Origin of the sequence: Embleya sp. NPDC127516, assembly GCF_044765325.1 — a bacterium.
Taxonomy (GTDB): domain Bacteria; phylum Actinomycetota; class Actinomycetes; order Streptomycetales; family Streptomycetaceae; genus Embleya.
Genome location: NZ_JBIWJT010000026.1, coordinates 57672 through 114060, shown reverse-complemented (window position 1 = coordinate 114060; position 56389 = coordinate 57672). Strand labels below are relative to the sequence as shown.

61 protein-coding genes and 3 tRNA genes (1 of these 64 running past the window's edge) are annotated in these 56389 nt (G+C 69.2%); 59 read left to right on the top strand and 5 right to left on the bottom strand.

Going from position 1 to position 56389, the window contains the following annotated elements; all coding sequences use genetic code 11:
- From ACIRL2_RS37490 to ACIRL2_RS37480, 3 genes are all read left to right on the top strand, one after another.
- On the top strand, window positions 1-576 hold the end of the coding sequence (locus ACIRL2_RS37490) for an alanine racemase (RefSeq protein ID WP_402238283.1). It extends 621 nt beyond the left edge of the window; the window shows 576 of its 1197 coding nt (coding positions 622-1197); its start codon lies off the left edge, out of view; it ends in the stop codon at window positions 574-576.
- A gap of 136 nt (window positions 577-712) precedes the next feature.
- Complete coding sequence (locus ACIRL2_RS37485) at window positions 713-1714, top strand: sugar kinase (protein WP_395871731.1); 1002 nt, start codon at window positions 713-715, stop codon at window positions 1712-1714.
- Between the two features lie 59 nt (window positions 1715-1773).
- The gene (locus ACIRL2_RS37480) at window positions 1774-2154 is read left to right on the top strand and encodes a RidA family protein (RefSeq protein ID WP_020549267.1); all 381 of its coding nucleotides are present in this window, start codon (window positions 1774-1776) and stop codon (window positions 2152-2154) included.
- Window positions 2155-2173: 19 nt separating this feature from the next.
- On the opposite strand, the gene ACIRL2_RS37475 is transcribed toward ACIRL2_RS37480, so the two are convergent.
- The 3 genes from ACIRL2_RS37475 to ACIRL2_RS37465 form a co-directional block, all read right to left on the bottom strand.
- A complete protein-coding gene (locus ACIRL2_RS37475; RefSeq protein ID WP_395871729.1) occupies window positions 2174-2536 on the bottom strand; it encodes a VOC family protein in 363 nt (120 codons plus the stop codon).
- 224 nt (window positions 2537-2760) lie between these two features.
- Complete coding sequence (locus ACIRL2_RS37470; RefSeq protein WP_395871726.1) at window positions 2761-3003, bottom strand: chaplin; 243 nt, start codon at window positions 3001-3003, stop codon at window positions 2761-2763.
- A gap of 119 nt (window positions 3004-3122) precedes the next feature.
- Window positions 3123-3446, bottom strand: coding sequence for a hypothetical protein (locus ACIRL2_RS37465; protein ID WP_395871724.1), 324 nt, complete (start codon window positions 3444-3446; stop codon window positions 3123-3125).
- A 224-nt stretch (window positions 3447-3670) separates the two neighbouring features.
- Between ACIRL2_RS37465 and ACIRL2_RS37460 the strand changes: the two genes are divergently transcribed.
- The 11 genes from ACIRL2_RS37460 (at window position 3671) to ACIRL2_RS37410 (ending at window position 18666) form a co-directional block, all read left to right on the top strand.
- Window positions 3671-4522 carry a DUF4132 domain-containing protein gene (locus tag ACIRL2_RS37460; RefSeq protein WP_395871722.1) on the top strand — a complete coding sequence of 284 codons (852 nt, stop codon included), beginning with the start codon at window positions 3671-3673 and terminating at the stop codon, window positions 4520-4522.
- Window positions 4519-9399: a hypothetical protein gene (locus tag ACIRL2_RS37455; protein ID WP_395871720.1), complete on the top strand. Its 4881-nt coding sequence runs from the start codon at window positions 4519-4521 to the stop codon at window positions 9397-9399. Before ACIRL2_RS37460 ends, ACIRL2_RS37455 begins: the two co-directional genes overlap by 4 nt.
- Entirely contained in the window at window positions 9399-10565 is a 1167-nt protein-coding gene (locus ACIRL2_RS37450; protein WP_402238277.1) for an AAA family ATPase, read from the top strand. Before ACIRL2_RS37455 ends, ACIRL2_RS37450 begins: the two co-directional genes overlap by 1 nt.
- A gap of 4 nt (window positions 10566-10569) precedes the next feature.
- Window positions 10570-14214: a DUF5682 family protein gene (locus tag ACIRL2_RS37445; RefSeq protein WP_395871716.1), complete on the top strand. Its 3645-nt coding sequence runs from the start codon at window positions 10570-10572 to the stop codon at window positions 14212-14214.
- The gene (locus ACIRL2_RS37440; protein ID WP_395871714.1) at window positions 14211-16028 is read left to right on the top strand and encodes a hypothetical protein; all 1818 of its coding nucleotides are present in this window, start codon (window positions 14211-14213) and stop codon (window positions 16026-16028) included. The genes ACIRL2_RS37445 and ACIRL2_RS37440 overlap by 4 nt, the downstream gene beginning before the upstream one ends.
- A gap of 68 nt (window positions 16029-16096) precedes the next feature.
- Window positions 16097-16169, top strand: a tRNA-Thr gene (locus ACIRL2_RS37435).
- Between the two features lie 45 nt (window positions 16170-16214).
- Window positions 16215-16290: transfer RNA gene (locus tag ACIRL2_RS37430), tRNA-Met, on the top strand.
- A 76-nt stretch (window positions 16291-16366) separates the two neighbouring features.
- Window positions 16367-16531, top strand: a complete 165-nt coding sequence (gene rpmG, locus ACIRL2_RS37425) for a 50S ribosomal protein L33 (protein ID WP_004571794.1) — start codon at window positions 16367-16369, stop codon at window positions 16529-16531.
- 160 nt (window positions 16532-16691) lie between these two features.
- A complete protein-coding gene (locus tag ACIRL2_RS37420) occupies window positions 16692-17147 on the top strand; it encodes a MaoC family dehydratase N-terminal domain-containing protein (RefSeq protein WP_402238273.1) in 456 nt (151 codons plus the stop codon).
- A 2-nt stretch (window positions 17148-17149) separates the two neighbouring features.
- On the top strand, window positions 17150-17578 hold the full coding sequence (locus ACIRL2_RS37415; RefSeq protein WP_402238270.1) for a MaoC family dehydratase: 429 nt from the start codon (window positions 17150-17152) through the stop codon (window positions 17576-17578).
- A gap of 35 nt (window positions 17579-17613) precedes the next feature.
- Complete coding sequence (locus ACIRL2_RS37410; protein ID WP_395871708.1) at window positions 17614-18666, top strand: UDP-N-acetylmuramate dehydrogenase; 1053 nt, start codon at window positions 17614-17616, stop codon at window positions 18664-18666.
- Window positions 18667-18703: 37 nt separating this feature from the next.
- Here the strand turns inward: ACIRL2_RS37410 and ACIRL2_RS37405 are convergent, their stop codons facing one another.
- Window positions 18704-19777 (bottom strand): adenosine deaminase, encoded by a 1074-nt coding sequence (locus ACIRL2_RS37405; RefSeq protein WP_395871706.1) that lies wholly within the window; start codon window positions 19775-19777, stop codon window positions 18704-18706.
- Between the two features lie 188 nt (window positions 19778-19965).
- Window positions 19966-21207, bottom strand: coding sequence for a pyridoxal phosphate-dependent aminotransferase (locus tag ACIRL2_RS37400; RefSeq protein WP_402238267.1), 1242 nt, complete (start codon window positions 21205-21207; stop codon window positions 19966-19968).
- A gap of 205 nt (window positions 21208-21412) precedes the next feature.
- Between ACIRL2_RS37400 and ACIRL2_RS37395 the strand changes: the two genes are divergently transcribed.
- From ACIRL2_RS37395 to rpsD, 45 genes are all read left to right on the top strand, one after another.
- Window positions 21413-21485: transfer RNA gene (locus ACIRL2_RS37395), tRNA-Trp, on the top strand.
- A 119-nt stretch (window positions 21486-21604) separates the two neighbouring features.
- Entirely contained in the window at window positions 21605-21931 is a 327-nt protein-coding gene (gene secE / locus ACIRL2_RS37390) for a preprotein translocase subunit SecE (protein WP_079026295.1), read from the top strand.
- A gap of 65 nt (window positions 21932-21996) precedes the next feature.
- On the top strand, window positions 21997-22839 hold the full coding sequence (gene nusG / locus ACIRL2_RS37385; RefSeq protein ID WP_402238264.1) for a transcription termination/antitermination protein NusG: 843 nt from the start codon (window positions 21997-21999) through the stop codon (window positions 22837-22839).
- Between the two features lie 172 nt (window positions 22840-23011).
- The gene (rplK, locus tag ACIRL2_RS37380; RefSeq protein ID WP_020549250.1) at window positions 23012-23446 is read left to right on the top strand and encodes a 50S ribosomal protein L11; all 435 of its coding nucleotides are present in this window, start codon (window positions 23012-23014) and stop codon (window positions 23444-23446) included.
- Window positions 23447-23576: 130 nt separating this feature from the next.
- A complete protein-coding gene (gene rplA / locus ACIRL2_RS37375; protein ID WP_020549249.1) occupies window positions 23577-24293 on the top strand; it encodes a 50S ribosomal protein L1 in 717 nt (238 codons plus the stop codon).
- 461 nt (window positions 24294-24754) lie between these two features.
- Window positions 24755-25318, top strand: coding sequence for a 50S ribosomal protein L10 (rplJ, locus tag ACIRL2_RS37370; protein ID WP_395871701.1), 564 nt, complete (start codon window positions 24755-24757; stop codon window positions 25316-25318).
- A 96-nt stretch (window positions 25319-25414) separates the two neighbouring features.
- Window positions 25415-25795: a 50S ribosomal protein L7/L12 gene (gene rplL / locus ACIRL2_RS37365; protein ID WP_395871699.1), complete on the top strand. Its 381-nt coding sequence runs from the start codon at window positions 25415-25417 to the stop codon at window positions 25793-25795.
- Window positions 25796-26463: 668 nt separating this feature from the next.
- Window positions 26464-29943 (top strand): DNA-directed RNA polymerase subunit beta, encoded by a 3480-nt coding sequence (rpoB, locus tag ACIRL2_RS37360; protein ID WP_360308749.1) that lies wholly within the window; start codon window positions 26464-26466, stop codon window positions 29941-29943.
- A gap of 138 nt (window positions 29944-30081) precedes the next feature.
- Window positions 30082-33957: a DNA-directed RNA polymerase subunit beta' gene (locus ACIRL2_RS37355; protein WP_395871697.1), complete on the top strand. Its 3876-nt coding sequence runs from the start codon at window positions 30082-30084 to the stop codon at window positions 33955-33957.
- Between the two features lie 147 nt (window positions 33958-34104).
- Window positions 34105-34617 (top strand): DUF4190 domain-containing protein, encoded by a 513-nt coding sequence (locus ACIRL2_RS37350; RefSeq protein ID WP_402238260.1) that lies wholly within the window; start codon window positions 34105-34107, stop codon window positions 34615-34617.
- Window positions 34618-35066: 449 nt separating this feature from the next.
- The gene (rpsL, locus tag ACIRL2_RS37345) at window positions 35067-35441 is read left to right on the top strand and encodes a 30S ribosomal protein S12 (RefSeq protein WP_020549242.1); all 375 of its coding nucleotides are present in this window, start codon (window positions 35067-35069) and stop codon (window positions 35439-35441) included.
- Window positions 35441-35911: a 30S ribosomal protein S7 gene (rpsG, locus tag ACIRL2_RS37340; protein ID WP_020549241.1), complete on the top strand. Its 471-nt coding sequence runs from the start codon at window positions 35441-35443 to the stop codon at window positions 35909-35911. Before rpsL ends, rpsG begins: the two co-directional genes overlap by 1 nt.
- A gap of 42 nt (window positions 35912-35953) precedes the next feature.
- On the top strand, window positions 35954-38083 hold the full coding sequence (gene fusA, locus ACIRL2_RS37335) for an elongation factor G (RefSeq protein ID WP_395871693.1): 2130 nt from the start codon (window positions 35954-35956) through the stop codon (window positions 38081-38083).
- Window positions 38084-38215: 132 nt separating this feature from the next.
- Complete coding sequence (gene tuf, locus ACIRL2_RS37330; RefSeq protein ID WP_395871691.1) at window positions 38216-39409, top strand: elongation factor Tu; 1194 nt, start codon at window positions 38216-38218, stop codon at window positions 39407-39409.
- Window positions 39410-39934: 525 nt separating this feature from the next.
- Window positions 39935-40243 (top strand): 30S ribosomal protein S10, encoded by a 309-nt coding sequence (gene rpsJ / locus ACIRL2_RS37325; protein WP_020549238.1) that lies wholly within the window; start codon window positions 39935-39937, stop codon window positions 40241-40243.
- A gap of 13 nt (window positions 40244-40256) precedes the next feature.
- The gene (gene rplC / locus ACIRL2_RS37320) at window positions 40257-40901 is read left to right on the top strand and encodes a 50S ribosomal protein L3 (RefSeq protein WP_391585394.1); all 645 of its coding nucleotides are present in this window, start codon (window positions 40257-40259) and stop codon (window positions 40899-40901) included.
- 5 nt (window positions 40902-40906) lie between these two features.
- Window positions 40907-41584, top strand: a complete 678-nt coding sequence (gene rplD, locus ACIRL2_RS37315) for a 50S ribosomal protein L4 (RefSeq protein WP_395871689.1) — start codon at window positions 40907-40909, stop codon at window positions 41582-41584.
- Window positions 41581-41922, top strand: a complete 342-nt coding sequence (gene rplW / locus ACIRL2_RS37310) for a 50S ribosomal protein L23 (protein ID WP_020549235.1) — start codon at window positions 41581-41583, stop codon at window positions 41920-41922. Before rplD ends, rplW begins: the two co-directional genes overlap by 4 nt.
- Before the next feature lie 34 nt (window positions 41923-41956).
- On the top strand, window positions 41957-42793 hold the full coding sequence (rplB, locus tag ACIRL2_RS37305; protein ID WP_020549234.1) for a 50S ribosomal protein L2: 837 nt from the start codon (window positions 41957-41959) through the stop codon (window positions 42791-42793).
- Between the two features lie 11 nt (window positions 42794-42804).
- On the top strand, window positions 42805-43086 hold the full coding sequence (gene rpsS, locus ACIRL2_RS37300) for a 30S ribosomal protein S19 (RefSeq protein WP_020549233.1): 282 nt from the start codon (window positions 42805-42807) through the stop codon (window positions 43084-43086).
- A gap of 43 nt (window positions 43087-43129) precedes the next feature.
- Window positions 43130-43474 (top strand): 50S ribosomal protein L22, encoded by a 345-nt coding sequence (rplV, locus tag ACIRL2_RS37295; protein WP_026217944.1) that lies wholly within the window; start codon window positions 43130-43132, stop codon window positions 43472-43474.
- The gene (gene rpsC, locus ACIRL2_RS37290; protein ID WP_078975729.1) at window positions 43474-44346 is read left to right on the top strand and encodes a 30S ribosomal protein S3; all 873 of its coding nucleotides are present in this window, start codon (window positions 43474-43476) and stop codon (window positions 44344-44346) included. The genes rplV and rpsC overlap by 1 nt, the downstream gene beginning before the upstream one ends.
- Before the next feature lie 5 nt (window positions 44347-44351).
- The gene (gene rplP / locus ACIRL2_RS37285; protein WP_020549230.1) at window positions 44352-44771 is read left to right on the top strand and encodes a 50S ribosomal protein L16; all 420 of its coding nucleotides are present in this window, start codon (window positions 44352-44354) and stop codon (window positions 44769-44771) included.
- A complete protein-coding gene (gene rpmC, locus ACIRL2_RS37280; RefSeq protein ID WP_020549229.1) occupies window positions 44771-45004 on the top strand; it encodes a 50S ribosomal protein L29 in 234 nt (77 codons plus the stop codon). The genes rplP and rpmC overlap by 1 nt, the downstream gene beginning before the upstream one ends.
- Entirely contained in the window at window positions 45001-45282 is a 282-nt protein-coding gene (rpsQ, locus tag ACIRL2_RS37275; RefSeq protein WP_355532996.1) for a 30S ribosomal protein S17, read from the top strand. The genes rpmC and rpsQ overlap by 4 nt, the downstream gene beginning before the upstream one ends.
- A 62-nt stretch (window positions 45283-45344) precedes the next feature.
- Entirely contained in the window at window positions 45345-45713 is a 369-nt protein-coding gene (gene rplN / locus ACIRL2_RS37270) for a 50S ribosomal protein L14 (protein ID WP_020549227.1), read from the top strand.
- Between the two features lie 15 nt (window positions 45714-45728).
- On the top strand, window positions 45729-46052 hold the full coding sequence (gene rplX, locus ACIRL2_RS37265; RefSeq protein WP_026217943.1) for a 50S ribosomal protein L24: 324 nt from the start codon (window positions 45729-45731) through the stop codon (window positions 46050-46052).
- Complete coding sequence (gene rplE, locus ACIRL2_RS37260; protein ID WP_020549225.1) at window positions 46052-46621, top strand: 50S ribosomal protein L5; 570 nt, start codon at window positions 46052-46054, stop codon at window positions 46619-46621. Before rplX ends, rplE begins: the two co-directional genes overlap by 1 nt.
- 44 nt (window positions 46622-46665) lie before the next feature.
- Window positions 46666-46851: a type Z 30S ribosomal protein S14 gene (locus tag ACIRL2_RS37255; protein ID WP_020549224.1), complete on the top strand. Its 186-nt coding sequence runs from the start codon at window positions 46666-46668 to the stop codon at window positions 46849-46851.
- A gap of 187 nt (window positions 46852-47038) precedes the next feature.
- Window positions 47039-47437 carry a 30S ribosomal protein S8 gene (gene rpsH / locus ACIRL2_RS37250; protein ID WP_020549223.1) on the top strand — a complete coding sequence of 133 codons (399 nt, stop codon included), beginning with the start codon at window positions 47039-47041 and terminating at the stop codon, window positions 47435-47437.
- 18 nt (window positions 47438-47455) lie between these two features.
- Window positions 47456-47995: a 50S ribosomal protein L6 gene (gene rplF / locus ACIRL2_RS37245; protein ID WP_020549222.1), complete on the top strand. Its 540-nt coding sequence runs from the start codon at window positions 47456-47458 to the stop codon at window positions 47993-47995.
- A 2-nt stretch (window positions 47996-47997) separates the two neighbouring features.
- Window positions 47998-48381, top strand: coding sequence for a 50S ribosomal protein L18 (rplR, locus tag ACIRL2_RS37240; protein WP_020549221.1), 384 nt, complete (start codon window positions 47998-48000; stop codon window positions 48379-48381).
- A gap of 46 nt (window positions 48382-48427) precedes the next feature.
- Complete coding sequence (gene rpsE / locus ACIRL2_RS37235) at window positions 48428-49033, top strand: 30S ribosomal protein S5 (protein ID WP_020549220.1); 606 nt, start codon at window positions 48428-48430, stop codon at window positions 49031-49033.
- Complete coding sequence (gene rpmD / locus ACIRL2_RS37230; RefSeq protein WP_020549219.1) at window positions 49033-49215, top strand: 50S ribosomal protein L30; 183 nt, start codon at window positions 49033-49035, stop codon at window positions 49213-49215. The genes rpsE and rpmD overlap by 1 nt, the downstream gene beginning before the upstream one ends.
- A 1-nt stretch (window position 49216) precedes the next feature.
- Complete coding sequence (gene rplO / locus ACIRL2_RS37225; RefSeq protein WP_395871687.1) at window positions 49217-49675, top strand: 50S ribosomal protein L15; 459 nt, start codon at window positions 49217-49219, stop codon at window positions 49673-49675.
- Between the two features lie 349 nt (window positions 49676-50024).
- Window positions 50025-51347 (top strand): preprotein translocase subunit SecY, encoded by a 1323-nt coding sequence (gene secY / locus ACIRL2_RS37220; RefSeq protein WP_020549217.1) that lies wholly within the window; start codon window positions 50025-50027, stop codon window positions 51345-51347.
- A complete protein-coding gene (locus ACIRL2_RS37215; protein ID WP_395871685.1) occupies window positions 51348-52001 on the top strand; it encodes an adenylate kinase in 654 nt (217 codons plus the stop codon).
- A 142-nt stretch (window positions 52002-52143) separates the two neighbouring features.
- Window positions 52144-52911, top strand: coding sequence for a type I methionyl aminopeptidase (map, locus tag ACIRL2_RS37210; protein ID WP_395871683.1), 768 nt, complete (start codon window positions 52144-52146; stop codon window positions 52909-52911).
- Window positions 52912-52999: 88 nt separating this feature from the next.
- Window positions 53000-53566 (top strand): DUF1707 domain-containing protein, encoded by a 567-nt coding sequence (locus ACIRL2_RS37205; protein ID WP_402238243.1) that lies wholly within the window; start codon window positions 53000-53002, stop codon window positions 53564-53566.
- Window positions 53567-53584: 18 nt separating this feature from the next.
- On the top strand, window positions 53585-53965 hold the full coding sequence (locus ACIRL2_RS37200; RefSeq protein WP_395871680.1) for a DUF1707 domain-containing protein: 381 nt from the start codon (window positions 53585-53587) through the stop codon (window positions 53963-53965).
- A gap of 195 nt (window positions 53966-54160) precedes the next feature.
- Window positions 54161-54382, top strand: coding sequence for a translation initiation factor IF-1 (gene infA, locus ACIRL2_RS37195; RefSeq protein WP_018382544.1), 222 nt, complete (start codon window positions 54161-54163; stop codon window positions 54380-54382).
- 116 nt (window positions 54383-54498) lie between these two features.
- Entirely contained in the window at window positions 54499-54612 is a 114-nt protein-coding gene (gene rpmJ, locus ACIRL2_RS37190) for a 50S ribosomal protein L36 (RefSeq protein WP_009740505.1), read from the top strand.
- 182 nt (window positions 54613-54794) lie between these two features.
- Window positions 54795-55175 (top strand): 30S ribosomal protein S13, encoded by a 381-nt coding sequence (gene rpsM, locus ACIRL2_RS37185; RefSeq protein ID WP_020549212.1) that lies wholly within the window; start codon window positions 54795-54797, stop codon window positions 55173-55175.
- A 67-nt stretch (window positions 55176-55242) separates the two neighbouring features.
- Complete coding sequence (gene rpsK, locus ACIRL2_RS37180; protein WP_020549211.1) at window positions 55243-55644, top strand: 30S ribosomal protein S11; 402 nt, start codon at window positions 55243-55245, stop codon at window positions 55642-55644.
- A 28-nt stretch (window positions 55645-55672) separates the two neighbouring features.
- Window positions 55673-56299 carry a 30S ribosomal protein S4 gene (gene rpsD, locus ACIRL2_RS37175; protein WP_020549210.1) on the top strand — a complete coding sequence of 209 codons (627 nt, stop codon included), beginning with the start codon at window positions 55673-55675 and terminating at the stop codon, window positions 56297-56299.
- Window positions 56300-56389: the final 90 nt, after the last annotated feature.

The following is a 56389-nucleotide window of genomic DNA, read 5'->3' as shown; positions in this document are numbered from 1 at the left end:
TGGATGCGCGAACTGGCCGGGCTGGCCGACGCGATCGCCGACCTGGTGCCCGGGACGCCGATCGTCTCGGCGGGGGGCAGCGCCTGGTTCGACGCGGTCGTGGACGTGCTCGCGCCGGACGGCAAGCCGCTGCCGGACCGCACGATCATCCTGCGCAGCGGCGCCTACGTCTCGCACGACGACGGCTTCTACACGCGCGTGACGCCGTTCGCCAGGCACCCCGAGGAGGGCTCGCTCGCGGCCGCCCTGGAGGTGTGGGCACAGGTGCTCTCCGCGCCCGAGCCGGGTCTGGCCGTGCTCGGCGCGGGCCGCCGGGACGTGCCGTTCGACCAGGACCTGCCGACTCCGCTGCGGGTGCGCGCGCTGGACGGGACGATGCGCGAAGCGGGGGAGGCGCGCGTGGTCAAGCTGGACGACCAGCACGCGTACGTCGACCTCGGCGGGACCACGATGGCCCCGGGCGAGCTGGTCTGCCTGGGTATCTCGCACCCCTGTACGGCGTTCGACAAGTGGCGCGCGGTGCCGGTGGTGGACGACGACCATCGTGTCGTGGACGTGCTGAACACCCACTTCTGAGCCCACCGCTCGGCTCGCCGCGCCGGCCACCCGACCCTCGATCCGCCGCCGAGCCGTCCCGAATCCGAAACCCGACCCGACTCCGAACCCGAGCGCGACGCCGGCTCGGAACCCGACCCCGAATCCGATGCCACCGATGACGCGAATCACGCGAGAGGACATCATGACCGCCGAACCCCGGGAAGCCCCGGACGTGGTCACGCTCGGCGAGACCATGGTGCTGCTCACCGCGCCGCACATCGGCCCGCTGCGGCACGCTCGCACACTCGACGTCGCCACCGGCGGGGCGGAGAGCAACCTGGCCATCGGGATCACCCGACTGGGCCGGCGGGCCGCCTGGATCGGTCGGGTGGGCGACGACGAGTTCGGTCGGTTGGTGCTGACCGTGCTCGGCGGCGAGGGGCTGGACACCCGCGGCGCGGTGGTCGACCCGGACGCGCCCACCGGATTGATGGTCAAGGCGCGGCGCACCAGCGCGGCCACCGACGTGCGCTACTACCGTGCGGGCAGCGCCGGTTCGCGGTTGTGCCCGCAGGACGTGGATCCCGCGCTGGTGCGCTCGGCGAGGATCCTGCACGTCACCGGCATCACCCCCGCGCTGTCCACGACCGCGCGCGCGGCGGTCCGCGCGGCCGTGGCCGAGGCGAACGCGGCCGGCGTCCCGGTCTCGCTCGACCTGAACTACCGCAAGGCGCTGTGGTCGGCCGAGGACGCGGCGACCGAACTGCGCGCGCTGGCCGCCGGCGCGGACATCGTGTTCGCCACCGAGGACGAGGCCCGCCTGGTGCTCAAGGCGCCGGAGCACACCCCGGTGCTCGACCTCGCGCGCGAACTCGGTGCGCTGGGCCCCACCCAGGTGCTGCTCAAGCAGGGCTCGCGCGGCGCCGTCGCGCTCGTCGACGGCCGGCCGCACGAGGTGCCGCTGCACCGGGTCGACGCGGTCGACCCGGTGGGCGCGGGCGACGCGTTCGCCGCCGGTTATCTCGCCGAACTGGTCGAGGGCGGCTCGGTCGCCGCCCGAGTGGCCACCGCCGCCGCGGCCGGCGCGTTCGCGGTCACCGTGCCCGGCGACTGGGAGGGCCTGCCCCGCCGGGACGAACTGCGGCTGCTGCACCAGGACGACGCGGTCGTCCGCTGAGCCGCCCGCTCACCTACTGTCCACAAGCACGAACAATGCGATCAAGGAAGCGAACTCCCATGGCACACAAGGAAATCCGCACCGACGCCGCGCCCAAGCCGGGCGGCACGTACTCGCAGGGCATCGACGCCGGCGACTTCGTCTACACCGCGGGCATGGGCCCGATCGACCCGGCCACCGGCGCGACCGTGGGCGACGACGTGGCCACCCAGACCCGCCAGGTGCTGGACAACCTCAAGGCCGTGCTGGCCGAGGCCGGCCTCGACTTCAGCCACGTGGTCAAGGTGACCACCCACCTGGAGCACCTCAAGCGCGACTTCGCCGGATACGACGAGGTCTACCGCGAGTACTTCACCGCGCCGTACCCGGTGCGCACGACGGTCGGCTCGGACCTGATGAACATCCTGGTCGAGATCGACGTGGTGGCCCGCCGCCCGTGATCTCGGGCCGCGCGGTCGGTCACAGCGGCTGGAGGAATTCCAGCCGGTTGCCCACCGCGTCCTGTGCGTAGCACCTGCGGTGGCCGGGGAACTCGCCGTCCGGGACGACCTCGGTGCCGTTCGCGGTGAGTCTGGCCATCACGTCGTCCAGGTCGGTGACCAGGATGCCGGGATGCGCCTTGCGCGCGGGTCGGAAGTCGGCCTCGACACCGAGGTGGATCTCCAGCGTGCCGGCCCGCACCCACAGGCCGCCGCGCGCGGCCAACACCGGCGGCTTGGCCACCTCGGTCATGCCCAGGACACCGAGGTAGAAGGCACGGCACGCGTCCTCGCTGCCGGCCGGGATGGCGAGCTGTACGTGGTGCAGGGCGTAGGTCGTCATGCGCGGATGCCTACCCCGGCGCCGCACCGAACCCCGGTTCGAACCGACGACCCGATGAACCGACGAACCGATGAAGGCCGGTCCGAAGCCGGGGAGCCCCGGCCGGCCGCCGGGCGCCGGTTCCGATCCGCCCCGCCGGTCGTCGCGGCACACGACGCGGCCCCGCTCGATGCGTGGAAGAACGCACCGAGCGGGGCCGAAGTGTTCGTCAGCCGATGTCGACGTCAGCCGCCGTTGATGCAGGTGTTGCCGATGGTGGGGTTGAGCGCCGCGATGATGTTCACGGTGTTGCCGCACAAGTTGACCGGGACGTGAACCGGAACCTGGATGTTGTTGCCGGAGAGCACGCCGGGCGAGCCCACGGCCGCGCCGTCCGCCTCGGAGCCGGCCATGGCGGGCCCGGCAGCGCCCGCGAGAGCGGCGCCCACGGTGGCGGTCAGGACTGCGGCCTTGGCGATACGCGACATCTTGTGTCGGTCCTTTCGGTTCGTACAGGTCCCACCCGCGGCGGGTGGATCCTGAACAACGCGCCAACCTGCCGTCGGATACGGCGACACGGCCGAACGAGCGGTCGCGATCGGTGAAGTTACGCCGGATGGGCGGCGGCGCGCAGCCGCAGAGCCAGTTCCTGGGCCACCTGCGCGAGTTCCGCGGGCGCGGTCGCGGCCAGCGCGCACAACACGTCCGCGGACGCCTCGGCGACCGCGCGCGGCACCGCTACCGGCGCCAGCGCGTCCAGCATCGAGCGGGTACGCGCCGCGACCGGCGCGGGTTCGGCCGGCTGCGACACCGGGCAGGCCGAGATCGGCGCGCCGGCGGCCGTACCGCCGGCCGTGGCGCCGGGATCCCCTTCCGGCCCGGGACCGGGAATCAGGCTGCGCAGACCTCGGGGTGCGGCGGGCACTGTCATTCCACGCAAGTTAGTCCAAGCGCCGCCCCGAGTTTGCCTCTCGGGCGCGATATTCGGCCATCGAAGGCGGATTTCCCCGGGGTTTCATCCTGGCGGGTGACGGCGCTGTCGGAATCGGCGGCTAACGTTCCCGCCAACCTGGTCACCGGCGCCGAGCGCCTTGTGCCGCTTGGCATTTGACGGGGTGTCACCGACATTCGCGAAGAGCTGTGGAGGGAACGATCGTGGGATGGATCCGGGCGGGCGACTATGAGGTCGCCGTGCAGGACGGCAAGGTGGTGTGCCGCAATGCCAAGGGGCGGCAACTGAAGTCGGTGCCCGGGAAACTCGCCGAGGACCCGGCCGTGGTGGGCCTGCGACAGCTCGTCGAGTGGCTGGAGCGGCACGACCGCTCGTGCCAGGACGCGGTCGAGCGCTGGATGATCGGCTCGCTCCCGGTCCCGGTCGCGGTGTTGTCCCGGGTGTGGCCGGATCCGTCCTGGCAGCGGGTACTGCGCGATCTGGTGGTCACCGCCGACGGCGCCGACGTGGCCGGATTTCTGCGCGGCGCGGACCCCGAGCGCGGCGTCGGCATCGTCGACCCCGACGGCGACACCGTCTACCTCGACGCGCGGACCGTGCGGATCCCGCACCCGGTGCTGCTGGAGGACTTGGAGGACCTGCGCGAGTTCGCCGTCGAACTGGGCGTCGAGCAGCGGGTACAGCAGCTCTACCGCGAGGTGTGGCACCGACCCGCCGACCTGGACGGCACCCGCAGCGGCATCGAGGAGTTCTCCGGCGGGCGCTACGACCAGTTGCGCTTCCTGATCGGCCGGGCCACCCAACTGGGCTACCAGGTGCGCGGCGGCCAGGCCGTGTGCGCGGTGCTGGACGGCGACCGCGAGGTCGAGGCCCGGATGTGGCTGGGCGACTACGACGGCTACGAATCGACCGAGACCGGCTCGGTCACCTGGACCGAGGGCGGCAGCACGCTGACCCTGGACCGGGTTCCGCCGGTGGCCTGGTCGGAAGGCATGCGCATGGGCGCCGCGCTGTACGCGGGCCGCACGATCGAGACCACGGAGGAAGCGGCATGAGCACCACCCCCGACCCGTCCCGCGTGCTGCTGGACGCCGGCGGCATCCTGCCCGCCGGCACCCTGACCGGCGACGACATCGACACGCTCACGGTGCGCACCTACCTGCACCCCGCGTTCGAGGACCGCCCGATCGTCCGGCTGGTCCCGGCGACGCTGGGCGAGGCCGAGGACCTGGCGCTCGGATTCCTGGGCCTGGCCCGCGAACAGGACGCGCCCGAGGTCGGCCAGGTCCGCCGCGAGGCGCTCGGCTTCCCGGCCTGGGCCCTGGTCAACGACCCGGCGAACGGCCACCACGCGCTGGCCCTGGTCCGTGACATCGAGCGGCTGGACCGGCAGGCCAAGACCAAGCCCGGCGCGGCCAAGGACGGCTTCGACCAGCTCGCGACCCGACTGGGCCGGGCCGTACCGCACTTCCTGCCCACCTTCCACGAGCAGGCCGCGCGGATCTTCCTCAAGCACGACAACACGACCTACGCGTCCGCGTTCTTCGGCAAGGCCCGCGAGGCCGAGCGGGTGCACAACCTGCCGATCGAGGAGGAGCGGCTGCGCGCGGTCTTCCTGGAGTTCGCCTTCGCCGGCGCGCTGACCGCCAAGGCGCTCAAGGAACACGCCAAGGCACTGTCCGCGCGGCTGGGTCCGATCGAGGCATGGGCGCAGTTCCGCCAACTCGCGGTCGAGCGCTGCACCGCGGGCATGCCGCCGTACGCGGGCCTGGCCGAGGACGCCCGCGCGTTGATCCGCGCGGCCGGCGGCGACCACACCGCCGAGGAGCACGCGCTGCTGCGCGAACTGCTCGCCACGCCCGCGATCGGCCGCGCGCCGCTGTCCTTCTGGAAGGTCAACCGCAAGCCGATCGCGGCGCTGGCCGCCGCCGAGCCGGAGATCCGGGTCCGGCTGCTGGAGATCCTGCCCACCCCCGGCGGCTCGACCCCGGACGCCGAACTCGACGATCTGTGGCTCGACCTGCTCGCCGAAGCCGGAGTCCTGGATCTGCTGGTCGGCGGCGACCTGGTCGCCGGCGCCCGGGCCCAATGGGTCACCCGCTGGTCCACGCACCGGCAGCGCGGCTGGCGCTACAACGCGCGCAGCGAGCGCACCGCGAAGCTGCTCGCCGAGATGGCCGACGCGCTGCGCGCCGAGGCGGTGCCGGTCGACCTGTTCAGTGGCAACGGCTGGCGCTCCAGCGTGGACATCGACCTGCTCGACACGGCCCTGTCCGAGCGCATACCGCTGGCCGACCCGGACCCCAAGGGTTCGATCGACCTCGGCGAATGGTGGAACGACCAGGAACCGGGCCGCAGCGAACTGGCCCACGTCGCCGCGGACGAGCGCTACACCGCCCTGCTCCAGGCCGCGATCGGCGGCCTCAAGGGCAACCACCACGCGGCCACCGCCGCGCACCCGGTGCTGCGCGGTGTGCTCGCCCGCTGGCTGACCGAGCAGGGCGCCCGGGTCACCTCGGCGGCCGGCCTGCCCACCGTCGAGCACGAGTTCAAGGTACTGAACGAGTTCCGCGAGGTGGTCGAGGACGTCACCCCGGACCTGGTCTCCCGGATCCGCGCGTTCGACGCCGTCGCCCTGCTGACCACCACGCTGCGCGCCGGCGTCTACGACGAACTCGGCTGGCCCGCGCTGGAGGAGGCGATCGACCTCTTCGGCCGCAAGAGCGAGATCCGGGTCGACGAGGCGTGGCCCGCGCTGGTGCTCTCCTCCGACAAGCGCGCGGTCGTGGTCGGCCCCGAGGGCATCCTGCTCGACCACGAGCCGCGGCTGCCCAAGGAGCGCATCTCGTGGCAGCGCCCCGCCTTCCGCTATGTCGACGGACAACTCCTGGTCGCCTGGTACAACAAGGAGTACGACTGGGAGGCGTACTGGTCCGGGCGCCCGACCGAGACCTTCCCGCTCACCGGCGAGAGCCCCAACGGCGGCTCGGACGCCAACTCGATGCTCTCCCTCGCGCTGCCCGACGGCGGCCGCACCACCGGCGGCCGGCCGCTGTACGCGGGCGACACCAAGCTGCCGCCGCGCCGGGGCGTGCTCACCGACGGCACCACGCACTGGTCGCTCGACTTCGACCGCAGCGACCGCAAGTGGACCGAGTACGACCCGGCCACCGGCACCCACGGCCGGGTCTCGCTGCCCGCGCCGTTCGCCGCCGCGGTCGCCGACGGCGGCGCGTTGGTGGCCGACCGATGCGAACTGCTGCCGCTGCTGCCCGGGCTGGAGAACACTCCGCTGGGCACCGACGGCACACTGCTCGGCCACTGGGTCCGCGTCGACGGGGACACGATCACCGCCGGCTCCGTGGACGGCCGCACCGTCGGCGCGCCCGTGCGCAACCGGCGGCACTGGGACAACACGCCGCAGGAGGTGCCGATCGGCGCGCTGCGCCTGCCCGGCGGCGCGGCCCCGACGGCGGTCGTCGAGAGCGGCGGTAAGGCGACGCTGTGGGCCGGCGACGTGCTGCTCGGCCAGTGCGGCCAACGGGGCGGCGTCGGCGACCTGGCCCTGGGCAGCCGGATCGTCCCGCCGCCGGCGTTCTGGCACGCACTGCGCCCGCGCGACGAGGCCGGCTCGTTGGCCCTGCGCGCGCTCACCCCCGAGCGGGCCGCCGAACTGGTCGCCGAGGTGCACGCGGACCACGAGCGGGCGATGGCCGAGTACGCGATCGCCAAGAAGTCCGAGGACAAGAACAAGCCGAGCCGACCCGACGCCGTGCGGATCGAGCCGGTGCGCCGACTGCTGCCCGAGATCGGCCACGCCGGACTCGTGCGCTGCGTTGCCGGGCTGGCCGCGGACACCTCCCGACTCGCCCGCAGACTCCGCGACTTCGGCAAGGTCACCGTCAAGGAGCGCAAGGCCCGCGTGGTGCCCACCGGCCCCGCGCACGGCCAGGACGCCGAACTGCACCCGGCCCTCGCCGGGATCGCGCGCAACGGCGGATACCGGCACTACGGCACAAGCCCGGCCGCGTGGACCACGATGAACCACATCACCGCCGTGGCCGCGATGCTGGCCCGCACCGACGGCCCGGCCGAGTGGACCACCGAGTCCGACCGGCTCACCGATCCGCACATGTCCTGGCACGAACTGCTCGACCACCGCGCCGCGATGCTCGCCCGTGCGCTGTCCCCGTTCACCTCCGAGGAGCACCGCGCGTCGCTGCTCGTGGCACTGGAGGCGCTCGCCGCCGGCCCGCTGGGCACACCCGCCGGGACGCTGCGCTCGGTCACCCTGTGCGAGCCCAGCCGCAAGAAGAACAAGGACAACAAGCGCCGGGGCCGGGTGATCCGCCGCGGCGACCGCACCATCGTGATCCTGGACAGCCAGTACACCTACGGCAACGACAAGGAGCACTGGACCGCGCTCGACCACGACCCCTCGGGAACGTTCGCGGCGATCGACGGCTTCACCACCCACGAGGAACACCGCTACGTGGAGCCGATGTCCCCGGAGCGGGTCGCCGCCGTGGTGCGCGGGATCCGCGAACACGGTCCGCTGACCTGGCGGCCGGAGGCGGTCACCGCTCTGATGGAGGGCACCGGCCTGGGCCGGGCCGAGGCGAGCCTGTTGCTGACCGGACTGACCGCCGGCGACCTGGACAAGGACCAGCGGGCCCTGCTCCGGCTCAAGGTGGCCGAGATCGACAGCGCTCGCTCGCAGCTGGACCGGCTGGAGGGCAGCGCGCGGGCCGGCGTGCTGGGCGCGCTGATCCCCGAACGCCCGGAGGACGTGCACACCCTGTGGACGACGGGCCACGACATCGAGGCCGGCTGCCGCGCCTGGAACACCGCGTTCGGCCGGGTGCTCCGGTTGCCCGAGGACGTCGCGGCGGACGTCCGGGGCCTGTCCGCCGGATCGTTCGAGAGCGTGCTCACCCCGGAATCGTGCAAGTGGATCACCGGCACCTCCACCCACACGGTGGACAAGGACGGCCGCCTGCGCGCCTCCGACAGCGAGGCGGTGCCCAGCGGCCACGGCCTGAAGGCCACCGTGACCGCGCTCGCCTGGCTCGCCTACCGGCTGCCCTACGGCGATCCGCTGCGCGCGCACCTGCCGCACGTGCTCGGCCTGCTGCGCACCCGACTGGCCGACCCGGGCCTGGTGTTCGACCTGGACATCGAGTACGCCGAGCGCGGCAACACCGCGGCCCTGCTGCGCGAGGCGGTCGGACTGCCCGCCACCGGCGGCAGCGACCCCGACGGCATACTCCGGCTCGAGGACCGCTTCTGGCTCCGGCCCTGGTACGGCGAGAGCGAATTCGCCGAGGTCCGACCCGCCGGCTTCACCGGTGCCGACGACCCGTGGTTCGACCGGCTGATCGCGCTCCGCGGCGCCGCCGACTCTGCCGGCCTCAAGTCCTTCCGCCGGATCCTGGACCCGGCCTTCGAGGAACTGCTGCGCGCCGACGGCCCGCCCGGCATCCAGCAGGACCCGGCGTACTCGGTACCCGACCTGGTCGCCGAGGTGGCCAAGACGCACGGCATCGGCGAGGACGCGGCGGTCCTGTACCTGCAACTGCTCGCCCTGCCCGACCCCACCGACCGGCACGTCGCCCGCTGGACCGGCTGGAAGCCCGCGCGCCTGAAGAAGGCCCGCACCGAACTCGCGGGCACCGACCTGGTGGTCGAGGCCAAGCGCTCGCGCGCCGGCCGCACGCTGTTCCTGCCCGGCGGCTGGAGCGCGCTCAAGGCCCCCGCACTGCCCGTGGAGACCTGGAAGGAAGGGCTGTACGCGACGCCCACCCACACCACGATCGTGCCCGAATGCCCGGTGCCCGAACTGTTCCACCGGGCCTGGCGACGGGTGCAGGACGGCGATGCGCCAGGCTTCGAACAACTCGTCACCCGCACCACCCGGAAGGGCCGCCGCTGATGGCAACCGCAACCGCAACCGAATCCGCCGCGAGCGCGCGCCAGATACAACCCCCCGAGGACCTGTACGCGAGCGAACTCGCCTTCCTGGCCGCCTACGACCGCGGCCCGCGCCCGCCGGCCTGGCGGCTGACCCCGCGCGCCGTGGTCACCTTCGTGATGGGCAGCGGCGACGAACTCAAGCTGCCCGAACCGGTCGACGGTTTGCCGCGCACCCTGACCATCGGCGCCAAGTTCGTCGGTGAACGCGCCCTCGTCGAGCGCTGCGTGGTCACCCTCGCCGGCGAACGCGGCCTGCTCCTGGTCGGCGAGCCCGGCACCGCGAAGTCGATGTTGTCCGAACTGCTGGCCGCCGCCGTGTGCGGCACCAGCGGGCTCACCGTGCAGGGCACCGCGGGCACCACCGAGGACCAGCTCAAGTACGGCTGGAACTACGCGCTGCTGCTCGCGCAGGGCCCCAGCCGGGGCGCCCTGGTGCCCTCGCCGGTGCTCACCGCGATGACCACCGGCGGGGTGGCCCGGATCGAAGAGGTCACCCGCTGCCTGCCCGAGGTGCAGGACGCGCTGGTGTCGCTGCTCTCCGAGCGCCGGATCGCGGTGCCCGAACTCGCGGGCGGCACCGACGCGCAGGTACACGCCGCGCCGGGCTTCACCCTGATCGCCACCGCGAACCTGCGCGACCGGGGCGTCTCGGAGATGTCCGCCGCGCTCAAGCGCCGATTCAACTTCGAGACGGTCGGCCCGATCGGCGACCACGACGCGGAGATCGCGCTGGTCCGCCGCCAGGCCAAGGCCGCGGTGGAGCGCACCGGGACCGCGTACGCCGTCGACGACACGGTCCTGGAGGTACTGGTCACCGCGTTCCGCGACCTGCGCACCGGCCGCTCCGCCGAGGGCTGGGAGATCGAACGCCCCTCCACCGTGCTGAGCACCGCCGAGGCGGTCTCGGTGGCCTCCTCGCTCGCGCTGGCCGCGGCGTACTTCCCGGGCGACCGGGACGTGCTGAGCCTGCTCCCGGGACACCTGCTCGGCGTCGCGAAGAAGGACGACCCGGCCGACGCCGCCCGGCTCCTGTCCTACTGGGACGCGGCGGTGCGCCGCCGCGCGGAACACGGCTCGGCCACCTGGCGCACCCTGTGGGACCTGCGCGGAGTCCTGGAGGGCTGACGAGGTGTCGACCACACGTACGGACGGGCCCATCGACGAGGCCCGTCCCGCCGCCGAGCGCCTGGCCGCGTCCCGGCAGCCCTACCTGATCGGCGTGCGCCACCACGCCCCCTCGCTCGCCGCCGCCGTCCCGGCCCTGCTGGACGCGGCCCGCCCCGAGGTCCTGCTCGTCGAACTGCCGCACGAGGCCGCGCCCTGGCTGGAGTGGCTCGCGCACAAGGACACCCGGGCGCCGATCGCACTGGCCGGGACCGGCCCGAACGGGCTCGGCTTCTACCCGTTCGCCGACTTCTCGCCGGAGCTGGCCGCCCTGCGCTGGGCCGCCCGCAACGGCGTCCCCGCGATCCCGTGCGACCTTCCGCTGGGGCACCCCGGATGGGACCGCACCGACCACGTGCCCGCGGACGCCGGCGACGGCGCGGCACACGGCGCGGGGACACTGCACGCCGCGCTGCGCGACCGGCTCACCGGCCGCGCCGGCGACGACCTGTGGGACCGGCTGGTCGAGGCCACCGCACCCGGCTCGCCCGCCGAGGCGATCCGCCGGGCGGCGCTCACCGTCGGCTGGGCACTGCGCCGCGACGCGGGCAGCGTGGACCCGGTCGACCTGCGCCGCGAGGCGTGGATGCGCGCCACCCTGCGCGAGGCGACCGCCGGCGGCGCGCGCGCCGCGGTGGTGCTCGGCGCCTTCCACGCGCCGGCCCTGCTCGACCAGGACACCGTCGCGCCCGCCGCCGAGATCGCCGACGTCACGATGTCGCTGATCCCGTACACCTACCCGCTCCTGGACGCGCGCTCCGGCTACCCGGCCGGCATCCGCGACCCGGAGTGGCAGCAGAGTGTGCTGGAATCCGGCGGCGACCCGGCCGCGCTGTACGAGGCGCTGATCGCCGCGGCCGTCCGGATCTGCGCCGAACTGCGCCGCCAGGGTCACCCCAGCGGGCCGGCCGACGCCCGCGAGATCGTCCGGCTCGCCGGCGACCTGGCCAACCTGCGCGGGCTGCCCGCGGCGGGCCGCGGCGAACTGCTCGAGGCGGTGCAGACCGTGCTCACGCATGGCGAGCCGCTGGGCCGGGGCCGCTCGGTGGCCCGCGCGCTCGAACACGTTCTGGTCGGCACCCGGGCCGGCCGCCCCGCGCCGGCCGCGCCGCGCAGCGGCCTGGGCCCCGAGGTCGAACGCCGGATCGCCGAACTCGGCCTGCCCGGCCCCGCCGACCCGGCCGAACGCGACCTGCGCCTGGACCCGCTGCGCAGCGACCTGGATCGGCGCCGCGAACTGCTCCTGCAACAACTGACGACCTGTCGGATCCCGTACGCCGAACCGGTCGCGGTGGTCGGCGCGGGCGGTGCGGACGCGGTCACCACCCGCTGGCGGGTGCGCTGGACACCGTCCGCCGCGGCACTGCTGGACGCGGCCGGCACGCGCGGCGTGACCCCCGAACAGGCTGCCGAAGGCACCCTGCGCGCGCGGCACCGGACCGAACTCGACGAGGGCGGCCCCACCGCCGAACAGATCCTCACCGGGCTCGAACGCGCCGCCGCGTGCGGCCTGACCGAACTCACCGCGACCCGGCTGACCGAGACCGCCGACACCCTCCCCGGCATCGCCACCCTTCCGAACCTGCTCACCGCGCTGACCCTGACCGACCGCATCCACGCGGGCCACCTGGGCGTCGCACCGGAGCCCGCACCCGAGCCCGAGGCGGCATCCGAGTCCGAGCCGGGCAACGACGCGCCGGGCAACGAGACGGCGGACGCCGACCCGAAGGCGGTCGACTCGAAGTCCGGCTCCGCCGGGGGACCCGACATCACCCGGACCCTGCTCACCGCCGCCGTCCGCCACCTCGACGGCCTGGACGGATCCGACGATCCCGCCGACGCGCGAGCCCTGGCCGATCTGGCCGGGCGCGCCGACGCTTTCGGCGGACTGCGGCTGTCCACCGGACTGGCCCGGCTGGCCGCCGACGGTTCGCCGCTGATGTCCGCCGCCGCCGGTGCGATCCGGGTCCTGCTCGGGCACGAGGACGCGGTCGTCCTCGGCGACCGGATCGGCTCCTGGATCGACACCGCGACCACTCCCGCGGCCCGCGCCGACCTGACCCGTCGACTCACCGGCCTGCTCACCGCGGCCGGCCCGCTGCTGCAAACCGGCGGCCCGGTGTCGACCGCGCTCCTGGACCGCGTCGACACCCTCGCCGACCGCCCGTTCCTGGAGCGCCTGCCGGCGCTGCGCGGCGGCTTCGACACGCTCAGCCCCGCGGCCCGCGACCGGGTACTGGACGCGGTGGCCGACCACCTGGGCGACCGCGTCGACACCGACACCGACCCGCTCGAACTGGCCCGCTGGACCGGTGCCGACCTGGCCGCCCGCGAAGCCCTCACCCGACGCGGCCTGCTACCCCCACCCGAACCCACCGCCGGCGCGTCGCGAGACGAGATCGGCTCGCCCGGCGCCGTAACACCGCAGCCTCCGAATTCCGCGCAACCGGTGGGCGAGGGCGCACAATTGCCGGCCGACCGGACCGCAATCCCGCCACCCGCCCACGAAATCCCGAGCGCCCAGCGCTGGAAGCTCATTCTCGGCCGCCGCTCCGACCGCCTCCCGGGCAACGCCGCCCGGATGGCCACCGCGCTCGACGAGCTCTACGGCACCGGCCGAGGCGAAGGTGCCCGGGGCGACCTCGGCGACGGCGACCGCGGCGGCCGGGAAGCCCCCTACCCGGGCGTGCGGGAATGGTCCGAGGAACTGATCGCCCTGTTCGGCCCCGCCGTCCGCGAGGAGGTGCTGGCCGCCGCCGCGGCGGCCGGGCGCACCGACGTGCTCACCCACCTCGACCCGGCCGCCGCCCGCCCCTCCGTGGACCTGCTCAAGACCGTCCTAGCCCACGCCGGCGGCCTCCCCGAGGGCAAACTCGCGCTGCTGCGCCCGCTGATCGCCCGGATCGTCGCCGAGCTCACCCGCGAACTCGCCACCCGCCTGCGACCCGCCCTGACCGGCATCACCACACCGCGCCCGACCCGCCGCCCCGGCGGCGCGCTCGACCTGCCGCGCACCCTCCGCGCCAACCTCACCACCGCCCGCCGCAACCCGGAGGGCACCGTGGTCGTGGTCCCGGAGCGGCCGATCTTCAGGACCCGCGCGAGCCGCAGCAACGACTGGCGGCTGATCCTGGTCGTCGACGTGTCCGGCTCGATGGAGGCCTCCACCATCTGGTCCGCGCTCACCGCGTCGATCCTGGCCGGCGTCCCGTCGCTGAGCACGCACTTCCTGGCCTTCTCCACCGAGGTGATCGACCTCACCGAGCATGTGCACGACCCGCTCGGCCTGCTCCTGGAGGTGAACGTCGGCGGCGGCACGCACATCGCCGCCGGCCTGCGGGCCGCCCGCGAACTGGTCACCGTGCCCTCCCGCACGCTGATCACCGTGATCAGCGACTTCGAGGAGGGCTACCCGCTGGGCGGCCTGCTCGGCGAGGTGCGTGCGCTGGCCTCCTCCGGCTGCCACATCCTCGGCTGCGCGAGCCTGGACGACGCGGGCCGGCCGCGCTACTCCACCGCCGTCGCCGGCAGCCTCGTCGCCGCCGGCATGCCGGTCGCCGCCCTGAGCCCCACCGAACTGGCCCGCTGGGTCGGAGAGAAGGTCCGATGAGCACGCAGGGCCTGCCACCCGTCGCGCCGGACGTCACCGCCGACATCGTCGAGGCACTCACCCCGCGCCTGCGCAAACGCCTGGACGCCGCGATCGGCAAACTCGCCGCGTGCGCGGTCGAACGCGACGGCGACACCGTGCGGATCACCGTCGGCGACGACGCCGAACTGACCCTGTACATCCCGACCGGGGCGGTCACCACCACCGCCGACCTGCGCTGCTCGTGCCTGCTCGCACCCGCCTGCGTACACCGCGCCGCGGCCGCCGCCTCGGCCCCGGTCGCCGAAGGCACACCCGGCGCCGACGCCGGCACCGAGACCACGGACCCGGCCGGGACCGCGGCGCCGACCGAGGCCGTCGAACCCATCGGCGCCGAACCCGCCGGCCCCACCGACGCCGAACGCGCCGCCGCCGACGCGCTGTGGACCGCCGGCGCCGCGATCGTGGACGCCGGCCTGGACAGCGCCGGCGCGGTGCTCCAGGCCGGCCTGCTGCGCGCCGCGCACACCGCGCGTCTGGCCGGACTGCACCGCGCGTCCGCCGCCGCCGTCGCGGTGGCCACCGGGCTGCGCGCCGCCCGCGCCGACGATCCCGCGTACCGGCTCGCCGAGCTGGTCGCCGCACTGCGCGAACTGCTCGACGTCGCCCATGCGTTGCGGACCTCGACGGGCGAGGCCGCGCAGGCGCTCGAGGCGTTGCGCGGCACCTCCCGCCGGGCCTACGCCGCGGCCGGTTCGCTGCGCCTGTACGGCCTGTTCACCGAACCGGTGCTGACCGCACGCGGCTTCGCGGGCGCGGTGACCACCACTGTGGACTCCACCGGCACGCTGCGCACGATCGGCGACGTCGCACCCGGCGGCGCCGAACGCGCGGTCGGTGCCGCGACCCGCGCGATCCGGGTCGGCGACACCTCCATCGACCCGGTCGCGTTGACCCGTGCGGGCCTGGTCGTCTCCGGTGCCACCGCGTCCGCGGGCGGCCGACTGGGCGCCGGCCAGGGCGTGCGCGCGGCACGGGCGAGCGGCGTGGCCTGGACCGAGGAACCCCTGCGCGATCTGTGGGAGGTCCCGCTGCCCGCCCAGGTCGACCGCGTGGTGGGTCATCGCGACCTGCCCCCCGACGACCGTCCCGCCGGCGCCGACCTGCTCTTCCTCGACGTCACCGTGCTCGGCACCACCGCCGGCGCCCGGGACCGGGTGCACGCCGCGTGCGGCGAACTGGATGTGCACCTGCTGGTCGCGCACGCCGACCCCGCCTTCGCCTACCGGGACAACCTGCGCCTGCTGGCAACCTGCCCCGGCCTGCGGCTGCGGCTGATCGGTCGGCTCGAACCCGGTGCCGACCGCGCGGTCCGGGTGCTGGCGATCGGCATCCCACCGGGGGACGGGCCCACCCTGCGGCTGACCGAGGAGCGGCTGGGCCGGATCGACCTGGGCCTGGACCGGCTGCATCGTGCCGACCTCCCGAGTGCAGCGCCGGCCGGGGCGCCGACCGGCGCTGCCGAGGAACCGTCGCCCGCCCCGCTGTACCTGATGCACCGTCACGTCGAACGCGCGATCAGCGGCGGCCGGCCGGTACTCGCCCTGGCCGGCTCCACCGCCGGCGACACCGCCCGACTGCGCCGGGTCGGACTGACCACGGGGGCGGATCTGGTCGAGCGCCTCACGCACGTCGCGGCGGGCCGCGAACGGGATGTTTTCGGGCGTCTTCGCACGGGCGACAACGACCTTTTGTCCGCTGCGTGGCTGGCCGCCGCCGTGTACGCGCAAACCGTCGAAGGGGCTCTGACCAGGTCTGTTTGGTCCACCGAGTAGTCGAGCCGGGGGCGTTGCGCCAATCGATTTCCGATCGGTGACGGGCAGCGTGTATGGTTTTCCTGCTCGCCCCAATAGCTCAGTCGGTAGAGCGTCTCCATGGTAAGGAGAAGGTCTACGGTTCGATTCCGTATTGGGGCTCAGACGATGGGATCCCCGCCTGGGAACAGGCGGGGGCCTCGTTGAGGCGGCGTAGCTCAGACGGTAGAGCAAGCGGCTCATAATCGCTGTGTCACCGGTTCAAGTCCGGTCGCCGCTACCAAGCGAGCCGATTCGGGGGAGACTCCGCATCGGCTGCTTTTGCTGTATTCACCCCTGACCGCAAGGAAGGCACTCCAGTGGCTGCCACCGACGTCCGCCCGAAGATCACGCTGGCCTGCGTGGAGTGCAAGGAGCGGAACTACATCACCAAGAAGAACCGGCGTAACGACCCGGACCGTCTTGAGATGAAGAAGCACTGCCCCCGCTGCAACGCGCACACCGCGCACCGCGAAACCCGCTAGCGGTTCGCACCACGACACCGACGAGGCCACTCCCCGCAAGGGGGGTGGCCTCGTTGTCGTATTCTCCGCAACGTCGCCCGCGCCGGCCCGCCTCCGCCGGCCCGCGGTGCAACGGTCCGCCATCCATCAGCCCCGCCCATCCATCAGGGAGACCCGCTTCATGCCGCTGGACGCGAAGTTCATCGGACGGACGTATCCGCCCACCGAGCCGTACGAGGTGGGTCGGGAGAAGATCCGCGAGTTCGCCGCGGCGATCGGTGACCCCGATCCCGCGTACAACGACCCCGAGGCGGCCAAGGCGCTCGGCCACCCGGACGTGATCGCGCCGCCGACGTTCGCGATCGTGGTCACCATGCGCGCGGCCGACCAGGTGGTGTACGACCCCGAACTGGGCCTGGACTACTCGCGCGTCGTGCACGGCGACCAGAAGTTCACCTACACGCGGCCGGTTCGCGCGGGCGACCGACTGACCGTGGTGACCACCGTGGACAACATCAAGTCCCTCGCGGGCAACGACATCCTCACCACGCGCGCCGAGGTGACCACGGTGGAGGGCGAGCACATCGTCACCGCGCTCTCGTCCCTGGTGGCCCGGGCCGCCGGCTCGGAGGCCTGATCATGACCGCCAAGATCTCCTTCGACGACGTCGAGGTCGGCACCGAACTGCCCGCGCGCAGCTTCCCGGTCACCCGCGAGACCCTGGTCCGCTACGCGGGCGCCTCCGGCGACTTCAACCCGATCCACTGGAACGGCCGCTTCGCCGGCGAGGTCGGCCTGCCCGACGTCATCGCGCACGGGATGTTCACCATGGCCGAGGCCGCGCGCGTGGTCACCGACTGGCTCGGCGACCCGGGCGCGCTGATCGAGTTCGGTGTGCGCTTCACCAAGCCGGTCGTGGTCCCCGACACCGTCGACGGCGCGACCATCGAGGTCAGCGGCAAGGTCGCGGTGCTCCTGGACGACCGCCGGGCCCGGGTGGACCTGCTGGTCACCGCCGCCGGCGCCAAGGTCCTGGGCGTGCCCCGGGCCATCGTGCAGCTGGCCTGAGTCCCGCCCCGGTCGGGTGATGCGAGAATCCAACGGTGCAGCCTGAAACCGACGCGCCTCTCGCCTCCCTGACCACCCTCCGCCTCGGCGGTCCGGCTCGTCGGCTCCACACGGCCACGACCACCGACGCGGTACTGGCGACCGTGCGCGCCGCCGACGAGCAGGGCATCCCGTTGCTCGTGCTCGGCGGCGGCAGCAACCTGGTCGTCGGCGACGACGGCTTCCCGGGCGACGTGCTGCGGATCGCCACCACCGGACTCCGCGTCGACGGCACCGACGTGAGCGTCGAGGCCGGCGTGCCGTGGGACGACGTGGTCACCGCCGCCGTCGCCGCGGGGTTGTCCGGCATCGAATGCCTCGCGGGCATCCCGGGCAGCGCCGGCGCGACCCCGGTGCAGAACGTCGGCGCGTACGGCCAGGAGGTCGCCGAGACCATCGCCTCGGTCGAGGTCTACGACCGCACCGAGCGCGCGCCGCGCACGCTGACCGCCGCCGAGTGCGGCTTCACCTACCGGCACAGCGTGTTCAAGGGCGACGACCGCTACGTGGTGCTGCGGGTGCGCTTTCGACTGCGCGACGACGCCGGCCGCTCGGCGCCGATCCGGTACGCGGAACTGGCCCGCGCGCTCGGCGTCGAGCCCGGTGAGCGGGTCCCGGTCGAGGCCGCCCGCGCCGCGGTGCTCGGCCTGCGGCGCGGCAAGGGCATGGTGCTGGACCCGGCCGACCACGACACCTGGAGCGCGGGTTCGTTCTTCACCAACCCGATCCTGACCCACGACGCCTTCGCCGACCTGACCGCGCGGGCCGCGCGGCACCTGGGCCCCGACGCCACCCCGCCCCGCTACCCGTCCGGCGACGACCACGTCAAGACCTCCGCGGCCTGGCTGATCGAACGCGCCGGCTTCCCCAAGGGCTACGGGCAGGGCCGGGCGCGGATCTCCACCAAGCACACCCTGGCCCTGACCAACCGGGGCCGGGCCAGCACCGAGGACCTGCTCACCCTGGCCCGCGAGGTCCGGGACGGTGTGCACGCGACGTTCGGCGTCACCCTGGTCAACGAACCGGTCCTGATCAACGCCAAGCTCTGACCGCTCGGGCCGCCCGAAATCCGCGCCCCCCGCCGGCTCACCCGACCGGCGGCCGGGCCGGAACCAGATCCGGCGCCGGCGCGGCACCCGGTGCCGCCAGCCACCCGTCCACCCCGTCCAGCAACGCCCGCTGTACCTGCGCCGGCGCCACCGACCCGAGGATCGACTGCCGGGCCAGTTCGGCCAACTCCGGATCGGTGAACCCGTGTTCGTCCCGGGCCAGCTCGTACTGCGCGGCCAACCGGGACCCGAACAACAACGGATCGTCGGCACCCAGCGCGATCGGCACCCCCGCCTCGAACAGCCTCCGCAGCGGCACGTCCGAGACCTTGTCGTAGACGCCGAGCGCGACGTTGGAGGCCGGGCACACCTCGCACACGATCCGCCGCCGCGCCAGCAGCGCCATCAGCTCGGGATCCTCCACCACCCGGATCCCGTGCCCGAGCCTGCGCGCGCCCAACACGTCCACGCATTCGCGAATGCTGCGCGGCCCGTCCAACTCGCCACCGTGCGGGTTCGCGAACAACCCGGCGTGCCGGGCGATCTCGAAGGCCCGCTCGAACGCGGGCGCCCGACCCCGCCGCTCGTCGTTGGACAACCCGAACCCGACCACGCCGCGATCGGTGTACTGCGCGGCGAGCCGGGCCAGCGTGCGCGCCTCCAATTGGTGCTTGGTGCGATTGGCCGCGATCACCACGGCGATCCCGATCCCGGTCGCCGCGCGGGCGGCCTCCACCGCGTCCAGCACGATCTCCACCGCGGGCGTCAGTCCGCCCAGACGAGGCGCGTACGAGGTCGGATCCACCTGGATCTCCAACCAGCCCGACCCCTCGGCCCGGTCGTCCTCGGCCGCCTCGCGGACCAGCCGATGCATGTCGTCCGCGGTCCGCACACACGAGCGGGCGATGTCGTACAGCCGCTGGAAGCGGAACCAGCCCCGCTCGTCGGTGGCCCGCAATCGTGGTGGTCGACCCGAGGTCAGCGAGTCGGGCAGCCGCACTCCGTGCAGATCCGCCAGTTCCAACAGGGTTTCCGACCGCATGGATCCCGTGAAGTGCAGGTGGAGATGAGCCTTCGGGAGGGTGCGGACATCGCGTGCGGGACGATCCATCCACAGATCATGGACCACCGGCCCCGTCCACGTGAGGGGTACCGCGGATGATCCCCCTGAAGGAGAGCGGAAACTTCGGGGGCCGGCGCGTGAACGCCTCCGTGTCCACCCGCGCGCCCGCACCCAAGACCGCCGCGAAAGGGCCGCCGCCCGGTCTCCCGTGCGACGGCCCCAGGGCACGCGGACGCCTACTCGGCCTCGGCCAGCAGCCGCGCGATCCGCCCGATGCCCTCGACCAGATCGTCGTCGCCGAGGGCGTAGGACAACCGCAGATAGCCCGGGGTGCCGAAGGCCTCGCCCGGCACCACGGCCACCTCGACCTCGTCCAGGATCAGGCTCGCCAACTCGGCCGAGCTGCTCGGGCGGGCGCCGCGGATCCTTCGGCCCAGCACCCCCTTGACCGACGGATACACGTAGAAGGCGCCCTTGGGCTCGGGGCACCGCACACCCGGGATCTCGTTCAACATCCGCACGATCGTGCGCCGGCGGCGGTCGAAGGCCACCTTCATCGTGTCCACCGCGGTCAGGTCGCCGGTCAGCGCAGCCAGCGCGGCGGCCTGCGCCACGTTGCACACGTTCGAGGTGGCGTGCGACTGGAGGTTCGTCGCGGCCTTGATCACGTCCCGGGGACCGATCACCCAGCCGACCCGCCAGCCGGTCATCGCGTAGGTCTTGGCGACGCCGTTGACGATCACGCAGCGATCCGCCAGCTCCGGCACCACCACCGGCATCGAGACGAACGCGGTGTCGTCGTAGACCAGGTGTTCGTAGATCTCGTCGGTCAGCACCCACAGCCCGTGCTCGACCGCCCAGCGCCCGATCGCCTCGGTCCGGGCCCGCGTGTACACCGCGCCGGTCGGGTTCGACGGCGAGACGAACACCAGCACCTTGGTGCGCTCGGTGCGCGCCGCCTCCAACTGCTCGACGGACACCAGATAGCCGGTGGTCTCGTCGGCGACCACCGCCACCGGAACCCCGCCCGCGAGCTTGATCGACTCCGGGTAGGTGGTCCAGTACGGCGCGGGCACCAGCACCTCGTCGCCCGGATCCAGGATGGCGGCGAACGCCTCGTGGATGGCCTGCTTGCCGCCGTTGGTGACGAGCACCCGGTCCGGCTCCACCGCCAGGCCCGAGTCGCGCAGTGTCTTGGCGACGATCGCGGCCTTCAACTCCGGCAGCCCGCCGGCCGGGGTGTACCGGTGGAACCCGGGCTCGCGGCACGCCGCGACCGCCGCGTCCACGATGTAGTCGGGCGTCGGGAAGTCCGGCTCGCCGGCGCCGAAGCCGACCACGGGGCGACCGGCCGCCTTGAGCGCCTTGGCCTTGGCATCGACCGCGAGCGTCGCGGACTCGGCGATGGCGCCGACGAGGGCGGAGATCCGACGCTCGGACGCGGGTACGGACGGGGAACTGGAGGTGGGAGCCGTCATGCCCGGCATGGTGCCATTCCGGTCCCACCGGGGGCACGCGGAAAACGGGCCGGCGGCGCCCGACGGCCGGCCCGCGCGGCACGGGTTCGACCTGACGCACTCGACCCCGTACACTCGACGCTTGGCGGTCCCAACCTGCGTGCTGCCGCGCCCGAAAATTTCGTGTTCTCGGGTCGGCGACTCCGCTAGGTTGATGACCGGATGAAGGGCACTAGCTCAATTGGCAGAGCACCGGTCTCCAAAACCGGGGGTTGGGGGTTCAAGTCCCTCGTGCCCTGCGATGTGTGACCGCGGTCGATCCCCGGATCGACCGTGACTCGCACGCAGTCAGCGCAAACTGTCGGCGCCGACAACCCCGTCGGTGATCCACGGTCGGACCGGATCAGGTGAGGACGAGTTGACGGAGGCCCACGGCTCCACGGCTACGCCTGAGCACAGCAGCTCTGATGGCCGCGGCTCCGACGACGAGCCCCCCGGCGGTCGCCGGGCGAACCGCCCGAAGGGCTCTTCGGGCAAGCCGGAGCAGAAGAAGAAAAACCTGTTCGCGCGGGCGGCTCTCTTCTACCGGCAAATCATCGCCGAGCTGCGCAAGGTCGTTTGGCCGACCCGCAACGAGCTGAGCACGTACACCACGGTGGTCATCGTGTTCTGTCTGATGATCATCGGAATCGTCTACGGACTCGACCTCGGCTTCGCGAAGGCAGCGCTCGCCATCTTCGGCTGAGCCCCACCCTTGCGCAGCGCGCCTGCAACGACCGTTCGACCCCCAGCCAGGAAGAAGCACCCAACGTGTCTGACCCGAACCTGTCCGCCGACAACTCCGCCGACGAGACGGCGGCCCTGTCGGAGCAGGCGGAGGCCGCTGCTCTCGAGGACGCCCTCGAGGACGCGGCCGAGGCCCCGGCCGTCTCCACCGATGACGAAGTGGAAGACGCCGAGGCCACCGAGGACGACGCCGAGGGCGTGGACGACGAAGAGTTCGAGGACGACGCCGAGGCCGCCGAGGACGACGCCGAGCTCGAGGACGCCCCCGAGGGCGACCCGATCGAGGACTTCAAGGAAGCGCTCCGCCGCGCCCCGGGCGAGTGGTACGTCATCCACTCGTACGCCGGCTACGAGAACCGCGTGAAGGCCAACCTCGAGTCCCGCACCACCTCGCTCAACATGGAGGACTACATCTTCCAGGTCGAGGTGCCGCAGGAAGAGGTCGTCGAGATCAAGAACGGCCAGCGCAAGACCGTCAAGCGCAACAAGTTCCCCGGCTACGTGCTGGTGCGGATGGACCTGACGAACGAGTCGTGGGGCGCCGTCCGGAACACCCCCGGTGTCACCGGCTTCGTCGGCAACGCGCACGAGCCCTTCCCGCTCACCCTCGACGAGGTCGTCAAGATCCTCGCCCCCGAGGAGGAGAAGGCGACCGGCGGCGGCAGCGGTGCCAAGAGCACGACCGAGGTCAAGGTGCTCGACTTCGAGGTCGGCGACTCGGTCACCGTCATCGACGGTCCCTTCGCGACGCTGCAGGCGACGATCAACGAGATCAACGCCGATTCGCAGAAGGTCAAGGGCCTGGTGGAGATCTTCGGGCGCGAGACGCCGGTCGAGCTCTCGTTCAACCAGATCCAGAAGAACTGATACTTCCCCCAGGTGGGACCCCGTTTCGCCGGGGTCGCATCCGGGTGGTGGACAAGGCGCCCTCACAACGGTGGTTATCGTTGAGGGGGCGCCGCACCGCGTGGCGGGCCCGAACACGTCCGCGCTCCGCGTGGTGATCGGGACGTACATCTCGTCGAAGGACCCGGAAAAAATGCCTCCCAAGAAGAAGAAGCTGTCAGCGATCATCAAGCTGCAGATCAAGGCCGGCGCAGCCACGCCGGCCCCGCCGGTCGGCCCCGCGCTGGGTCAGCACGGCGTCAACATCATGGAGTTCTGCAAGGCCTACAACGCCGCGACCGAGTCGCAGCGTGGCGACATCGTCCCGGTGGAGATCTCGGTCTACGAAGACCGTTCCTTCACCTTCGTGACGAAGACGCCGCCGGCCGCGCGCCTGATCCTCAAGGCCGCCGGTGTCGAGAAGGGCTCGGGCGAGCCGCACAAGACCAAGGTCGCCAAGGTCACCCGCGAGCAGATCCGCGGCATCGCGCAGACCAAGATGGCCGACCTGAACGCCAACGACATCGACGCCGCCGAGAAGATCATCTCCGGCACCGCGCGTTCGATGGGCATCACGGTCGAGGGCTGATCGAGCCCCGCAGTCAGGCAGTACCGGAACCGACGCGAGGACGTGCGCGAAAGCCCACGGCCCCGCGGAGTGGAAGGGTCCGCGCGACCCGCTCCCACCACAACTCCTTTCAGAATTCCAGGAGCTTTCAGTGAAGCGCAGCAAGTCCTACCGCGAGGCCGACACCAAGATCGACCACGAGCGGCTCTACTCGCCCCTCGAGGCCGTTCGTCTGGCCAAGGAGACCTCGCCCACCAAGTTCGCGGGCACCGTCGAGGTGGCCATGCGTCTGGGCGTCGACCCGCGCAAGGCCGACCAGATGGTCCGCAGCACCGTCATCCTCCCGCACGGCACCGGCAAGACCGCCCGGGTCCTGGTCTTCGCGACCGGTGACCGTGCCGAGGCTGCCAAGGCCGCCGGCGCCGACATCGTCGGTTCCGACGAGCTCATCGACGAGGTCGCCAAGGGTCGGCTCGACTTCGACGCCGTCGTCGCCACCCCGGACCTGATGGGCAAGGTCGGCCGCCTGGGCCGCGTGCTCGGCCCGCGTGGCCTCATGCCCAACCCGAAGACCGGCACGGTCACGCCCGACGTGGCGAAGGCCGTGAACGAGATCAAGGGCGGCAAGATCGAGTTCCGCGTCGACAAGCACTCGAACCTGCACTTCATCATCGGCAAGACGACGTTCGACGACACCCAGCTCGTCGAGAACTACGCCGCCGCCCTCGAAGAGGTGCTCCGCGCGAAGCCGTCGGCCGCCAAGGGTCGCTACATCAAGAAGGTCGGCGTCTCGACCACGATGGGCCCCGGCATCCAGGTCGACCCCAACCGCACCCGCAACCTCCTGGTGGAGGAAGAGGCGGTCTGACCGCCCCGCACGCGAACGAGGCCCGGCACACCACACGGTGTGCCGGGCCTCGGCACGTTCGTCCCCGCCCGGCCGACCGGGGCGCGGGCACCGAGGACGGGCCGAAAGCCCGCCGGAAGAACCGTCGTTGCCCGCTCGCCGGCAACCGATTTGCTCCGAACGAGTGCCGTCGCGTACCTTGAGTCCAAGCCAAAGACCGTCGGTCGTTGTCGTCGTGCCGTAAGGCAGGGTCGGCAAACGAAGGTTCCGCATCGCGGACGACCTGCGCAGGTGTGAACGTGAGACGTTGCCCCCGAGGCACGCGCATGGCGCGTGATTCGAGGATGTACGCCCCGTGCGCCTGCGCCGGGGCGTTTTTCGTATGTGGACCCCTTCCGCCCTGCGGACCGGCGTATTCATCCGGCACACGATCGACCGGCCACGGTCGATCGGCAATCGCATCGCGGAAGGAGGCCAGCCCTATGGCGAGGCCCGACAAGGCGGCCGCGGTCGCCGAGCTCACGGAGCAGTTCCGTGACTCGAACGCCGCAGTGCTGACCGAGTACCGCGGGCTCACCGTCGCGCAGCTCAAGGAGCTGCGTCGTTCGCTCGGTGAGAACGCGCAGTACGCCGTGGTGAAGAACACGCTGACCAAGATCGCCGCCAACGAGGCGGGCATCGATCAGCTCGACGACCTCCTCGAGGGCCCGTCCGCGATCGCGTTCGTCACGGGTGACCCCGTGGAGGCCGCGAAGAGCCTGCGTGACTTCGCCAAGGCGAACCCCCTTCTCGTCATCAAGGGCGGCGTCCTTGAGGGCAAGGCGCTCAGCGCCGACGAGATCAAGAAGCTCGCGGACCTCGAGTCCCGCGAGGTGCTGCTCGCCAAGCTGGCGGGTGCCATGAAGGGATCCATGGCCAAGGCCGCGGCGACCTTCCAGGCTCCGCTCTCGCAGTTCGTCCGCACCGCGGACGCGCTTCGGGCGAAGGTCGAGCAGGGCGGTGCCGGCGAGCCGGCTCCCGCCGCCGAGGCCGAGACCGCCGAGTAGTAGTTCGGCAGTCGCGACCGACGTCGCCGGGGGCAGCGCCCCCGCCCATCCACACCACCCGGCACCAGCCGAATTGATCAGGAAGGACCGCCGATCATGGCGCTCACCCACGAAGAGCTCATCGAAGAGTTCAAGGCCATGCCCCTCATCCAGCTCGCGGACTTCGTGAAGCTGTTCGAGGAGACCTTCGACGTGAAGGCTGCCGCCCCGGTCGCCGTCGCGGGCCCCGCCGGCCCGGGCGCTGTCGCCGAGGCCGTCGAGGAGCAGGACGAGTTCGACGTCATCCTCACGGGTGCCGGCGACAAGAAGATCCAGGTCATCAAGGAGGTGCGCGCGCTCACGAGCCTCGGTCTGAAGGAGGCCAAGGACCTCGTGGACTCCGCCCCCAAGGCGCTCCTGGAGAAGGTCTCGAAGGAGGCCGCCGAGAAGGCGAAGGCTGCCCTCGAAGGCGCCGGCGCCTCGGTCGAGGTCAAGTAATTCGACGCCGCCCCCGGGTGGCATCACCGAAGGCGATCGTCCGTCAGGGCGGTCGCCTTCGGGCTTTTCCGGGGTTCTCCGGGGGCGCCGCACCTCCTCGGCCGAGCGCCGCAGCGGGCCGCGCGAGGGTGGGGATACCCCTGTCGGCCTCGCTCGAAAGGGTGATACTCCCAACACCCTCGGCACCCGTCGGACCCCTTCGTACCAGGCCCGTCGCCCCTCGGCGAGGGCGCGCGCCACGGCGCGCGCGGCGACTTCCGAGCGCCGGATCCGGTCGTTGTCGGACCGCCGGTCTACCGTGTTTTCCAGGCTTCCCGAGGCTCTCCGCGAGCGCGGTCGGCCACTGTGACGAGACTCTCGTCGCAGGCCGCGGGATCGGGACCTCCGTCCGGTTTTCTCGGTCCGCGGAAGGGTTCCGTCGGCTCTGAGGGGGAAAGCAACCCCTTGACGAACGGTTCGGGGCGCGCAATTCTTCGGACGCACCCCTGAAGCACGGTTGCCGGATGGTTTCTGAATCCGGGTTGTGGACCGGCCCTTCGTAGGGGCTGGACAGCGGTGTGCCTTGTGGCTACACTGACCCTTTGCGCTGCCTATCGACTTCTCCCGGTGTATGAACCCGGGCCGTCTTGTATGCGCATAGTGAGTCCGAGCCCTCGGAAGGACCCCTCTTGGCCGCCTCGCGCACCGCCTCCGCTACCAACCCCGGCGCCGCCACTGCCCCGCTCCGCATCTCCTTCGCCAAGATCAGGGAACCCCTGGAGGTTCCGAACCTTCTCGCGTTGCAGACCGAGAGCTTCGACTGGCTGCTCGGCAACAGTGCGTGGAAGGCACGGGTCGAGGCCGCCCTCGCGGGCGGACAGGATGTGCCCACGAAGTCCGGCCTCGAAGAGATCTTCGAAGAGATCTCCCCGATCGAGGACTTCTCCGGGTCGATGTCCCTGACGTTCCGGGACCACCGGTTCGAGCCTCCGAAGAACTCCATCGAGGAGTGCAAGGAGCGCGACTTCACCTACTCGGCGCCGCTGTTCGTCACCGCCGAGTTCACCAACAACGAGACCGGCGAGATCAAGAGCCAGACGGTCTTCATGGGCGACTTCCCGCTCATGACGAACAAGGGCACCTTCATCATCAACGGCACCGAGCGTGTCGTGGTGTCCCAGCTCGTTCGCTCCCCGGGTGTCTACTTCGACAGCCAGGTCGACAAGACGTCCGACAAGGACATCTTCAGCGCGAAGGTGATCCCCTCGCGTGGTGCCTGGCTGGAGCTGGAGATCGACAAGCGCGACACCGTCGGTGTCCGCATCGACCGCAAGCGCAAGCAGAGCGTCACCGTGCTGCTCAAGGCGCTCGGCTGGACCGACTCCCAGATCCTCGAGGAGTTCGGCCAGTACGAGTCGATGCGGCAGACCCTGGAGAAGGACCACACCCAGGGCCAAGACGACGCGCTGCTGGACATCTACCGCAAGCTGCGTCCGGGGGAGCCGCCGACCCGCGAGGCCGCGCAGACCCTGCTCGAGAACCTCTACTTCAACCCGAAGCGCTACGACCTCGCCAAGGTCGGCCGCTACAAGGTGAACAAGAAGCTCGGGGTCGAGCAGGCGTTGGACGCCGGCGTCATGACCGTCGAAGACGTCATCGCGACCATCAAGTACCTGGTCAAGCTGCACGCCGGCGAAGAGGCCATGGAAGGCGCGTCCGGCCAGGAGATCGTGGTCGAGGTCGACGACATCGACCACTTCGGCAACCGTCGTCTGCGCAACGTCGGCGAGCTCATCCAGAACCAGGTCCGTACGGGCCTGGCCCGGATGGAGCGCGTCGTCCGCGAGCGGATGACCACCCAGGACGTCGAGGCGATCACGCCGCAGACCCTGATCAACATCCGGCCGGTCGTCGCCTCCATCAAGGAGTTCTTCGGCACCAGCCAGCTGTCCCAGTTCATGGACCAGACGAACCCGCTGTCGGGCCTGACCCACAAGCGTCGTCTGTCCGCGCTGGGCCCCGGTGGTCTCTCCCGTGAGCGGGCCGGCTTCGAGGTCCGTGACGTGCACCCGTCGCACTACGGCCGGATGTGCCCGATCGAGACCCCCGAAGGCCCGAACATCGGCCTGATCGGCTCGCTCGCGTCCTACGGTCGGGTCAACGCGTTCGGCTTCGTGGAGACCCCGTACCGCAAGGTGATCGAGGGCCGGGTCACCGACGGCATCGACTACCTGACGGCCGACGAGGAAGACCGCTTCGTCATCGCCCAGGCGAACGCGCCGCTCAAGGAAGACGACGTCTTCGCCGAGGCCCGTGTGCTCGTGCGTCGCCGCGGCGGCGAGATCGACTACATCCCCGGCGACGAAGTCGACTACATGGACGTCTCGCCGCGCCAGATGGTGTCGGTCGCGACCGCGATGATCCCGTTCCTCGAGCACGACGACGCGAACCGCGCGTTGATGGGCTCGAACATGATGCGCCAGGCCGTGCCGCTGCTGAAGGCGGAGTCCCCGCTGGTGGGCACCGGCATGGAGTACCGCGCCGCGGTCGACGCCGCCGACGTGATCACCGCCGAGAAGCCGGGCGTGGTCCAGGACGTCTCGGCCGACTACATCACCGTGATGAACGACGACGCGACGTACACCACGTACCGCGTGCAGAAGTTCATGCGCTCGAACCAGGGCACGTCCTTCAACCAGAAGGTCGTCGTCGACGAGGGCGCGCGGGTCGAGGCCGGCCAGGTGCTGGCCGACGGTCCGTGCACCGAAGAGGGCGAGATGGCCCTCGGCAAAAACCTGCTCGTGGCGTTCATGCCGTGGGAGGGCCACAACTACGAAGACGCGATCATCCTGTCGCAGCGTCTGGTGCAGGACGACGTCCTCTCCTCGATTCACATCGAGGAGCACGAGGTCGACGCCCGGGACACCAAGCTCGGCCCGGAGGAGATCACCCGGGACATCCCGAACGTCTCCGAGGAGGTCCTCGCGGACCTGGACGAGCGCGGCATCATCCGGATCGGCGCCGACGTCGTACCCGGCGACATCCTGGTCGGCAAGGTCACGCCCAAGGGCGAGACCGAGCTGACCCCGGAGGAGCGCCTGCTCCGCGCGATCTTCGGCGAGAAGGCGCGCGAGGTGCGCGACACCTCGCTCAAGGTCCCGCACGGCGAGTCGGGCAAGGTCATCGGCGTCCGCGTGTTCGACCGCGAGGCCGGCGACGAGCTGCCGCCGGGCGTGAACCAGCTCGTGCGCGTCTACGTCGCGCAGAAGCGCAAGATCACCGACGGTGACAAGCTCGCCGGTCGCCACGGCAACAAGGGCGTCATCTCGAAGATCCTGCCGGTCGAGGACATGCCGTTCCTGGAGGACGGCACCCCGGTCGACATCATCCTCAACCCGCTCGGTGTCCCGTCCCGCATGAACCCGGGTCAGGTCCTGGAGACGCACCTCGGCTGGATCGCCAAGACCGGCTGGAGCGTCGAGGGCGACGACGAGGACTGGAAGGGTCGCCTCCGGGCGATCGCGGCCGACCAGGGTGCCCCCGGTACCAACGTCGCCACCCCGGTCTTCGACGGTGCGCGCGAGGAGGAGATCACCGGTCTCCTCGACTCGACCAACAAGACCCGCGACGGCGTCCGTCTGATCGACGGCACCGGCAAGGCGAAGATGTACGACGGCCGCTCCGGCGAGCCGTTCCCGCACCCGGTCTCGGTCGGGTACATGTACATCCTCAAGCTGCACCACCTGGTCGACGACAAGCTGCACGCCCGGTCGACCGGTCCCTACTCGATGATCACCCAGCAGCCGCTGGGTGGTAAGGCCCAGTTCGGTGGCCAGCGCTTCGGTGAGATGGAGGTGTGGGCACTCGAGGCATACGGTGCCGCCTACGCCCTCCAGGAGCTGCTGACCATCAAGTCCGACGACGTCCTCGGCCGCGTGAAGGTGTACGAGGCGATCGTCAAGGGCGAGAACATCCCGGAGCCGGGCATCCCCGAGTCCTTCAAGGTGCTCATCAAGGAGATGCAGTCGCTCTGCCTCAACGTGGAGGTCCTCTCCAGCGACGGTATGTCGATCGAGATGCGCGACACCGACGAGGACGTCTTCCGCGCTGCGGAGGAGCTTGGTATCGACCTGTCGCGGCGTGAGCCGAGCAGCGTCGAAGAGGTCTGAGGCTCCCTCCCGGGTCCGGCCGTGAGGCCGGCCCCGGGATTTCGACCCCAGTCCTGATGAAGACACACACTGGTGATCACGGCACAGCCCCCGCCGTGACCGCCGGGACCAAACCCCGAAAGAGGGATTGACGAAACAGTGCTCGACGTCAACTTCTTCGACGAGCTGCGTATCGGCCTCGCTACCGCAGACGACATCCGCCAGTGGTCGCACGGTGAAGTCAAGAAGCCCGAGACCATCAACTACCGCACCCTGAAGCCGGAAAAGGACGGGCTCTTCTGCGAGAAGATCTTCGGTCCGACCCGGGACTGGGAGTGCTACTGCGGCAAGTACAAGCGCGTCCGCTTCAAGGGCATCATTTGTGAGCGCTGCGGCGTCGAGGTCACTCGCGCCAAGGTGCGTCGTGAGCGCATGGGCCACATCGAGCTCGCCGCGCCGGTCACGCACATCTGGTACTTCAAGGGCGTGCCCAGCCGCCTCGGCTACCTGCTCGACCTCGCCCCGAAGGACCTCGAGAAGGTCATCTACTTCGCGGCGTACATGATCACGTACGTCGACGACGAGCGTCGCCAGCGCGACCTGCCGTCCCTCGACGCCAAGATCTCGGTCGAGCGGCAGCAGATCGAGCAGCGTCGCGACGCCAGCGTCGAAGAGCGCCAGAAGAAGCTCGAGACCGACCTCGCCGAGCTGGAGGCCGAGGGCGCCAAGTCCGACGTCCGCCGCAAGGTGCGCGAAGGTGCCGAGCGCGAGATGAAGCAGCTCCGCGACCGCAACCAGCGCGAGCTCGACCGTCTCGACGACGTCTGGACCCGGTTCAAGAACCTCAAGGTCCAAGACCTCGAGGGCGACGAGATCCTGTTCCGCGAGATGCGGGACCGGTTCGGCACGTACTTCATGGGCGGCATGGGCGCGCAGGCGCTCCAGCGTCGACTGGAGTCGTTCGACCTCGACGCCGAGGCCGAGAAGCTGCGCGAGATCATCCGCACCGGCAAGGGCCAGAAGAAGACCCGCGCGCTCAAGCGCCTCAAGGTCGTCTCCGCGTTCCAGCAGACCCGGAACAGCCCCAACGGCATGGTCCTGGACTGCGTCCCGGTGATCCCGCCGGACCTGCGTCCGATGGTGCAGCTGGACGGTGGCCGCTTCGCGACCTCCGACCTGAACGACCTGTACCGCCGCGTGATCAACCGCAACAACCGGTTGAAGCGTCTGCTCGACCTCGGTGCCCCCGAGATCATCGTGAACAACGAGAAGCGGATGCTCCAGGAGGCCGTCGACGCGCTGTTCGACAACGGCCGCCGCGGTCGTCCGGTGACCGGCCCGGGCAACCGGCCGCTCAAGTCGCTGTCCGACATGCTCAAGGGCAAGCAGGGTCGTTTCCGCCAGAACCTGCTCGGCAAGCGCGTGGACTACTCCGCGCGTTCGGTCATCGTCGTCGGCCCGCAGCTCAAGCTGCACCAGTGCGGTCTGCCGAAGGCCATGGCGCTCGAGCTGTTCAAGCCGTTCGTGATGAAGCGCCTGGTGGACCTCAACCACGCGCAGAACATCAAGTCGGCCAAGCGCATGGTCGAGCGCGCCCGCCCCGTGGTGTGGGACGTGCTCGAAGAGGTCATCGCCGAGCACCCGGTGCTGCTCAACCGCGCACCGACGCTGCACCGTCTGGGCATCCAGGCGTTCGAGCCGCAGCTCGTCGAGGGCAAGGCCATCCAGATTCACCCGCTCGTGTGCACCGCGTTCAACGCGGACTTCGACGGTGACCAGATGGCCGTGCACCTGCCGCTGTCCGCGGAGGCGCAGGCCGAGGCCCGCATCCTGATGCTCTCGAGCAACAACATCCTGAAGCCGGCCGACGGTCGTCCCGTCACCATGCCGACCCAGGACATGGTGCTGGGCCTGTTCTTCCTGACCTCCGAGCGGGAGAACACCAAGGGCGACGGACGCGTGTTCGCGTCCACGGCCGAGGCGATCATGGCGTTCGACGCCCGTGAGCTCGACCTGCAGGCGAAGATCGAGCTGCGACTGCCGGCGGGCACCGTCCCGTCGCGCGGCTGGGTCGCGCCCGAGGGCTGGGAGCCCGGTTCGCCGCTGCGCGTGCACACCTCGCTCGGCCGCGCGCTGTTCAACGAGCTCCTGCCGGCGGACTACCCGTTCGTCGACGAGGAGATCGGCAAGAAGACGCTGTCGATCATCGTGAACGACCTGGCGGAGCGGTACCCGAAGGTGGTCGTGGCGGCGACGCTGGACAACCTGAAGGAGGCCGGCTTCCACTGGGCCACCCGTTCCGGTGTCACCGTCTCGATCTCCGACGTCGTCGTGCCGCCGGCGAAGAAGGAGATCCTGGAGCGCTTCGAGGCCCAGGCCGAGAAGGTCCAGAAGCAGTACGAGCGCGGCCTGATCACCAAGGACGAGCGTCAGCAGGAGCAGATTCAGATCTGGACCAAGGCGACCAACGAGGTCGCCGAGGCGATGAACCTGAACTTCCCCAAGACGAACCCCATCTTCATGATGGTCGACTCGGGTGCTCGCGGAAACATGATGCAGATGCGTCAGATCGCGGGTATGCGTGGTCTGGTGTCGAACGCCAAGAACGAGACGATCCCTCGTCCCATCAAGGCGTCCTTCCGTGAGGGTCTGTCCGTCCTCGAGTACTTCATCTCGACGCACGGTGCCCGTAAGGGTCTGGCCGACACCGCGCTGCGTACCGCCGACTCGGGTTACCTGACCCGTCGTCTGGTGGACGTCTCGCAGGACGTGATCGTGCGCGAGGAGGACTGCGGCACCGACCGCGGCCTGGTCCTGTCGATCGCCACCCGCGGTGCCGACGGCGTGCTCCGCAAGGACGACGACGTCGAGACCAGCGTGTACGCCCGCAACCTGGCCGAGGACGTCGTCGTGGACGGCAAGGTGCTGGCCCCGGCCAACGCCGACCTCGGTGACGTGATCATCAACCACCTCGTCGCCGAAGGCGTCGAGTCGGTGAAGACGCGTTCGGTGCTGACCTGCGAGTCCAAGGTCGGTACGTGCGCCATGTGCTACGGCCGCTCGCTGGCGACCGGCAAGCTCGTGGACATCGGCGAGGCGGTCGGCATCATCGCCGCCCAGTCGATCGGTGAGCCCGGCACCCAGCTCACGATGCGTACCTTCCACACCGGTGGTGTGGCGGGTGACGACATCACGCAGGGTCTGCCGCGTGTCGTCGAGCTCTTCGAGGCGCGCACCCCCAAGGGTGTCGCCCCGATCAGCGAGGCGGCCGGTCGGGTGCGCATCGAGGACACCGAGAAGACCCGCAAGGTCGTGGTGGTCCCGGACGACGGTTCCGAGGAACTGGCGTACGCGGTCAGCAAGCGCTCGCGCCTGCTGGTCGACGAGGGCGACCACGTCGACGTCGGTCAGAAGATGCTCGTCGGCGCGGTCAACCCGCACGACGTGCTGCGCATCCTCGGCCAGCGTGCGGTGCAGATCCACCTCGTGGCGGAGGTCCAGCAGGTCTACCGCTCGCAGGGTGTGTCGATCCACGACAAGCACATCGAGATCATCATTCGGCAGATGCTCCGCCGCGTGACGATCATCGAGTCGGGCGACGCCGAGCTGCTTCCGGGCGAGCTCGTCGAGCGCGGCCGGTTCGAGACCGAGAACCGACGGGTGATGTCGGAGAGCGGGCACCCGGCCTCGGGCCGTCCGCAGCTCATGGGCATCACGAAGGCGTCGCTGGCCACCGAGTCGTGGCTGTCGGCGGCCTCCTTCCAGGAGACCACCCGAGTGCTGACCGACGCGGCGATCCACGCCAAGTCGGACCCGCTGCTCGGCCTGAAGGAGAACGTGATCCTCGGCAAGCTCATCCCGGCCGGTACGGGCATGCCCCGCTACCGCAACATCCGGGTCGAGCCCACCGAAGAGGCCAAGGCCGCGATGTACTCGATGTCCGGGTACGACGAGGCCGACTACTCCGCGTTCGGTTCGGGTTCCGGCCAGGCCGTCCCGCTGGAGGAGTACGACTTCGGCGGCTACCAGGGCTGATCGGCCCACAGCCGGGAACAGGGCCGTCACCCTTCGGGGTGGCGGCCCTGTCGCGTGCGCGGACCCGGGTTGTCCGCAGGCCCTCCATGCCGGCGCCGATCGGTGCGACGATGCTGCCAACGCGCCGTCCCACCCCGGGAGAACCCCATGAGCACCCCTGACGGGCCCCAGTACGAGCCCCGATACGAGCACCACGAAGATCAGCCCCCCGGCGCCGCGTGGAGCCCCTACGGCGAGCCGCCCCCGCCGCACGGCCAGGGCTACGGTCCGGGGGAGCAGCCCCCGCCGTACGGGTACGGCCAGGCGCCGCCGTACGGGCAGCAGCAGCCGTACGCCTACGGCTACTACCAACACCCCGGCTACGGCGGATACCTGCCTCAGCCGGGCACCAACGGCCTGGCCATCGCGTCGATGATCCTGGGCATCGTCTGGATCTATTGGATCGGCAGCCTGCTCGCGGTGATCTTCGGGCACATAGCCCTGGCCCAGACCGAGCGCACCGGTCAGCAGGGTCGGGGCATGGCGATCGCCGGCGTGGTGCTGGGCTGGATCGGGATGGCGCTGCTGGCGCTGGTCATCGTGATCGTCGTACTGGACTCGGACGGCCACGACTATTCCGATCACCTGCATCTGTTCGGCGCGCTGCGCGCCGTGTGCTGAGTCACCGCGTCCCGCCCGGGCGACCACCACGCGTGCGCTCGTTCGCCTCCGGCCGCAATGCCGGGTACGGTGGGGCTCGGAGGGTGATGTACCGCCCTGAACGATTCGGTGCTCCGCCAAGGTGAGAGCGCCGAATTCCATGTCGTGGCGGGGGTCTTTCTTTTCGCTTTGACCTCTGCTGCTGTGGTAGGTAGTCTCTCTCCTTGTGCCTGGGGTGTCCCCGGGCTCTTGTGCCTGCGCTCACCGCAATCCCCACGGGATGCGTGCGTGAGAGGGCGTAAGGGACCGACCCGCAGCCTCCACAGCAAGCACACTCCCAAGACCGGGCGACACGCCCGACCGCGGGGGTCGGACTTGCGGTTGGCTCCGGCGTCGACCGGGATGCAGGCCGATTCAGACATTGCAGTCGCTTCAAAAAGACCGCTCGGCACGAAGAAGACGGAGACGCGGTGCCCACGATCCAGCAGCTGGTCCGAAAGGGCCGCCAGGACAAGGTCGACAAGGCCAAGACTCCGGCGCTCAAGGGGAGCCCGCAGCGTCGCGGCGTGTGCACCCGTGTTTACACGACGACGCCGAAGAAGCCGAACTCTGCGCTTCGCAAAGTCGCGCGTGTGCGCCTCACGAGTGGCATCGAGGTGACGGCCTACATCCCCGGTGAGGGTCACAACCTCCAGGAGCACTCGATTGTGCTCGTTCGCGGTGGTCGTGTGAAGGACCTCCCCGGTGTCCGCTACAAGATCATTCGTGGTTCGCTCGACACCCAGGGTGTCAAGAACCGCAAGCAGGCGCGCAGCCGCTACGGCGCGAAGAAGGAGAAGAGCTAATGCCGCGTAAGGGCCCTGCCCCCAAGCGACCGGTCATCATCGACCCGGTTTACAACTCGCCGCTGGTCACCTCGCTGGTGAACAAGGTCCTGATGAGCGGCAAGCGCTCCGTCGCCGAGAAGATCGTCTACGGCGCTCTCGAAGGCTGCCGCGAGAAGACCGGTACCGACCCGGTCATCACGCTCAAGCGCGCGCTCGAGAACGTGAAGCCGACCCTCGAGGTCCGCAGCCGCCGCGTCGGTGGCGCGACCTACCAGGTGCCGGTCGAGGTCCGTCCGGGCCGCTCCACGACCCTCGCTCTCCGCTGGCTCGTCGGCTACTCCCGCGCCCGTCGCGAGAAGACGATGACCGAGCGTCTGATGAACGAGCTCCTGGACGCGAGCAACGGTCTCGGTGCCGCGGTCAAGCGCCGCGAGGACACGCACAAGATGGCCGAGTCCAACAAGGCCTTCGCGCACTACCGCTGGTAGTTCCACCCGCAACGACGAGAAGCCGAGAGAAGACAAGCCACGATGGCTACCACTGCTCTTGATCTGGCCAAGGTCCGAAACATCGGCATCATGGCCCACATCGACGCGGGCAAGACCACCACCACCGAGCGGATCCTGTTCTACACCGGGGTCAACTACAAGATCGGTGAGGTTCATGAGGGCGCTGCCACCATGGACTGGATGGAACAGGAGCAGGAGCGCGGCATCACCATCACGTCTGCCGCGACGACCTGTCACTGGACGCTCGAAGACGTCGATCACACGATCAACATCATCGACACCCCGGGCCACGTCGACTTCACCGTAGAGGTGGAGCGTTCGCTGCGTGTGCTCGACGGCGCCGTCACCGTCTTCGACGGTGTCGCCGGCGTGGAGCCGCAGTCCGAGACCGTTTGGCGTCAGGCCGACCGGTACGGCGTGCCGCGTATCTGCTTCGTGAACAAGCTCGACCGCACCGGCGCCGAGTTCCACCGCTGTGTCGACATGATCGACGAGCGGCTGGGCGCGGTTCCGCTGGTCATGCAGCTTCCGATCGGCACCGAGATGGACTTCCAGGGCGTTGTCGACCTGGTCGCCATGAAGGCGCTGGTCTGGTCGGCCGAGGCGGCCAAGGGCGAGATGTACGACGTCGTCGACATCCCGGCCACGCACACCGAGGCCGCCGCCGAGTACCGCGGCAAGCTGCTCGAGACGATCGCCGAGTACGACGAAGAGATGATGGAGCTGTACCTGGAGGGCGAAGAGCCCACCACGGAGCAGCTGATGGCCGCGATCCGTCGCGCCACCATCGCCTCGACCAAGGGTGACAACAAGGGCCAGCCGACGTTCACTCCGGTGTTCTGCGGTACCGCGTTCAAGAACAAGGGCGTTCAGCCCCTGCTCGACGCGGTCGTCCGTTACCTGCCGTCGCCGCTCGACATCGAGGGCATCCAGGGCCACGCGGTGAACAAGGAGGAAGAGGTCATCGTTCGCCAGCCGAGCGATGACGAGCCTTTCGCGGGCCTCGCCTTCAAGATCATGCGTGACCCGCACCTGGGCAAGCTCACCTTCGTCCGGGTCTACTCGGGTGTCCTCGAGGCCGGCAGCTCCGTGCTGAACTCGGTCAAGGGCAAGAAGGAACGCATCGGCAAGATCTACCGGATGCACGCGAACAAGCGTGAGGAGATCCCGTCGGTCGGCGCGGGCGACATCATCGCCGTGATGGGTCTCAAGGACACCACCACCGGTGAGACGCTCTGCGACCCGGCGAACCCGGTGATCCTGGAGTCGATGACGTTCCCGGCCCCGGTCATCCAGGTGGCCATCGAGCCGAAGTCCAAGGGCGACCAGGAGAAGCTGGGTGTCGCCATCCAGTCCCTCGCCGCCGAGGACCCCTCGTTCCAGGTGCACACCGACGAGGAGACCGGCCAGACGATCATCGGCGGCATGGGCGAGCTGCACCTCGAGGTGCTGGTCGACCGGATGAAGCGCGAGTTCCGCGTGGAGGCCAACGTCGGCAAGCCGCAGGTGGCCTACCGCGAGACGATCCGCAAGGTCGTCGAGCGCGTGGACTACACGCACAAGAAGCAGACCGGTGGTACCGGTCAGTTCGCCAAGGTGCAGATCGCGCTCGAGCCGCTCGAGGGTGACGCGTACGAGTTCGTCAACAAGGTCACCGGTGGCCGTATCCCCAGGGAGTACATCCCCTCGGTGGACGCGGGTGCACAGGAGGCCATGCAGTACGGCGTTCTCGCCGGCTACCCGATGGTCGGCGTGCGTCTGACGCTGATCGACGGTGGCTACCACGAGGTCGACTCGTCCGAGCTCGCGTTCAAGATCGCCGGTTCGCAGGCGTTCAAGGAAGCGGCCCGGCAGGCCAGCCCGGCTCTTCTCGAGCCGATGATGGCCGTCGAGGTCACCACGCCCGAGGACTACATGGGCGATGTGATCGGCGACCTCAACTCGCGTCGCGGCCAGATCCAGGCCATGGACGAGCGCTTCGGTGCGCGCGTCGTCAAGGCCTTGGTCCCGCTGTCGGAGATGTTCGGCTACGTCGGCGACCTCCGCAGCAAGACCTCGGGTCGCGCGAGCTACTCCATGCAGTTCGACTCCTACGCCGAGGTTCCGAGGAACGTCGCCGAGGAGATCATCGCCAAGTCGCGCGGCGAGTAATCACCGCCCCAGCGGCAGCAGCGATACCAGGGGGACCCGGGGTCCGTATCCGGACTCCGGTGCCCCCGCCCCGGCTCACCCCCGATACCCGACGTCGTACGGCGTAAAGAACCAGTCCACAGGAGGACCCCAGTGGCGAAGGCTAAGTTCGAGCGGACTAAGCCGCACGTCAACATCGGCACCATTGGTCACATCGACCACGGTAAGACGACGCTGACCGCGGCGATTACCAAGGTGCTGCACGACGCGTACCCGGACCTGAACCCCTTCACGCCGTTCGACCAGATCGACAAGGCGCCGGAGGAGCGGCAGCGCGGTATCACGATCTCGATCGCGCATGTCGAGTACCAGACGGAGAACCGTCACTACGCGCACGTCGACTGCCCCGGGCACGCCGACTACATCAAGAACATGATCACCGGTGCCGCGCAGATGGACGGCGCGATCCTCGTGGTCGCCGCCACCGACGGCCCGATGCCGCAGACCAAGGAGCACGTGCTCCTGGCCCGCCAGGTCGGCGTTCCGTACATCGTGGTCGCGCTGAACAAGGCCGACATGGTGGACGACGAGGAGATCCTGGAGCTCGTCGAGCTCGAGGTGCGCGAGCTCCTCTCCGAGTACGAGTTCCCGGGCGACGACCTTCCGGTCGTGCGGGTGTCGGCGCTCAAGGCGCTCGAGGGCGACAAGGAGTGGGGCAGCAAGCTGCTCGAGCTCATGGCCGCCGTCGACGAGGCGATCCCGACCCCGCCGCGTGACACCGACATGCCGTTCCTGATGCCCGTCGAGGACGTCTTCACGATCACCGGTCGTGGCACCGTCGTCACCGGCCGCATCGAGCGTGGCATCGTCAAGGTCAACGAGACTGTCGACATCGTCGGCATCAAGGAGACCAAGACCACCACGACGGTCACCGGCATCGAGATGTTCCGCAAGCTGCTCGACGAGGGTCAGGCGGGCGAGAACGTCGGTCTGCTCCTGCGCGGCATCAAGCGCGAGGACGTCGAGCGCGGCCAGGTCATCATCAAGCCGGGTTCGGTCACGCCGCACACCGACTTCGAGGCTCAGGTCTACATCCTGTCGAAGGACGAGGGTGGCCGTCACACCCCCTTCTTCAACAACTACCGGCCGCAGTTCTACTTCCGTACGACGGACGTGACCGGCGTGGTGACCCTCCCCGAGGGCACCGAGATGGTCATGCCGGGTGACAACACCGGCATGGACGTCGCGCTGATCCAGCCGATCGCCATGGAAGAGGGTCTGCGTTTCGCCATCCGCGAGGGTGGCCGCACCGTGGGCGCCGGCCAGGTCGTCAAGATCAAGAAGTGATGAAATCCCGCCCGCCGGTCCACCTGGGTCGGCGGGCGGGGCTTTGTCCGGATCGATTCCACCCCCTAGGTGGGACCGGATATCCATTGCTCGGGGGCTCTCTCAAACCTGGGGGAGTCGCTCGATTGGCCAAGCCCGCCATTCGTGGGGCATACTAGCCAAGTTGCTCGGATAGACAACGGGCTGCGCCGTGCCTGTCGAACAGACAGAGCCGTGGCGCCGGCCCCGTTGGCTCCGAACAATCGGTGGACTTCTGTCCTGCCACCCATGCAGCCGGCGTCGTCGCTTAGCGACCTCGTGCCGTCCTTTCGCTTGCCGCAGCGAAGGTGACGCCGAGAGTACGTTGCCCAGGCCCCCAGGCCGCCCGTAAGGGTTTCCAAGGGGCGCTTGTGAGCAACAGAGCGACACGCCCGACCGCGGGGGTCGGCGGGGAAGGGAAACCCCAAGGGGTTTTCAGCCCAAGTCTTCTCCCCGTGTCAGCGGGGGTGATCCGCAGCGGTACGAGAGAAGGAATTCGAAGCAGCCATGGCGGGACAGAAGATCCGCATCAGGCTCAAGGCCTACGACCACGAGGTCATCGACAGTTCGGCGAAGAAGATCGTCGAGACGGTGACGCGTACTGGTGCGCAGGTTGCGGGACCGGTGCCGCTGCCGACCGAGAAGAACGTGTACTGCGTCATCCGCTCGCCGCACAAGTACAAGGACTCGCGCGAGCACTTCGAGATGCGCACTCACAAGCGGCTCATCGACATCCTCGACCCCACGCCGAAGACGGTCGACTCGCTTATGCGTCTCGACCTGCCGGCCGGCGTCGACATCGAGATCAAGCTCTGAGGACGCACCGACGATGACGAAGCAGATGAAGGGCATTCTGGGCAAGAAGCTCGGCATGACCCAGGTCTGGGACGAGAACAACCGCGTCGTTCCAGTGACTGTGGTCGAAGCCGGGCCCTGCGTCGTGACCCAGGTCCGCAACGCCGAGGTCGACGGCTACTCCGCCGTCCAGATCGCGTTCGGCGCGATCGACCCGCGCAAGGTGAACAAGCCGCTCGCCGGCCACTTCGCCAAGGCCGGGGTGACCCCGCGTCGCCACCTGGTCGAGCTCCGTACCTCCGACGCCGGCGAGTACACGCTGGCGCAGGAGATCACCGCCGAGGTGTTCGAGGCCGGCCAGAAGGTCGACGTCATGGGCACCTCGAAGGGCAAGGGCACGGCCGGTGTCATGAAGCGACACGGCTTCAAGGGTCTCGGCAGCTCGCACGGTACGCAGCGCAAGCACCGCTCGCCCGGCTCGATCGGTGGCTGCGCCACCCCGGGTCGTGTGTTCAAGGGCGTGCGCATGGCAGGCCGCATGGGTAACGAGCGCGTCTCCACCCAGAACCTGACCGTGCACGCCGTAGACGCCGAGAAGGGCCTGCTCCTGATCAAGGGCGCGGTCCCCGGCCCCAACGGCGGCCTGGTGCTGGTGCGCACTGCTGCGAAGGGTGTGTGAATTTCATGACCAGCATTGACGTTCTTTCGCCCGCCGGCGAGAAGTCCGGGACGATCGATCTCCCCGAGGGGATCTTCGACGTCCAGGTGAGCATCCCGACGATCCACCAGGTCGTCGTGGCCCAGCTCGCCGCGGCTCGTCAGGGCACGCACAAGACCAAGACTCGTGGCGAGGTCCGCGGCGGTGGGCGCAAGCCGTACCGCCAGAAGGGCACCGGTCGCGCCCGTCAGGGCTCGACCCGCGCGCCGCAGTTCGCCGGTGGTGGCGTCGTGCACGGTCCCGTGCCGCGCGACTACGAGCAGCGGACCCCGAAGAAGATGAAGGCGTCCGCCCTGCGCGGTGCCCTCTCCGACCGGGCGCGTCACGAGCGCATCCACTGCGTTTCCGCGCTGGTCGAGGGCGACAAGCCGTCGGTCAAGGCGGCGAAGACGCTGCTCGGCAAGATCAGTGAGCGCAAGAACGTGCTCCTGGTCGTCGAGAAGTCCGACACCACTGCCTGGCTGAGCGCCCGCAACCTTCCGCAGGTGCACTTGCTCGAGGTCGGGCAGCTGAACACCTACGACGTGCTCGTCTCCGACGACGTGGTCTTCACGAAGGCCGCTCTGGAGCGCTTCATCGCCGGACCGGCCCAGGCCGCCTCGGCGGTCGCGAGCTCCGACGAGCTCGAAGGGAGCCACGCGTGAGCACCGACACCGTCGAGAGCACGACGAAGGTCACCAGCAAGACCTACACCGACCCGCGCGATGTGCTGCTGAAGCCGGTGATCTCGGAGAAGAGCTACGGGCTCATCGACGAGAACAAGTACACGTTCATCGTGCACCCCGACGCCAACAAGACCCAGATCAAGCAGGCCGTCATCGCGGTCTTCGGGGTCAAGGTCGAGAGCGTCAACACGATCAACCGCGTCGGTAAGCGCAAGCGCACCAAGACCGGTTTCGGCAAGCGCAAGGACACGAAGCGCGCGATCGTCACCCTTGCAGAGGGCGAGCGGATCGACATCTTCGGTGGACCCGTCGGCTGACGGCCGCTGATACGGACGAGGACTAAGAGAAGCCATGGGCATCCGCAAGTACAAGCCGACGACGCCGGGCCGTCGTGGCGCCAGCGTCGCCGACTTCGTCGAGATCACGCGGTCCGAGCCGGAGAAGTCGCTGGTCCGCCCTCTGCACAGCAAGGGTGGTCGTAACAACCACGGCCGTGTGACTGCTCGCCACCAGGGTGGCGGCCACAAGCGCGCGTACCGACTGATCGACTTCCGGCGCAACGACAAGGACGGCGTTCCGGCGAAGGTCGCTCACATCGAGTACGACCCGAACCGCACCGCGCGCATCGCTCTTCTGCACTACGCGGACGGCGAGAAGCGCTACATCCTGTGCCCGAACAAGCTGAAGCAGGGCGACCGGATCGAAAACGGTCCGGGCGCCGACATCAAGCCGGGCAACAACATGCCGCTCCGGAACATCCCGGTCGGTACGGTCATCCACGCCATCGAGCTTCGGCCCGGTGGCGGCGCGAAGATCGCCCGTTCCGCGGGTGTCAGCGTGCAGCTGCTGGCGAAGGAGGGCGCTCACGCGACCCTCCGCATGCCCTCGGGCGAGATTCGCCTGGTGGACGTGCGCTGCCGGGCGACGGTCGGCGAGATCGGCAATGCCGAGCAGTCGAACATCAACTGGGGCAAGGCCGGTCGCATGCGCTGGAAGGGCAAGCGCCCGACCGTCCGCGGTGTGGCGATGAACCCCATCGACCACCCGCACGGTGGTGGTGAGGGTAAGACCTCCGGTGGTCGCCACCCGGTGAGCCCCTGGGGTAAGCCCGAGGGTCGTACTCGCCGGCCGAAGAAGGCCAGCGACAAGCTCATCATCCGCCGCCGCAAGACGAACAAGAAGCGCTAGGAGCAGTCTCGATGCCGCGCAGTCTCAAGAAGGGACCCTTCGTCGACGGCCACCTGATCAAGAAGGTGGACGTACAGAACGACAAGGGAACCAAGAACGTCATCAAGACCTGGTCCCGCCGCTCGATGATCGTCCCGGCGATGCTGGGCCACACGATCGCGGTGCACGACGGCCGTAAGCACGTCCCGGTGTTCGTGACCGAGTCGATGGTCGGCCACAAGCTCGGCGAGTTCGCGCCGACTCGGACCTTCCGCGGTCACGAGAAGGACGACCGGAAGTCGCGTCGTCGCTGACGCGGCGAATCGCATGGATATCGAGATGAGCAAGGGGACGTCGATGGAAGCCAGGGCTCAGGCGCGGTACATCCGCGTCACGCCCATGAAGGCCCGCCGTGTGGTGGACCTCATCCGTGGCATGAACGCCGCGGAGGCCCAGGCGGTCCTGCGATTCGCTCCGCAGGCCGCGAGTGAGCCGGTCGGCAAGGTGCTGGACAGCGCCATTGCCAACGCCGGTCACAACCACAACCTGGACACGAACATCCTGTACGTGTCCGCCGCCTACGTGGACGAGGGTCCGACCCTCAAGCGTTTCCGTCCGCGGGCACAGGGCCGGGCGTACCGCATCCGCAAGCGCACCAGCCACATCACCGTGGTTGTCGCCGAGAAGGAGAGGACCCGCTAGTGGGCCAGAAGGTTAACCCGCACGGGTTCCGTCTCGGCATCACCACGGACTTCAAGTCCCGGTGGTACGCCGACAAGCTGTACAAGGACTACGTCGGCGAGGACGTCAAGATTCGTCAGATGATGACGAAGGGCATGGAGCGCGCCGGGATCTCGAAGGTAGAGATCGAGCGCACCCGTGAGCGCGTCCGCGTCGACATCCACACCGCCCGGCCGGGCATCGTCATCGGCCGTCGTGGTGCGGAGGCCGACCGCATCCGCGGTGAGCTCGAGAAGCTCACCGGCAAGCAGGTTCAGCTGAACATCCTCGAGGTCAAGAACCCCGAGGTCGACGCTCAGCTTGTGGCGCAGGGTGTGGCCGAGCAGCTCTCGAGCCGCGTGTCCTTCCGCCGCGCGATGCGCAAGGCGATGCAGAGCTCCATGAAGGCCGGGGCCAAGGGCATCAAGATCCAGTGCGGTGGTCGTCTGGGTGGGGCCGAAATGTCCCGCTCGGAGTTCTACCGTGAGGGTCGCGTGCCGCTGCACACGCTGCGCGCCAACGTCGACTACGGCTTCTTCGAGGCCCGTACGACGTTCGGTCGCATCGGTGTGAAGGTGTGGATCTACAAGGGCGACGTCAAGAACATCGCCGAGGTTCGCGCCGAGAACGCCGCGGCTCGCGCCAGCAACCGTCCCGCCCGTGGTGGCGCTCCCGAGCGTCCCCGTCGTGGCGAGGGTGGCGGCGGCGGTCGTGGCGGCGAGCGCGGCGGCCGTGGTGGCCGCGGCGGACGTCCGCAGCAGAACGACGCGCAGGCCACCGGTTCCTCGGACACCGGCTCCGCGCCGGCGGCCGAGGCTGTGAACTCGGCGCCCGAATCCGGATCGGAGGCCTGACCCCGATGCTGATCCCCCGCAGGGTCAAGCACCGCAAGCAGCACCACCCCAAGCGCGGTGGCCGCGCCAAGGGCGGTACGGAACTGGCGTTCGGCGAGTACGGCATCCAGGCCCTCGGCCAGGCGTACGTGACCAACCGTCAGATCGAGTCCGCTCGTATTGCCATCACCCGGCACATTCGCCGTGGTGGCAAGGTGTGGATCAACATCTACCCCGACCGTCCGCTGACCAAGAAGCCTGCCGAGACCCGCATGGGTTCCGGTAAGGGCTCGCCCGAGTGGTGGGTCGCGAACGTCAAGCCCGGTCGGGTGATGTTCGAACTGTCGTACCCGAACGAGAAGGTGGCTCGTGAGGCGCTTACCCGCGCCGTGCACAAGCTGCCGATGAAGTGCCGGATCGTCCGGCGCGAGGCTGGTGAGGCGTGATGGCGGCCGTTACCAAGGCGTCCGAGCTCCGCGAACTCGGTGACGAGGAAATCGTCGCCAAGCTCCGCGAAGCCAAGGAGGAGCTGTTCAACCTCCGTTTCCAGGCGGCGACCGGGCAGCTCGAAAACCACGGGCGGCTCAAGGCTGTCCGTAAGGACATCGCCCGGATCTACACGCTGATGCGCGAGCGCGAGCTGGGCATCGACGTGCAGGAGACCGGAGGCGCGGCGTGAGCGAGAAGACTGAGATGACTGAAGCAACCCGGGGTTTCCGCAAGACCCGTGAGGGCCTCGTCGTCAGCGACAAGATGGACAAGACCGTCGTTGTCGCCGTCGAGGACCGCGTGAAGCACCCGATGTACGGCAAGGTCATCCGCCGCACGAACAAGCTGAAGGCTCACGACGAGCAGAACGCCTGTGGCGTCGGTGACCGTGTCGTCCTCATGGAGACTCGGCCGCTGTCCGCCAGCAAGCGTTGGCGCATCGTCGAGATCCTCGAAAAGGCCAAGTAGCGAGCGCCGGTCGCCCCACCAACCGTGGGTCGTGACCGCGACGTGACGATCAGGAGTTAGACGTGATCCAGCAGGAGTCGCGACTGCGAGTCGCCGACAACACGGGTGCGAAGGAGATTCTCTGCATCCGTGTGCTCGGTGGCTCCGGCCGGCGCTACGCGGGCATCGGGGACGTCATCGTTGCCACCGTCAAGGACGCGATCCCCGGTGGCAACGTGAAGAAGGGTGACGTCATCAAGGCGGTCATCGTGCGGACCGTGAAGGAGCGCCGGCGTGTCGACGGCTCCTACATCCGCTTTGACGAGAACGCCGCCGTTGTCCTGAAGAACGATGGCGAACCCCGAGGCACCCGTATTTTCGGCCCGGTCGGCCGTGAGCTTCGTGAGAAGAAGTTCATGAAGATCATCTCGCTCGCGCCGGAGGTGCTCTAACCAATGGCGAAGGCGATGAAGATCAAGAAGGGTGACCTGGTACAGGTCATCACGGGCAAGGACAAGGGCAAGCAGGGCAAGGTCATCGCGGCCTACCCGCCGAAGGAGCGCGTCCTGGTCGAGGGCGTCAACCGGATCAAGAAGCACACCAAGGTGGGTCAGTCCGCCAAGGGTGCCAAGACCGGTGGCATCATCACCCAGGAAGCCTCCATCCACGTCAGCAACGTGATGCTGGTCGTGGAGAAGGACGGTAAGAAGGTCCCGACGCGGACCGGCTTCCGGTTCGATGACGAGGGCAACAAGATCCGGTACGCCAAGCGGACCGGTGAGGACATCTGATGACGGTCACCACTGAGGCGCGCGAACTGCCGCGTCTGAAGCAGCGTTACCGCGAGGAGATCCTCGGCAAGCTGCGTGAGGAGTTCTCGTTCGAGAACGTCATGCAGGTTCCGGGCGTCACCAAGATCGTGGTCAACATGGGTGTGGGCGACGCCGCCCGCGACTCGAAGCTGATCGACGGCGCGATCAAGGACCTGATGGCCATCACCGGCCAGAAGCCCCAGGTCACGAAGGCCCGCAAGTCCATCGCGCAGTTCAAGCTGCGTGAGGGTCAGCCGATCGGCGCGCACGTTACACTGCGCGGCGACCGGATGTGGGAGTTCCTCGACCGTCTGCTGTCGATCGCTCTGCCGCGTATCCGCGACTTCCGCGGGCTCTCGCCGAAGCAGTTCGACGGCCGCGGCAACTACACCTTCGGTCTCACGGAGCAGTCGATGTTCCACGAGATCGACCAGGACAAGATCGACCGCGTTCGCGGCATGGACATCACTGTGGTGACCAGCGCCAAGAACGACGACGAGGGCCGCGCTCTGCTGCGTCTCCTCGGCTTCCCGTTCAAGGAAGCGTGAGCAGTCGGCTCGCCGACTGAGGAACGCAACAAGGAGACTGAGACGTGGCGAAGAAGGCCCTGATCGCAAAGGCCGCCCGCAAGCCGAAGTTCGAGGTTCGTGGCTACACGCGCTGCCAGCGCTGTGGCCGCCCTCACTCGGTGTACCGCAAGTTCGGCCTGTGCCGCGTGTGCCTGCGCACGATGGCGCACGCCGGCGAGCTGCCGGGCGTCACCAAGAGCAGCTGGTAGTTCGCGGCGGCCGTTTCGACGGCCGACGCGACCCGGCACATCGCCCGTCCCGCGGGGACGGGCGAGAACAGTAACGACGTCGTAGGTCCCGCACCGCAGTCGTCGCTCCGCCGCTCTCCCTCGGGAGGGCGGCGGGGCGAGGGATCGCACGCCGGGAAACCACGGCGAGAAAGGCCTTGAGGCCGTCATGACCATGACCGACCCCATCGCAGACATGCTGACCCGTCTGCGGAACGCCAACTCGGCATATCACGACGATGTCGTGATGCCGTTCAGCAAGATCAAGTCGCACATCGCGGAGATCCTCCAGCAGGAGGGTTACATCCAGGGCTGGCGCGTCGAGGACGCGGAGGTGGGCAAGAAGCTCACCGTCGTCCTCAAGTACGGCCCGAACCGCGAGCGCTCGATCGCCGGCGTCCGCCGTGTGTCGAAGCCCGGTCTGCGGGTGTACGCAAAGTCCACGAACCTGCCGAAGGTGCTCGGTGGCCTCGGCGTCGCGATTATCTCGACGTCGACCGGTCTCCTCACCGACAAGCAGGCGGCCAAGAAGGGCGTGGGCGGGGAAGTCCTCGCCTTCGTCTGGTAAGGGAAGGGAAGGAGAGCAATGTCGCGCATCGGACGTCTCCCCATCCCGGTTCCCACCGGTGTGGACGTCACCATCAATGGCCGCGAGGTTGTCGTGAAGGGCCCCAAGGGTTCCCTGTCGCACACCATCGCCGCCCCGATCGAGATCGCAAAGTCGGATGACGGCACCCTCGCGGTGACCCGTCCCGACGACGAGCGTCGCTCGAAGGCCCTGCACGGGCTGTCCCGGACGCTGGTGGCGAACATGATCACTGGTGTGACCCAGGGATACATCAAGAAGCTCGAGATCAGCGGTGTCGGTTACCGAGTCCAGGCGAAGGGCTCCTCGCTGGAGTTCGCGCTCGGATTCAGCCACCCCGTCGTCGTCGAGGCCCCGGAGGGCATCACCTTCGTGGTCGAGGCCCCGACCCGTTTCTCGGTCGAAGGCATCGACAAGCAGAAGGTCGGTGAAATCGCCGCGAACATCCGCAAGCTGCGGAAGCCCGACCCGTACAAGGCCAAGGGCGTCAAGTACGCCGGCGAGGTCATCCGCCGCAAGGTCGGAAAGGCTGGTAAGTAGGCATGGCTGTCGGCGTGAAGACCGGCAAGGGCGTTGCGAAGAAGTCTGTCGCACGCAAGCGCCGGCACATCCGGGTGCGGAAGAAGGTTTCCGGCACCCCGCTGCGGCCCCGTCTCGTCGTGAGCCGCTCCACCCGTCACATGGTGGCGCAGGTTATCGACGACATCGCCGGCCACACTCTCGCTTCGGCCTCCACGATGGACCCGTCCATCCGTGGTGGTGAGGGCGACAAGACCGCTCAGGCTCGCAAGGTCGGCGAATTGGTCGCCGAGCGCGCGAAGGCTGCCGGTGTAGAGGCCGTTGTGTTCGACCGCGGTGGTAACAAGTACCACGGTCGTATCGCCGCCCTCGCGGATGCCGCACGCGGTAACGGGCTGACCTTCTGAGCCCGCTCCGGGACAAGCTTCGAACGACAGATGTGAGGACATTCTGATGGCTGGACCCCAGCGCCGCGGTGGCGGCGCCGGCGGCGGCGAGCGGCGGGACCGGCGGGATCGACGTGATGGTGGCGCAGCCGCCGAGAAGACCGCTTACGTCGAGCGCGTCGTCGCGATCAATCGCGTCGCCAAGGTCGTGAAGGGTGGTCGTCGCTTCAGCTTCACCGCGCTGGTCGTGGTTGGCGATGGCGATGGCACCGTAGGTGTCGGTTACGGCAAGGCCAAGGAGGTGCCGGCCGCGATCGCCAAGGGTGTTGAAGAGGCCAAGAAGCACTTCTTCAAGGTCCCCCGTATCCAGGGCACCATTCCGCACCCGATCCAGGGTGAGAAGGCTGCCGGCGTCGTGCTCCTGAAGCCGGCCTCGCCGGGTACCGGTGTCATCGCCGGTGGCCCCGTGCGCGCCGTGCTCGAGTGCGCCGGCATCCACGACGTGCTGAGCAAGTCGCTCGGTTCGTCGAACCCGATCAACATCGTGCACGCGACCGTCGCGGCGCTCCAGGGGCTCGTTCGCCCCGAGGAGATCGCGGCTCGTCGTGGCCTGCCTCTGGAGGACGTGGCCCCGGCCGCGCTCCTGCGGGCCCGCGCGGGGGTTGGTGCGTAATGGCACGTCTCAAGGTCACGCAGACCCGATCCAAGATCGGTGGCAGGCAGAACCAGCGGGACACTCTCCGTTCGCTCGGTCTCAAGCGCGTCCACGACGTGGTCGTCAAGGAAGACCGCCCGGAGATCCGCGGCATGATCGCGACGGTGTCGCACCTCGTCACCGTCGAGGAGGTCGACTGACATGGGTGCTGACAACCCGCTGAAGGTGCACCACCTGCGGCCCGCCCCGGGCGCCAAGACCGCCAAGACCCGCGTGGGTCGTGGCGAGGGCTCCAAGGGTAAGACCGCCGGTCGTGGCACCAAGGGCACCAAGGCTCGTTACCAGGTGCCGGCCCGCTTCGAGGGTGGGCAGATGCCGCTGCACATGCGGCTGCCCAAGCTCAAGGGCTTCAAGAACCCGTTCCGGGTCGAGTTCCAGGTCGTGAACCTGGACAAGATCGAGGCCCTGTACCCCAACGGTGGCGAAGTCACCGTCGAGGGTCTGATCGAGAAGGGCGCGGTTCGCAAGAACCTGCCCGTCAAGATCCTGGGCACCGGCGAGATCTCGGTTGCCGTCCAGGTGAAGGTGCACGCCTTCTCCGGCTCGGCGAAGACCAAGATCGCCGCCGCGGGTGGTTCGACCGACGAACTGTCGGTCTGATCCGAACGCGGGACAAGGTGTGATCGTCATGGCCCGTTCGGATCGGTACCGAACGGGCCTTGACGTCGTTGGAGGCTATAGCGCAGGGGTGTCACGCCGGTAAGGTGGTGGCGCCCCTGTGGTTTGCTGTGACGTGGGGGCAGGTTCATTGCTCCACCCCCACACATGACTTGCTGTGTTTTTACCGTGTGTTGTGTCATGTCGCAGGAACGTCGGGCCGGGGCGATACTTCCGGGCCGTCGGCGCTGTTATTGTCCGTGAGGTTCCTGTGTGGGACCTGACCAGTGGTCCTACCGGACCGACGACTCGATCGACTCGCCCCTAAGACGGGCGAGGCGCAGGAGGCAGTGTGCTCACCGCGTTCGCCAGGGCGTTCCGCACGCCCGACCTGCGCAAGAAGCTGCTGTTCACGTTGGCGATCATCGTCCTCTTCCGGATCGGGTCGCATATCCCGGTACCGGGCGTCTCGTTCGAGATGGTGCGCTCTTGCGTAGAGGACTCCAACCGGAACAGCCTGTTCGGCCTCGTGAACATGTTCAGCGGCGGCGCGCTGCTGCAACTCACGATCTTCGCGCTGGGGATCATGCCGTACATCACGGCGAGCATCATCCTGCAGCTCCTCACCGTGGTGATCCCGCGGTTGGAGGCCCTCAAGAAGGAGGGGCAGTCCGGCACCGCGAAGATCACCCAGTACACCCGGTACCTGACCATCGCTTTGTCGATCCTGCAGTCCACCGCGCTGATCGCCACCGCACGCAGCGGCGCGCTCTTCTCCAGCGCCCGCAGCGCCACCTGCGACCCGCAGGGCATCGTTCCGGACGACTCGCTCTTCCGAGTGATCGTCATGGTCGCCGTGATGACCGCCGGCACCTCGACGATCATGTGGCTCGGTGAGCTGATCACCGACCGCGGCATCGGCAACGGCATGTCCATCCTGATGTTCGTCTCGGTCGCCGCCGGCTTCCCGGCCGCGCTGTGGACGATCAAGGAGCAGGGCACCATCGGCGGCGGTTGGGTACCGTTCTTCACCGTCATCGCCATCGGCCTCGTGATGGTCGGCCTGGTGGTCTTCGTGGAACAGGCGCAGCGCCGGATCCCGGTGCAGTACGCCAAGCGCATGATCGGGCGTCGCGCCTACGGCGGGACCTCGACCTACATCCCGCTCAAGGTGAACCAGGCGGGCATCATCCCCGTCATCTTCGCCTCGTCGCTGCTGTACATCCCGGCCCTCATCGCTCAGTTCAGCGGTGGGAAATCGGACTGGGCGGTGTGGATCGAACGCCACTTCGTCAAGGGCGACCATCCGCTGTACATGATCACGTACTTCCTGCTGATCGTCTTCTTCGCGTTCTTCTACGTGGCCATCACGTTCAACCCCGAAGAAGTTGCCGACAACATGAAGAAGTATGGTGGCTTCATTCCGGGGATCCGCGCCGGCAGACCGACCGCGGAATACCTGAACTACATCCTCACCAGGATCACGTGGCCCGGATCGTTGTACCTGGGCATGATCGCGTTGGTACCCAGCATCGCGCTCGTGCTCTTCAACGCCAACCAGAACTTCCCGTTCGGCGGCACGAGCATCCTGATCATCGTGGGAGTGGGTCTGGAAACCGTGAAGCAGATCGAGAGTCAGCTCCAGCAGCGCAACTACGAAGGCTTCCTCCGCTAAATGCGTATCGTTCTCGTGGGGCCTCCCGGCGCGGGTAAGGGAACCCAGGCCCAGTACATCGCCGCCAACCTGTCGATTCCCGCCGTCTCGACCGGTGACATCTTCCGCGCCAACGTGAGTCAGGGCACCCCGCTCGGCCGCGAGGCGAAGACCTACATGGACGCGGGCAACCTGGTACCCGACGAGGTGACCATAGGCATGGTCCGGGAGCGCCTGGCGCAGCCGGACGTCGCCGCCGGTTTCCTGCTCGACGGGTTCCCGCGCAACACGGCCCAGGCCAAGGTGCTCGACGAGATCCTCGCCGAGAACGACACCGAACTCGACGTCGTGCTCGAACTCAAGGTCGACGACTCGGAGATCATCCAGCGGATCTCCGGCCGTCGGCAGTGCCGCGCCAACGGGCACGTCTGCCACATCCTGACCGACCCGCCGAAGGTCGCCGGGGTCTGCGACGAGTGCGGGAGCGAGCTGTACCAGCGCGACGACGACCGCGAGGAGACCGTTCGGCACCGTCTGGACGTGTACAAGGAGCAGACCGAACCCTTGGTCGGCTATTACTCCGAGCGCAACCTCCTGCTGCCGATCCAGGCGACCGGTCCGGTCAAGGAGGTCACCGAGCGCGCGATGGCCGCGCTTCGGGAGTTCCGCGCCTGATCGGCGTCGGCCGCGACAGACATCACACATGGGCGATCCGGGGAAACCCCGGATCGCCCATCGTGCTTTCGCGCCGACACACAACCTCGGCGACACACGAATACGAATGAGGACGGCCATGCCGGTGTTCAGGAAGCGGCAGATGCGAATCGAACGCAAGACGCCCGAGCAGATCGAGAAGATGCGTCGCGCCGGGGCCGTCGTGGCACACACCCTGGAGGCGCTGCGCGAAGCGGCGAAGCCGGGCGTGACGACGGCCGACCTGGACGCGATCGCCGAACGCTCGATCCGCGCCGCGGGCGCGATCCCCTCGTTCAAGGGCTACCACGGCTTCCCCGCGTCGATCTGCGCGTCGGTCAACGACGTGGTGGTGCACGGGATTCCGGACGAGACGCCGTTGCACGACGGAGACATCATCTCGATCGACTGCGGGGCGATCCTGGACGGCTGGCACGGCGACTCGGCGATCACCGTGCCGATCGGCACGGTGCGGCCCGAGGTGCTCGAACTGAGCCGGGTGTGCGAGCAGTCGATGTGGGCGGGCATCGAGGCCGCGGTGGCCGGCGGTCGGCTGACCGACATCAGCCACGCGGTGGAGAAGTCGATCCGGGCCAACCCGCTGCCGGGCGGCGCCAAGTACGGCATCGTCGAGGACTACGGCGGCCACGGCATCGGCACCGAGATGCACCAGGACCCGCACGTGCTCAACTACGGCCCCGGCGGGCGCGGGCCGCGCCTGGAGGTCGGGGTGTGCCTGGCGATCGAGCCGATGGTCACCCTGGGCAAGCCGGACACGTACACGCTGGCCGACGAGTGGACGGTCAAGACCACCGCGGGCGGCTACGCGGCGCACTGGGAGCACTCGATCGCGATCACCGAGAACGGGCCCGTGGTACTGACGCTGCCCTGATGCCAGACCCCCCTCGATGGTGGGGCTGGCACCATGTACGACTCTTCGCGCCCTGCCTAGTGTCGATGACATGGTGAGGACTCCGACCATGCGGGCATCCGACGTGGACCGTGAGGCGGCGGTGACGCTGCTGCGCGATCACCACGCCGTCGGACGGTTGACGCTCGCAGAGTTCAACGAACGCATGGGGGCCGCCTACGAGGCGGTCACGCTGGGGGAGCTGGCTCGGCTGATCGCCGATCTGCCGCCGCCGGAACACCTGGAGGCGGATGTCGAGGTGATCCGCGCGCGGATGGCCTACGAGGTGGCCCGTACCCGGGCGACCCTGGCGCGGCCGGTCGCGCCGGAGCCGCCGCCGGTCGCGTCCTGGCCGGCGCCCCGGCCCGCGCCGCCGCCGGTCCGGCCGCAGGTGCGCCGGGAGGTGGTTCCAGCGCACGGGGAGCGCGACGGGTGGGCCGCCGGCGCGCGGGCCCTGCGCGCGGCGTGGACCACGCTGAACGCGGTCACCGCGTTGAACGTGGTGATCTGGCTGCTGGTCGCGGTGGCCGGTACCGGGGTCGTGTACTTCTGGCCGGTGTGGGTCTACGGTCCCGCCGCGGCCGTGCTGGGTTCGATCCAGATGGTCTACTGGCGCCACGGGCGCTCCTCGCCGTGACCGGGCTACCCTCGTCTCATGGACCGAGATCCGAACGCTCCCGCGACTCCCACGGACCGCGAACGCGTGACCGCCGAGCTGCGTGAGCACCTCGCGTCGGGTCGGCTGGCGCTGTCCGAATACCGGGCGCGCCTGGACGCGGTCCGCCGAGCCGGTACGGTGGGGGAGCTCGACGCGGTCTCGGCGAATCTGCCGGGCCGTGAGGATCGAGACGACGCGGCGGGTGCGACGCCGCCGCCGGAGTACCGACCGATCGTCGACGCGCCTCCACGAGCCGGTGCCTACGGCCCGGCGGAGGAGCGGCGTCCGCGGGTTTCCAACGCGACGTTGAACAAGGTCTGGTTGGTCGTGATGTCACTCGGCGTGCTGGTGTGGGCGCTGGTCTACTTCCTGAGGTAGACCGACGGGCCCGGCGGGAACGGAACCTGCGGTTCCGGGCCCGGTTTCGCTTTCACTGGCCGAGTGCCTTAGACTGACTCGTCGGCTCACATGTAGCCAGGTTTGGCGCGCCCGTCATCTGGGCGCCAAAAATTTGAGCTTCGTCATGTGCGCCGGGTAACGGTAGCTGATCCCGAGATACGAAGCGCGGAGGACATGCCCAAGAAGCAAGGGGCCATCGAAATCGAGGGCACCGTCATCGAGTCGCTCCCCAACGCCATGTTTCGCGTGGAGCTTCAGAACGGGCACAAAGTCCTCGCGCACATCAGTGGGAAGATGCGGATGCACTACATCCGTATTCTTCCGGACGACCGGGTTGTCGTGGAGCTGAGCCCTTACGACCTGACCCGCGGCCGGATCGTCTACCGCTACAAGTAGGCGAGCCCCGGCCCTGCCCACGCCGAGCGTGGTGTGCGGGGCTTGGACGCAAACCGATAACCGACTCGGCGACGGCGGCGTGCCCGCACGCCTTCGTCACACGTACCGGAGAAATCATGAAGGTCAAGCCGAGCGTCAAGAAGATCTGCGACAAGTGCAAGGTGATCCGCCGTCACGGCCGGGTCATGGTGATCTGCGAGAACCTGCGCCACAAGCAGCGCCAGGGCTGAGCAACACCCCCCTCGCACAACGAGCGATCGACGCGCGACGCACCCCGTAAGAGCCGCAGCACCCGACCCCCGTTTCGTGCGGGACGCCACCCTCGGCCGGAGGCCGAGGACCGAGGACATCTCCAGAAGGTGTGCCGGACCGGTGCTGGGCCAGACCTCCGACTAAACCAGGAGCCACACATATGGCACGCCTCGTCGGCGTCGACCTCCCCCGTGAGAAGCGGGTCGAGGTCGCTCTGACCTACATCTTCGGCGTCGGGCGCACTCGTGCGCTGGACACGCTGAAGAACACCGGTGTCAACCCCGACACCCGCGTCCGCGATCTCGCCGAGGACGACCTGATCAAGCTTCGCGACTGGATCGAGTCGAACTACCGCGTCGAGGGTGACCTCCGCCGCGAAGTTCAGGCCGACATCCGCCGCAAGGTCGAGATCGGTTGCTACGAAGGTCTGCGTCACCGTCGCGGTCTTCCCGTCCGCGGTCAGCGCACCCACACCAACGCGCGTACCCGCAAGGGCCCGCGCCGCGCGATCGCCGGCAAGAAGAAGCCGGGCAAGAAGTAGTCCGCGTACGACGGATCACGCGGTCCTCAATTCGTAGCGGACCGACGACCTCAGGAGTTTCCAGCAGATGCCTCCCAAGAGCCGCGCGGGCGCCAAGAAGGTGCGCCGCAAGGAAAAGAAGAACGTCGCTCACGGGCACGCCCACATCAAGAGCACGTTCAACAACACCATCGTTTCGATCACGGACCCCAGCGGCAACGTGATCTCGTGGGCCTCCGCGGGCCACGTCGGCTTCAAGGGTTCGCGCAAGTCGACCCCCTTCGCCGCGCAGATGGCCGCCGAGTCCGCCGCGCGTCGTGCCCAGGAGCACGGCATGCGCAAGGTCGACGTTTTCGTCAAGGGCCCGGGTTCCGGTCGTGAGACCGCCATTCGTTCGCTGCAGGCCACCGGCCTGGAGGTCGGCTCCATTCAGGACGTCACCCCCGTGCCGCACAACGGCTGCCGCCCCCCCAAGCGCCGCCGCGTCTGACCAGCAGCTGACTAGGAGTTAAAGAACAATGGCGCGTTACACCGGCGCGGACTGCAAGCGCTGCCGTCGCGAGAAGATGAAGCTGTTCCTCAAGGGCAGCAAGTGCGAGGGCCCGAAGTGCCCGATCGAGATTCGCCCCTACCCGCCGGGTGAGCACGGTCGTGGCCGTACCAAGGACAGCGAGTACCTGCTGCAGATGCGCGAGAAGCAGAAGTGCGCGCGCATCTACGGTGTGCTCGAGAAGCAGTTCAAGGGCTACTACGAGGAAGCGAACCGTCGCCAGGGCAAGACCGGCGAGAACCTGCTTCGCATCCTCGAGTCGCGCCTGGACAACGTGGTCTACCGCGCGGGCTTCGCCAAGTCGCGTGACCACGCCCGTCAGCTCGTTCGCCACGGTCACATCGTGGTCAACGGCGTCAAGACGGACATCCCGTCGTTCCGGGTCTCCGACAACGACATCATCGAGGTCCGCAAGGACTCGGTCGAGCTGACCCCGTTCGTGGTCGCCCGTGCCGAGGCCGGCGAGCGCACCGTCCCGGCCTGGCTCGAGGTCATCCCGGGCAAGATGCGCATCCTCGTGCACTCCCTCCCCGCGCGTCAGGTCATCGACACGCAGGTGCAGGAGCAGCTCATCGTCGAGCTCTACTCCAAGTAAGAGCTCCACGGGATCGGGCGGACCGGGATTGTGCCGGTCCGCCCGTATCCTTGTTTCCACTGGCGTCAAATAGCGGGCGTCATTACCAGG

Bases quoted from the DNA above. Each gene is read 5' to 3' on its own strand.
- ACIRL2_RS37485 (WP_395871731.1), top strand. From the start codon at position 713: ATGACGCGAATCACGCGAGAGGACATCATGACCGCCGAACCCCGGGAA.
- ACIRL2_RS37480 (WP_020549267.1), top strand. From the start codon at position 1,774: ATGGCACACAAGGAAATCCGCACCGACGCCGCGCCCAAGCCGGGCGGC.
- ACIRL2_RS37475 (WP_395871729.1), bottom strand. From the start codon at position 2,536: ATGACGACCTACGCCCTGCACCACGTACAGCTCGCCATCCCGGCCGGC.
- ACIRL2_RS37470 (WP_395871726.1), bottom strand. From the start codon at position 3,003: ATGTCGCGTATCGCCAAGGCCGCAGTCCTGACCGCCACCGTGGGCGCC.
- ACIRL2_RS37465 (WP_395871724.1), bottom strand. From the start codon at position 3,446: ATGACAGTGCCCGCCGCACCCCGAGGTCTGCGCAGCCTGATTCCCGGT.
- ACIRL2_RS37455 (WP_395871720.1), top strand. From the start codon at position 4,519: ATGAGCACCACCCCCGACCCGTCCCGCGTGCTGCTGGACGCCGGCGGC.
- ACIRL2_RS37450 (WP_402238277.1), top strand. From the start codon at position 9,399: ATGGCAACCGCAACCGCAACCGAATCCGCCGCGAGCGCGCGCCAGATA.
- ACIRL2_RS37440 (WP_395871714.1), top strand. From the start codon at position 14,211: ATGAGCACGCAGGGCCTGCCACCCGTCGCGCCGGACGTCACCGCCGAC.
- ACIRL2_RS37420 (WP_402238273.1), top strand. From the start codon at position 16,692: ATGCCGCTGGACGCGAAGTTCATCGGACGGACGTATCCGCCCACCGAG.
- ACIRL2_RS37415 (WP_402238270.1), top strand. From the start codon at position 17,150: ATGACCGCCAAGATCTCCTTCGACGACGTCGAGGTCGGCACCGAACTG.
- ACIRL2_RS37405 (WP_395871706.1), bottom strand. From the start codon at position 19,777: ATGGATCGTCCCGCACGCGATGTCCGCACCCTCCCGAAGGCTCATCTC.
- ACIRL2_RS37400 (WP_402238267.1), bottom strand. From the start codon at position 21,207: ATGACGGCTCCCACCTCCAGTTCCCCGTCCGTACCCGCGTCCGAGCGT.
- rplK (WP_020549250.1), top strand. From the start codon at position 23,012: ATGCCTCCCAAGAAGAAGAAGCTGTCAGCGATCATCAAGCTGCAGATC.
- rplJ (WP_395871701.1), top strand. From the start codon at position 24,755: ATGGCGAGGCCCGACAAGGCGGCCGCGGTCGCCGAGCTCACGGAGCAG.
- rplL (WP_395871699.1), top strand. From the start codon at position 25,415: ATGGCGCTCACCCACGAAGAGCTCATCGAAGAGTTCAAGGCCATGCCC.
- ACIRL2_RS37350 (WP_402238260.1), top strand. From the start codon at position 34,105: ATGAGCACCCCTGACGGGCCCCAGTACGAGCCCCGATACGAGCACCAC.
- rpsG (WP_020549241.1), top strand. From the start codon at position 35,441: ATGCCGCGTAAGGGCCCTGCCCCCAAGCGACCGGTCATCATCGACCCG.
- fusA (WP_395871693.1), top strand. From the start codon at position 35,954: ATGGCTACCACTGCTCTTGATCTGGCCAAGGTCCGAAACATCGGCATC.
- rpsJ (WP_020549238.1), top strand. From the start codon at position 39,935: ATGGCGGGACAGAAGATCCGCATCAGGCTCAAGGCCTACGACCACGAG.
- rplC (WP_391585394.1), top strand. From the start codon at position 40,257: ATGACGAAGCAGATGAAGGGCATTCTGGGCAAGAAGCTCGGCATGACC.
- rplD (WP_395871689.1), top strand. From the start codon at position 40,907: ATGACCAGCATTGACGTTCTTTCGCCCGCCGGCGAGAAGTCCGGGACG.
- rplB (WP_020549234.1), top strand. From the start codon at position 41,957: ATGGGCATCCGCAAGTACAAGCCGACGACGCCGGGCCGTCGTGGCGCC.
- rpsS (WP_020549233.1), top strand. From the start codon at position 42,805: ATGCCGCGCAGTCTCAAGAAGGGACCCTTCGTCGACGGCCACCTGATC.
- rplV (WP_026217944.1), top strand. From the start codon at position 43,130: ATGGAAGCCAGGGCTCAGGCGCGGTACATCCGCGTCACGCCCATGAAG.
- rplP (WP_020549230.1), top strand. From the start codon at position 44,352: ATGCTGATCCCCCGCAGGGTCAAGCACCGCAAGCAGCACCACCCCAAG.
- rpmC (WP_020549229.1), top strand. From the start codon at position 44,771: ATGGCGGCCGTTACCAAGGCGTCCGAGCTCCGCGAACTCGGTGACGAG.
- rplX (WP_026217943.1), top strand. From the start codon at position 45,729: ATGAAGATCAAGAAGGGTGACCTGGTACAGGTCATCACGGGCAAGGAC.
- rplE (WP_020549225.1), top strand. From the start codon at position 46,052: ATGACGGTCACCACTGAGGCGCGCGAACTGCCGCGTCTGAAGCAGCGT.
- rpsH (WP_020549223.1), top strand. From the start codon at position 47,039: ATGACCATGACCGACCCCATCGCAGACATGCTGACCCGTCTGCGGAAC.
- rplF (WP_020549222.1), top strand. From the start codon at position 47,456: ATGTCGCGCATCGGACGTCTCCCCATCCCGGTTCCCACCGGTGTGGAC.
- rplR (WP_020549221.1), top strand. From the start codon at position 47,998: ATGGCTGTCGGCGTGAAGACCGGCAAGGGCGTTGCGAAGAAGTCTGTC.
- rpsE (WP_020549220.1), top strand. From the start codon at position 48,428: ATGGCTGGACCCCAGCGCCGCGGTGGCGGCGCCGGCGGCGGCGAGCGG.
- rpmD (WP_020549219.1), top strand. From the start codon at position 49,033: ATGGCACGTCTCAAGGTCACGCAGACCCGATCCAAGATCGGTGGCAGG.
- rplO (WP_395871687.1), top strand. From the start codon at position 49,217: ATGGGTGCTGACAACCCGCTGAAGGTGCACCACCTGCGGCCCGCCCCG.
- ACIRL2_RS37215 (WP_395871685.1), top strand. From the start codon at position 51,348: ATGCGTATCGTTCTCGTGGGGCCTCCCGGCGCGGGTAAGGGAACCCAG.
- map (WP_395871683.1), top strand. From the start codon at position 52,144: ATGCGAATCGAACGCAAGACGCCCGAGCAGATCGAGAAGATGCGTCGC.
- ACIRL2_RS37205 (WP_402238243.1), top strand. From the start codon at position 53,000: ATGCGGGCATCCGACGTGGACCGTGAGGCGGCGGTGACGCTGCTGCGC.
- ACIRL2_RS37200 (WP_395871680.1), top strand. From the start codon at position 53,585: ATGGACCGAGATCCGAACGCTCCCGCGACTCCCACGGACCGCGAACGC.
- infA (WP_018382544.1), top strand. From the start codon at position 54,161: ATGCCCAAGAAGCAAGGGGCCATCGAAATCGAGGGCACCGTCATCGAG.
- rpmJ (WP_009740505.1), top strand. From the start codon at position 54,499: ATGAAGGTCAAGCCGAGCGTCAAGAAGATCTGCGACAAGTGCAAGGTG.
- rpsM (WP_020549212.1), top strand. From the start codon at position 54,795: ATGGCACGCCTCGTCGGCGTCGACCTCCCCCGTGAGAAGCGGGTCGAG.
- rpsK (WP_020549211.1), top strand. From the start codon at position 55,243: ATGCCTCCCAAGAGCCGCGCGGGCGCCAAGAAGGTGCGCCGCAAGGAA.
- rpsD (WP_020549210.1), top strand. From the start codon at position 55,673: ATGGCGCGTTACACCGGCGCGGACTGCAAGCGCTGCCGTCGCGAGAAG.